40 protein-coding genes (1 of these 40 running past the window's edge) are annotated in these 57,671 nt (G+C 75.8%); 25 read left to right on the top strand and 15 right to left on the bottom strand.

What is annotated here, in order from left to right:
* Positions 1-41: the 5' portion of a carbohydrate ABC transporter permease gene (locus ACGF7U_RS26275; RefSeq protein WP_393111009.1), read on the bottom strand. 922 nt of this gene lie to the left of the window's left edge; the window shows 41 of its 963 coding nt (coding positions 1-41); it begins with the start codon at positions 39-41; its stop codon lies beyond the left edge, outside the window.
* Entirely contained in the window at positions 38-1,432 is a 1,395-nt protein-coding gene (locus ACGF7U_RS26270; RefSeq protein ID WP_393111007.1) for an ABC transporter substrate-binding protein, read from the bottom strand. The genes ACGF7U_RS26275 and ACGF7U_RS26270 overlap by 4 nt, the downstream gene beginning before the upstream one ends.
* A 116-nt stretch (positions 1,433-1,548) precedes the next feature.
* On the opposite strand from ACGF7U_RS26270, the gene ACGF7U_RS26265 reads away from it, so the two are divergent.
* The 3 genes from ACGF7U_RS26265 to ACGF7U_RS26255 are packed head-to-tail and all read left to right on the top strand — an operon-like array spanning position 1,549 to position 4,903.
* Positions 1,549-2,589, top strand: a complete 1,041-nt coding sequence (locus ACGF7U_RS26265; RefSeq protein WP_393111005.1) for a zinc-binding alcohol dehydrogenase — start codon at positions 1,549-1,551, stop codon at positions 2,587-2,589.
* Positions 2,586-3,404, top strand: a complete 819-nt coding sequence (locus tag ACGF7U_RS26260) for a sugar phosphate isomerase/epimerase family protein (RefSeq protein ID WP_393111003.1) — start codon at positions 2,586-2,588, stop codon at positions 3,402-3,404. Before ACGF7U_RS26265 ends, ACGF7U_RS26260 begins: the two co-directional genes overlap by 4 nt.
* Positions 3,401-4,903, top strand: coding sequence for a hypothetical protein (locus ACGF7U_RS26255; protein ID WP_393111001.1), 1,503 nt, complete (start codon positions 3,401-3,403; stop codon positions 4,901-4,903). The genes ACGF7U_RS26260 and ACGF7U_RS26255 overlap by 4 nt, the downstream gene beginning before the upstream one ends.
* Positions 4,904-4,921: 18 nt before the next feature.
* Here the strand turns inward: ACGF7U_RS26255 and ACGF7U_RS26250 are convergent, their stop codons facing one another.
* The 4 genes from ACGF7U_RS26250 to ACGF7U_RS26235 form a co-directional block, all read right to left on the bottom strand.
* Positions 4,922-5,329, bottom strand: coding sequence for an arsenate reductase ArsC (locus tag ACGF7U_RS26250; protein ID WP_393110999.1), 408 nt, complete (start codon positions 5,327-5,329; stop codon positions 4,922-4,924).
* 15 nt (positions 5,330-5,344) lie between these two features.
* Positions 5,345-6,454, bottom strand: coding sequence for an ACR3 family arsenite efflux transporter (arsB, locus tag ACGF7U_RS26245; RefSeq protein ID WP_393110997.1), 1,110 nt, complete (start codon positions 6,452-6,454; stop codon positions 5,345-5,347).
* Positions 6,451-7,185 carry a helix-turn-helix domain-containing protein gene (locus tag ACGF7U_RS26240; RefSeq protein WP_393110995.1) on the bottom strand — a complete coding sequence of 245 codons (735 nt, stop codon included), beginning with the start codon at positions 7,183-7,185 and terminating at the stop codon, positions 6,451-6,453. The genes arsB and ACGF7U_RS26240 overlap by 4 nt, the downstream gene beginning before the upstream one ends.
* Before the next feature lie 132 nt (positions 7,186-7,317).
* Positions 7,318-7,653, bottom strand: a complete 336-nt coding sequence (locus tag ACGF7U_RS26235; RefSeq protein WP_393110993.1) for an ArsR/SmtB family transcription factor — start codon at positions 7,651-7,653, stop codon at positions 7,318-7,320.
* A gap of 229 nt (positions 7,654-7,882) precedes the next feature.
* Between ACGF7U_RS26235 and ACGF7U_RS26230 the strand changes: the two genes are divergently transcribed.
* The 10 genes from ACGF7U_RS26230 to ACGF7U_RS26185 all read left to right on the top strand — a co-directional run bounded on the left by ACGF7U_RS26230 (position 7,883) and on the right by ACGF7U_RS26185 (position 36,469).
* Positions 7,883-8,287, top strand: coding sequence for a DUF2267 domain-containing protein (locus tag ACGF7U_RS26230; RefSeq protein WP_393110991.1), 405 nt, complete (start codon positions 7,883-7,885; stop codon positions 8,285-8,287).
* Positions 8,288-8,621: 334 nt separating this feature from the next.
* Positions 8,622-12,128, top strand: a complete 3,507-nt coding sequence (locus ACGF7U_RS26225; protein WP_393110989.1) for an amino acid adenylation domain-containing protein — start codon at positions 8,622-8,624, stop codon at positions 12,126-12,128.
* Complete coding sequence (locus ACGF7U_RS26220) at positions 12,125-15,229, top strand: thioesterase domain-containing protein (protein WP_393110987.1); 3,105 nt, start codon at positions 12,125-12,127, stop codon at positions 15,227-15,229. Before ACGF7U_RS26225 ends, ACGF7U_RS26220 begins: the two co-directional genes overlap by 4 nt.
* A gap of 76 nt (positions 15,230-15,305) precedes the next feature.
* Entirely contained in the window at positions 15,306-17,633 is a 2,328-nt protein-coding gene (locus ACGF7U_RS26215; RefSeq protein ID WP_393110985.1) for a lantibiotic dehydratase, read from the top strand.
* Positions 17,630-21,139: an amino acid adenylation domain-containing protein gene (locus ACGF7U_RS26210; protein ID WP_393110983.1), complete on the top strand. Its 3,510-nt coding sequence runs from the start codon at positions 17,630-17,632 to the stop codon at positions 21,137-21,139. The genes ACGF7U_RS26215 and ACGF7U_RS26210 overlap by 4 nt, the downstream gene beginning before the upstream one ends.
* 14 nt (positions 21,140-21,153) lie before the next feature.
* A complete protein-coding gene (locus ACGF7U_RS26205) occupies positions 21,154-26,616 on the top strand; it encodes an SDR family NAD(P)-dependent oxidoreductase (RefSeq protein ID WP_393110981.1) in 5,463 nt (1,820 codons plus the stop codon).
* A 29-nt stretch (positions 26,617-26,645) separates the two neighbouring features.
* Positions 26,646-27,599, top strand: coding sequence for a TauD/TfdA family dioxygenase (locus tag ACGF7U_RS26200; protein ID WP_393110979.1), 954 nt, complete (start codon positions 26,646-26,648; stop codon positions 27,597-27,599).
* On the top strand, positions 27,599-27,787 hold the full coding sequence (locus tag ACGF7U_RS26195) for an MbtH family protein (protein ID WP_393110977.1): 189 nt from the start codon (positions 27,599-27,601) through the stop codon (positions 27,785-27,787). The genes ACGF7U_RS26200 and ACGF7U_RS26195 overlap by 1 nt, the downstream gene beginning before the upstream one ends.
* Positions 27,788-27,842: 55 nt before the next feature.
* Positions 27,843-30,962, top strand: a complete 3,120-nt coding sequence (locus ACGF7U_RS26190) for an amino acid adenylation domain-containing protein (protein WP_393110975.1) — start codon at positions 27,843-27,845, stop codon at positions 30,960-30,962.
* Positions 30,962-36,469, top strand: a complete 5,508-nt coding sequence (locus ACGF7U_RS26185; protein ID WP_393110973.1) for an amino acid adenylation domain-containing protein — start codon at positions 30,962-30,964, stop codon at positions 36,467-36,469. Before ACGF7U_RS26190 ends, ACGF7U_RS26185 begins: the two co-directional genes overlap by 1 nt.
* Positions 36,470-36,510: 41 nt before the next feature.
* Here ACGF7U_RS26185 and ACGF7U_RS26180 read toward each other — a convergent pair whose 3' ends face one another.
* The 4 genes from ACGF7U_RS26180 to ACGF7U_RS26165 all read right to left on the bottom strand — a co-directional run bounded on the left by ACGF7U_RS26180 (position 36,511) and on the right by ACGF7U_RS26165 (position 39,943).
* Positions 36,511-37,773: a hypothetical protein gene (locus ACGF7U_RS26180; RefSeq protein ID WP_393110971.1), complete on the bottom strand. Its 1,263-nt coding sequence runs from the start codon at positions 37,771-37,773 to the stop codon at positions 36,511-36,513.
* Between the two features lie 64 nt (positions 37,774-37,837).
* Positions 37,838-38,353 carry an NUDIX hydrolase gene (locus tag ACGF7U_RS26175; RefSeq protein ID WP_393110969.1) on the bottom strand — a complete coding sequence of 172 codons (516 nt, stop codon included), beginning with the start codon at positions 38,351-38,353 and terminating at the stop codon, positions 37,838-37,840.
* Positions 38,354-38,648: 295 nt separating this feature from the next.
* On the bottom strand, positions 38,649-39,299 hold the full coding sequence (locus ACGF7U_RS26170) for a hypothetical protein (protein WP_393110967.1): 651 nt from the start codon (positions 39,297-39,299) through the stop codon (positions 38,649-38,651).
* A 41-nt stretch (positions 39,300-39,340) separates the two neighbouring features.
* Positions 39,341-39,943: a DUF4291 domain-containing protein gene (locus tag ACGF7U_RS26165; RefSeq protein ID WP_393110965.1), complete on the bottom strand. Its 603-nt coding sequence runs from the start codon at positions 39,941-39,943 to the stop codon at positions 39,341-39,343.
* 89 nt (positions 39,944-40,032) lie between these two features.
* Between ACGF7U_RS26165 and ACGF7U_RS26160 the strand changes: the two genes are divergently transcribed.
* A complete protein-coding gene (locus ACGF7U_RS26160; protein ID WP_393110963.1) occupies positions 40,033-40,515 on the top strand; it encodes a type II toxin-antitoxin system PemK/MazF family toxin in 483 nt (160 codons plus the stop codon).
* Between the two features lie 35 nt (positions 40,516-40,550).
* On the opposite strand, the gene ACGF7U_RS26155 is transcribed toward ACGF7U_RS26160, so the two are convergent.
* Positions 40,551-41,201, bottom strand: a complete 651-nt coding sequence (locus ACGF7U_RS26155) for a flavodoxin family protein (RefSeq protein ID WP_393110961.1) — start codon at positions 41,199-41,201, stop codon at positions 40,551-40,553.
* 188 nt (positions 41,202-41,389) lie between these two features.
* The gene (locus ACGF7U_RS26150) at positions 41,390-42,040 is read right to left on the bottom strand and encodes a GGDEF domain-containing protein (protein WP_393110959.1); all 651 of its coding nucleotides are present in this window, start codon (positions 42,038-42,040) and stop codon (positions 41,390-41,392) included.
* Between the two features lie 262 nt (positions 42,041-42,302).
* On the opposite strand from ACGF7U_RS26150, the gene ACGF7U_RS26145 reads away from it, so the two are divergent.
* The 3 genes from ACGF7U_RS26145 (at position 42,303) to ACGF7U_RS26135 (ending at position 44,517) form a co-directional block, all read left to right on the top strand.
* Positions 42,303-42,542: a DUF397 domain-containing protein gene (locus ACGF7U_RS26145; RefSeq protein ID WP_393110957.1), complete on the top strand. Its 240-nt coding sequence runs from the start codon at positions 42,303-42,305 to the stop codon at positions 42,540-42,542.
* Positions 42,543-42,677: 135 nt separating this feature from the next.
* Positions 42,678-43,559: a helix-turn-helix domain-containing protein gene (locus tag ACGF7U_RS26140; protein WP_393111110.1), complete on the top strand. Its 882-nt coding sequence runs from the start codon at positions 42,678-42,680 to the stop codon at positions 43,557-43,559.
* A 109-nt stretch (positions 43,560-43,668) separates the two neighbouring features.
* Positions 43,669-44,517 carry an SAM-dependent methyltransferase gene (locus tag ACGF7U_RS26135; protein WP_393110955.1) on the top strand — a complete coding sequence of 283 codons (849 nt, stop codon included), beginning with the start codon at positions 43,669-43,671 and terminating at the stop codon, positions 44,515-44,517.
* Between the two features lie 56 nt (positions 44,518-44,573).
* On the opposite strand, the gene ACGF7U_RS26130 is transcribed toward ACGF7U_RS26135, so the two are convergent.
* Positions 44,574-45,089, bottom strand: coding sequence for a CGNR zinc finger domain-containing protein (locus ACGF7U_RS26130; protein WP_393110953.1), 516 nt, complete (start codon positions 45,087-45,089; stop codon positions 44,574-44,576).
* A 27-nt stretch (positions 45,090-45,116) separates the two neighbouring features.
* Here ACGF7U_RS26130 and ACGF7U_RS26125 point away from each other — a divergent pair, with 27 nt between their 5' ends.
* From ACGF7U_RS26125 to ACGF7U_RS26110, 4 genes are all read left to right on the top strand, one after another.
* Positions 45,117-46,364, top strand: coding sequence for an MFS transporter (locus tag ACGF7U_RS26125; protein WP_393110951.1), 1,248 nt, complete (start codon positions 45,117-45,119; stop codon positions 46,362-46,364).
* 21 nt (positions 46,365-46,385) lie between these two features.
* Positions 46,386-47,441 carry a LacI family DNA-binding transcriptional regulator gene (locus ACGF7U_RS26120; RefSeq protein WP_393110949.1) on the top strand — a complete coding sequence of 352 codons (1,056 nt, stop codon included), beginning with the start codon at positions 46,386-46,388 and terminating at the stop codon, positions 47,439-47,441.
* Between the two features lie 2 nt (positions 47,442-47,443).
* Positions 47,444-47,644 (top strand): hypothetical protein, encoded by a 201-nt coding sequence (locus ACGF7U_RS26115; protein WP_393110947.1) that lies wholly within the window; start codon positions 47,444-47,446, stop codon positions 47,642-47,644.
* A gap of 133 nt (positions 47,645-47,777) precedes the next feature.
* Entirely contained in the window at positions 47,778-49,319 is a 1,542-nt protein-coding gene (locus tag ACGF7U_RS26110) for a protein kinase (protein ID WP_393110945.1), read from the top strand.
* Between the two features lie 7 nt (positions 49,320-49,326).
* Here the strand turns inward: ACGF7U_RS26110 and ACGF7U_RS26105 are convergent, their stop codons facing one another.
* Both ACGF7U_RS26105 and ACGF7U_RS26100 read right to left on the bottom strand, forming a co-directional pair.
* Positions 49,327-50,238, bottom strand: a complete 912-nt coding sequence (locus tag ACGF7U_RS26105) for an MOSC domain-containing protein (RefSeq protein WP_393110943.1) — start codon at positions 50,236-50,238, stop codon at positions 49,327-49,329.
* Positions 50,239-50,354: 116 nt separating this feature from the next.
* Positions 50,355-51,233, bottom strand: coding sequence for an alpha/beta fold hydrolase (locus tag ACGF7U_RS26100; protein ID WP_393110941.1), 879 nt, complete (start codon positions 51,231-51,233; stop codon positions 50,355-50,357).
* Between the two features lie 170 nt (positions 51,234-51,403).
* Here ACGF7U_RS26100 and ACGF7U_RS26095 point away from each other — a divergent pair, with 170 nt between their 5' ends.
* The 4 genes from ACGF7U_RS26095 to ACGF7U_RS26080 all read left to right on the top strand — a co-directional run bounded on the left by ACGF7U_RS26095 (position 51,404) and on the right by ACGF7U_RS26080 (position 57,514).
* Positions 51,404-54,799, top strand: coding sequence for a BTAD domain-containing putative transcriptional regulator (locus tag ACGF7U_RS26095; protein WP_393110939.1), 3,396 nt, complete (start codon positions 51,404-51,406; stop codon positions 54,797-54,799).
* Positions 54,800-54,913: 114 nt separating this feature from the next.
* Positions 54,914-55,729, top strand: coding sequence for a DedA family protein (locus ACGF7U_RS26090; RefSeq protein ID WP_393110937.1), 816 nt, complete (start codon positions 54,914-54,916; stop codon positions 55,727-55,729).
* 4 nt (positions 55,730-55,733) lie between these two features.
* Entirely contained in the window at positions 55,734-56,879 is a 1,146-nt protein-coding gene (locus ACGF7U_RS26085; protein ID WP_393110935.1) for a sensor histidine kinase, read from the top strand.
* Positions 56,870-57,514, top strand: coding sequence for a response regulator (locus tag ACGF7U_RS26080; RefSeq protein WP_393110933.1), 645 nt, complete (start codon positions 56,870-56,872; stop codon positions 57,512-57,514). Before ACGF7U_RS26085 ends, ACGF7U_RS26080 begins: the two co-directional genes overlap by 10 nt.
* Positions 57,515-57,671 lie beyond the last annotated feature (157 nt).

Raw genomic sequence — 57,671 nt, 5'->3', positions numbered from 1 at the left:
CGGGTGGGGGAGCGGCCGGTGCCCGGCGCGGCGCTGGTCAATTGACGCCCGCCTTGATCGCCTCCACGTCCTTCTTCGCCCGGCCGGCGGCCGCGGCGGCGTCGGACTTGCCGGCGACCACGTCGTTCAGCGCCTTGGGCACGGGCAGCTCGCCCAGGATCGCGCCGACCAGCTTGCCCTGGCCCTGCGTGAGGCCCCACCGCTGGAAGGTGTCGGGGCTGCGCCGCAGGCCGGCGAGCACCTCCTCGCCGTAGACCTCGGCGAGCGGCTTCTTGGCGTCCACCCCGGCCTGGCTGGCGTTCCAGGCGGTGTGGAACTTCTCCGGCTCGGCCGGGGTGCCCTTGCGGACGGGGAAGCGCCCCTCGGGCGACATGCCGAACCAGCGCGGGTACGCCTCGCCGAGCAGGTGCTCCACGAAGGACTTCGCCGGGTCGGCGGCGGCGCCGTCGAGCACCGCCCACGAGCTGATCTCGCCGTACTGGGCCGGAGCGGCGCCGTTCGGGCCCTTGATCGCGGTGACGAACCCGCTGTTGCGCGCCAGGAAGGCCGGGTCGGCCTGGCACTGCGGGCAGGTCGGCTTGGCGTCGTCGCGCAGCCCGGCCAGCTCGTCGAGGATGAACGGCGACCAGATCAGCATGGCCGCCTTGCCGGCGAAGTAGGTGGCCCGCGTGGTGTCCACGTCCTGCGCGCCCTTCACGGAGCTGGTGCGCATCAGGTCGCCGTAGAAGCGGAACGCCTCGACGCACTCGGGGGAGTCCAGCCGCACGGCACCGGAGTCGTCGGTGAGCTGGCAGTTGTTGGCCAGCGCCAGGTGCTCGAAGGTCTGCTGGGTGAACACGTCGCCGGGGGCGGTGGCGGCGGTGATGCCGGCGACGCCGCCGGTGTTGAGCTTCGCGGCGGCGGCGGCGATCTTCTCGTACGTGTCGGGGGCGGGCAGCCCCGCGGCGTCGAACAGGTCCTTGCGGTAGACGAGGAGCTGCCCCCAGCCGTCGCTGGGCACGGCGAGCTGCCTGCCGTCGTCGGCGGTCAGCTCCAGCGCGCGCGGCGAGAAGGTCTGCCGGCCGAGCGCCTCGACGACCTCCGCGTTCGCCGAGGGGTGCAGCAGCTCGTTGCCGGCGAGGGTGCGCACCCCGGCCAGCGACACCGACCCGACCACGTCGGGCAGCTCGCCCGCGGCGGCGCTGGAGGCGATCAGCGAGGGGAACTGGTCCTCGTTGACGGTGACCAGGTCGACGGTGATGCCGGTCTTCGCGGTGAAGTCCGCGACGATCGCCTTGGTGGCGGTGACCCGGTCGGCCACGTCCTCCAGGCTCCACACGGTGATCTTCTTGCTGTCGCTGTCGGATTCTTCGTCGCCGCAGGCCAGCAGGCCGGCCCCGGTGACTGCCATGATCAGGGTGGCGGCGAGTATCCGCATCGGAGGTGCTGACATCGATGGCACTCCTCTCGAAGGGTATACAAGGGATTCAACGCCTTCGATTGATCAATTACAAGACATATACCGATTTTTTGCCTACGATGGAACCCAGTGCTACCGGGATGTGACTCATGGTCAACTGGGTTGTCTCTCTGGCCGGGCCCCGACGGATCAGCCTCGAGCCCTGCCCCCCGGATCCGATCGGCCCCGGTCAGGTCCGCGTCCGCACCTGCTACTCCGGCATCTCGGCCGGCACCGAGCTCACCCTCTACCGGGGCAGCAACCCTCGGCTGAGCAAGGACTGGGACGACGTCAGCAGGATGTTCGTGCCCCGGCAGACCTCCGTGCCGTACCCGCTGGTCGGCTTCGGCTACGAGGAGGTCGGCGAGGTCGTCGAGGTCGCGCCCGACGTGGCCGACCGGCGGGCCGGGCAGGTGGTCTGGGGCATCTGGGGGCACCGCGCCGAGGCGGTCGTGCCCGCCGACGCCGTGCACCCGCTGCCCGCCGGGCTGGATCCGCTCGCGGCCGTCTTCGCCCGCCCCGGGGCGATCGCCCTCACCGCGGTGCTCGCCGGCGACCTGCACCTCGGCGACTGGGTCGGAATCTTCGGCCAGGGCGTCATCGGGCTGCTCGCCACCCGGCTCGCCGCCCTCTCCGGCGCCCGGGTCGTCGCCGTCGACCGGGTGGCCGCCCGGCTGGCGCACGCCACCCGGCTCGGCGCCCGCGTCGCCGTCGACGCCGGCGCCGAGTCGGCCGCCGCCGTCCTGCGCCGGGCCACCGACGGCCGGGGCGCGGACGTCTGCCTGGAGCTGTCCGGGGCGTACCCGGCGCTGCACGAGGCGATCCGCTCCACCACCCACGCCGGCCGCGTCGTGGCCGCCGGCTTCTACCAGGGGCAGGCCGACGGGCTCGGCCTGGGTGAGGAGTTCCACCACAACCGGATCCAGCTGGTGGCGGCCCAGGTCTCCGGGCCGACCCCGGCGCCCGGCATGGCCGGCCGGTGGACCGGAGCCCGCGTCGCACACACCTTCATGGACCTGGTGGCCGAGGGCAGCGTCGACCCGCTGCCGCTGGTGAGCCACGTCGTCGACGCGAGCGCGGTGGCCGACGCGCTGGCGCTGCTCGACCGCGGTGACGGTGACGCCCTCCAAGTCGTGCTGAGGTTCCCATGACCATTCCCCTGGCCTGTCAGGAGCAACTCCTGCCGGGCACCGACCTGATCCAGAAGTACGCGCTCGCCACCGCGCTCGGCTACGACGCGATCGAGCTGCGCGGCCGGGGCGACCTCGCCCTCGCCCGGCGGCTGCCCGAGCTGCGCCGGGCCCGCGCCGCCGGCGTGGTCATGCCCACCGTCTGCGTCGAGATGGACCACTTCATCGGCGACTTCGATCCCGACCGGTCCCGCGACGCGGTGCGCAACCTGCGTTCCCAGCTCTCCGTGATCGCCGAGCTGGGCGGCGTCGGCGCGATGACCCCGGCGGCGTGGGGGATGTTCTCCCGGCGGCTGCCGCCGTTCGAGCCGCCCCGCTCGCCCGCCGGCGACCGGCAGGTGCTCGTCGACGCCCTCGGCGAGCTGGGCGAGCATGCCCGCGCGGAGGGCGTCACCCTCTTCCTGGAACCGCTGAACCGGTACGAGGACCACATGGTCAACCGGCTCGGCGATGCCGTCGCCCTCTGCGCGGCCGTCGGGCTGCCCTCCGTCCGGGTCGTGGCGGACACCTTCCACATGAACATCGAGGAGGACGACGTGCACCGGGCCCTGCGCGCCGCCGCGCCCTACCTCGGGCACGTGCAGGTCAGCGACTCCAACCGCTACCAGCCGGGCGCCGGTCACCTCGACTGGCCGGCCCTGGTCCGCACCCTGCTGGAGATCGACTACCGGGGCTGGCTGGCCCTGGAGTGCCGGCTGCGCGGCGACCCCGTCCGCGCCCTGCACCAGGCCGCCGCCGTGCTGCGGCACGCGCTGCCCCGGCAGGCGGCGGCATGAGCACCGGCACCGCCGGCGGCCGGCACACCGACGGCCGCCGGCGCGCCGAGATCGTCGACGGCCGGCCCGCAGACACCGTCGGCGACGGGCCCGCCGACACCGTCGCCGACGGGCCAGACACCGTCGGCGGCGGACCGCGCGGCGGACAGGGCGGCGCGGCGGGTGCGGGACCCGCCCCCGGCGCCCGCGACGCCGGGGCGCTGCGCCGCCTCGCCGTCGCCACCCTCGACGGCAACTGGGAGCACGACCACACCGTGCCCTCGCGCACCCTCTACCCGCACCAGTGGAGCTGGGACTCGGCGTTCAGCGCGATCGGCTGGGCCCACGTCCGCCCCGACCGCGCCTGGCGGGAGCTGGCCAGCCTGTTCCGGGCGCAGTGGGCCGACGGACGGGTGCCGCACATCGTGTTCAACCCCGCCCTGCGGGTGGGTTCGTACTTCCCCGGGCCCGAGTTCTGGGGCTCGGCCCTCGCCGACGGCGCCCCGGCCGCCGCCACGTCGGGGCTGATCCAACCGCCGGTGCACGCGCCGGCCGCGTGGCTGGCCTACCGCCGGTGCCCCTCCGAGGACGGGCGGGCCGCGCTGCGCCGCCTCTATCCCGGGCTGGTGGCGCAGCAGCGCTACCTCGCCACCCACCGGGACGTCGGCGGGGGCGGGCTGGCCTGCGTCGTGCACCCGTGGGAGTCCGGGCTGGACAACAGCCCCGCCTGGGACGCGCCGATGGCGGCGGTGCCCGCCGACGCGGCGGTCATGCGCGCGTACCGCCGGCACGACACCGCGCACGCCGACGCCGCGCACCGCCCCACGGACCTCGACTACGCCCGCTACGTCGCGATCGTCGCGTCCTACCGGGAGCACCGCTACCGCGACGATGGCCTGGCCGCCCGGCACCCGTTCCTGGTGGAGTGTCCGCTGGTCAACGCGGCGATGGGGGCGGCCGAGCACGCCCTCGCGCGGATCGCGCCGCTGGTCGGTGCGGACCCGGGCCCGCACCGGGAGCGCGCCGCCCGGATCACCGAGGCCCTGGTGCGCCGGCTGTACGACCCCGCGACCGGCACCTTCCAGCCCCGGGACCTGCGCGCCGACCGTCTCGTGCCGGCCCGGACGGTGCTCGGCCTCGTCCCGCTGGTCCTGCCCGACCTGCCGGCCCGGCAGGTGTCGGCGCTGGTCGCCGAGGCGTGCTCCCCGCGGTTCGGGCTGGCCGCCCGGATGGACCGGCCGCTGCCCAGCCACGACCGCACGGCGCGGGACTTCGAGCCGCTGCGCTACTGGCGCGGGCCGAGTTGGATGAACGTCAACTGGCTGGTACGCCGGGGGCTGCTCACCCACGGCCACCCCGACCTGGCGGCCGGCCTGCGCGACTCGATGATCGAGCTGGTGGCCCGGGCCGGCTGCCACGAGTACTTCCACCCGGACACCGGCGCCGGGCTGGGCTCGCCGGCCTTCGGCTGGACGGCCGCGCTGCTGCTCGACGTCCTCGCCGACGACCCGGCCGGCTGAGCCGACCCGGCCGCCCGGTCAGCCGGCCGGGATCAGCTCCCGCAGCAGCCGCTCCACCCGAACCCGGATCTCGTCGCGGATCGGGCGGACGGCCTCGACGCCCTTGCCGGCCGGATCCGCCAGCCGCCAGTCCTCGTAGCGCCTGCCCGGGAAGACCGGGCAGGCGTCGCCGCAGCCCATGGTGACGATGACGTCCGAGGACTCGGCCGTGGCGTACTCCAGCAGCTTCGGGGTCTGGTCGCTGATGTCGACGCCGACCTCCCGCATCGCCTCGACGGCGGCCGGGTTGACGGTCCCGGCGGGCGCCGAGCCGGCGGAACGGACCTCGACGGCGTCGCCGGCGAGGTGGCGCAGCCAGCCGGCGGCCATCTGCGAGCGGCCGGCGTTGTGTCCGCAGACGAACAGGACACTGGGTTTGTCGCTCACGGAGGGTGCTCCCTTTCAGCGCGGAACGGAGACGGTCGGCCGGCCCGCGGCCGGCGACGGGAAGAGTCGGCGGCGCGCCCAGAGCGAGACGTAGACCAGGGCGACCAGAACCGGCACCTCGATCAGCGGCCCGACCACGCCGGCCAGGGCCTGCCCGGAGGTGACCCCGAAGGTGCCGATCGCGACGGCGATGGCGAGTTCGAAGTTGTTGCCGGCAGCGGTGAAGGCGAGCGTCGTGGTGCGCTCGTAGCCGAGGCCGACCGCCCGGCCGAGGGCGTAGGAGCCGGCCCACATCACGGCGAAGTAGACCAGCAGCGGCAGCGCGATGCGGGCCACGTCCAGCGGCCGGTCGGTGATCGCCTCGCCCTGGAGGGCGAACAGGATGACGATGGTGAAGAGCAGCCCGTACAGCGCCGTGGGGCCGATCCTCGGCAGGAACCGCCGCTCGTACCAGTCGCGCCCCCGGGCCCGCTCGCCGAGGCGACGGGTGAGGTAGCCGGCCAGCAGCGGGATGCCGAGGAAGATCAGCACGTTGGCCGCGATGTCCCAGCCGGAGACGGCCAGGGCGGCGCCCTGGAGGCCCAGCCAGCCGGGCAGGACGGCGAGGTAGAACCAGCCGAGCAGCCCGAACGCGAGCACCTGGAACACCGAGTTCAGCGCGACGAGCACCGCGGCGGCCTCCCGGTCGCCGCAGGCCAGGTCGTTCCAAATGATCACCATGGCGATGCAGCGGGCCAGCCCGACGATGATCAGCCCGGTCCGGTACTCCGGCTGGTCGGGCAGGAGGACCCAGGCCAGGGCGAACATCAGCGCGGGCCCGACGAGCCAGTTCAGCAGCAGCGAGGAGACCAGCAGCCGCCGGTCGCCGGTGACGGTGTCGAGGCGGTCGTAGCGGACCTTGGCCAGCACCGGGTACATCATGATCAGCAGGCCGAGGGCGATCGGCAGCGAGATGCCGCCGATCTTCACCGCGTCGAGCGCGGTGTCCAGGCCGGGCACCAGCCGTCCGAGCAGCAGGCCGGCGGCCATCGCGAGGCCGATCCAGACCGGCAGGAACTGGTCGAGGCGGGACAGGCGTCCCACCACGGCCGTGGCGGCCGGATCGTCGTGGGCGGTGGTGGTCACGGGGCTCCCGTTCGGGTCGTGGGTGTCGGCGCGTCGGCGGGTGTGGGCCGGCGCGACGCTGCTGGCATGACGGCGGGGGCGAGCCGGTCGACCCGGGCCTCCAGCTCGGCGTACGCCGCCTCGAACGCCTCGTCGGTGTCGACGCGGACCGGGTCGGGAACCGACCAGTGCAGCCGCGGCCGGACGGGGCCGGTGAGGTCCTCGTGGGCGTTGTCGCAGACGGCGACGACCAGGTCCTCGGCGCGGACGACGTCGTCGACGTGGGCGGTGCCGACCGGGTCGAGGCGCAGGCCGTGGCGGCGGGCCACCGCGACGGCGCGCGGGTGCACCCGGGGCGCCGGGGCGGTGCCCGCCGAGGCGGCCGGGGCGTGCGTGCGCCACGTCCACAGGGCGGCGGCGAGCTGGGAGCGGGCGGAGTTGTGGGTGCAGACGAAGACCACCCGGCGCGCCTCGTCCAGCGGCGGCGGGGTCAGCGTCGCCAGCGCCGCCGGGCACAGCCGCAGGTAGGTGCGGCGCCGGTCGCCCTCGGACCGCGAGCGGGCGACCAGGCCGGCGTCGGTGAGCACCTTGACGTGGTGGGCCACCAGGTTGGTGGGCAGGCGCAGGGTCTGCGCGATCTCGCCGGGCGAGGCGTCGCCCAGCAGCAGCGCGTCCACGATCGCCAGGCGCGCGGGCTCGCCCAGGGCGGCGTGGATCCGGGCGCGCGCCGACAGGGAAGGCTCAGTGTCCATTGACTCAACCATTGCTGAGCTATCCGGCGGATGTCAAGCGGGAGTGCCGCGCCGCACCGCTCGGGTGGAGGTTGGCCACACCGCGGGTGGCGGTGACGGTGGTGGGCGGTCGGCCGGGCCGGGCGGCTCGGGTCAGCAGCAGGTCAGCAGGTAGGCGCGCAGGTCCGTCAGGGCGGCGAGCGCCCCGTCGCGGTCGGCCCGGTAGTACACCGTCTTGCCGGCACGCCGCGACGTCACCACCCGGCCGCGTCGCAGCAGGGTGAGCTGTTGTGACGCGGTGGCCTGGCTGATCCCCGCGCGCTCGGCCACCTCGCCCACGGAGAGCTCGGCGCCCTGCGCGAACAACATCATGATCCGCTGCCGGGTCGGGCTGCCCAGTGCCTTCAAAAACTCCTGCGTGGCCGGCCCCAGCCCGCTCGGGGGGTCGCCGGAGGGCTCGCTCGACGGCCGGGGCGTCGCCTGGTCCATGCCCCCAGCCTTCCGCACCGTCATCATATTGTCATTCAACGAAACGACGGATCTGTCAGGCGTGCGGGAGCAGGTCGACCGGCACCACGGCCACCGGTCGACCGGCACCACGGCCACCGGCGGGGCGTCGGTCCGGTGGAGCGACTGATTCGGCCCGGCCGGGCCCGGCGCGTCGTTTGCCGGCGTCGGGCGGGGGTATGCGCGGGGCCGGTGACGACAGGAGGGCGCCGTGCGGTTTCCCCTATTCGTCGACGCGGTGTCCCGCCGGTCGGGGCTGTCGAGCGCCCGGTCCGCCACGATCGCCCGCGCCGTGCTGCAGACGATGGTGGAACGGATGACCGGCGGCCGGTCCGGGGACCTGGCCGGGCACCTCCCCGACGAGCTGGACGGCTACCTGGGCGCGCCCGGTCCCGTGGGCGGCCCGCCGATGGCGTTCGGGCCGGCGGAGTTCCTGCGCCGGGTGGGGGAGCGGGCCGGGGTGGACGACGCCACCGCCCGGACCGGCACCGCCGCCGTCTTCGCCACCCTGCGGGAGGCGGTCACCGTCGACGAGTTCCGCGAGATGGTCGCGCGGCTGCCCCGGGACTTCGACGGCATGAGCCAGCCGATCCCCCGGCCACCGTATGACACCTGACGGGCGGCCGGTTCATCGGAGGTTCACAAGTCGCCTGTGGACATCGACCCCAATCACAGGAAGACTGACGGCCTGAGGGAAGTTTCGCCGCAGAATTACCGGCCGGTAAGCAAATAGACCGAAACTCCTCTACGCGCCAGAGGGATGATCGGACGGACTTCTCCGGCCGTTGCGCGAGGGGTCATCGACTGTTCGGCTGGACTCTAATCGATGATCTTTCGAGCCAGGCATCGAGCCTTATGCTGCTTCCATTGTGAAGTCCTGGGGGGGATCATGATCGCGTTTGTCGAACGCTGCACGCTGCCCTCGAGCGGGTCCGCCACCGCGCGCTGACATGGCAGAACCGACGGTAGTCAATCGTTTCGGCGCTGTCGCCGCCCGTCGACCCGATCAGCCGGCAGTCCTCGGCGAGGGCGCCCCGCTCAGCTACGCCGCGCTCGCCGGCGCCGCTGGCGGGCACGCCGCCGCCCTCGCCGCGGCCGGGTGCCGGCCCGGCGACCGGGTCGCCCTGCTCACCGGGCACGGGCCCGCCACCATCGTCGCCATCCTCGGCACGCTCGCCGCCGGGTGCGCGTACGTGCCACTGGACCCGGGCTTCCCGGAACAGCGGCTGCGGCACATGCTCGCCGCCGCGGACGTCGGCACCGTCCTCTGCGGAGTCGAGCACGCCGGGCTGGCCCGCCGGCTCACCGCCGACCTGCCGGCCGTGCGGGTGCTGACCGTCGACGACGTTCCGGCCGCGCCGCTGCGGCCCGTGCCCGTCGACCCGGACGCGCTGGCGTACGTGCTGTTCACCTCCGGCTCCACCGGCGTGCCGAAGGCGGTCGGCCAGACCCACCGCAACCTGCTGCACGTGGTGGACAACCAGATCGCCGCCCTCCACATCGGACCGGACGACCGGCTCAGCCTGCTCGCCTCGTTCAGCTTCGACGCGGCGATCCCCGACCTCTACCCGGCGCTGCTCGCCGGGGCCGCCGTCGTCCCGGTGGAGCTGCGCCGGCACGGCCTCGCCCACGCCGTCGAGCAGCTCGCCCGGCACGGGGTCACCGTCTACCACTCCACCCCGACCGTCTACCGCTTCCTGCTCGACACCCCCGGCCCCCGCCTCGACCGGGTGCGGGTCGTGCTGCTCGGCGGCGAGCAGGCCACCCACGCCGACGCGGCCCGCGGGCGGGACCGCTTCGCCCCCGACTGCGTGCTGGTCAACGGTTACGGCGCCACCGAGATGACCTTCGCCGCCCACCACGCGCTGCCGCTCGCCGACGCCGACCCCGCCGCCACCGGCCCGCTGCCGATCGGCGTGGCCCTGCCCGGTTACGAGCTGCGCCTCGCCGAGGACGGCACCGGCGCCCACGAGAGCGGCGCCGAGGGCACCGGGGAGATCGTGGTGCGCAGCCCGCACCTCGCCCCCGGCTACCTCGACCAGGACAGCGACCGGTTCTCCGTCGACCCCGACGGCGTGCCGACGTACCGGACGGGGGACCTCGGCGCGCGGCTGCCCGGCGGGGAGCTGATCTGCCTCGGCCGGCTGGACCGGCAGGTCAAGGTGCGCGGGTTCCGGGTCGAGCTGACCGAGATCGAGGCGGTACTCGCCGACCAGCCCGGCGTCGCCGGGGTTCGCGCCATCGCCCGCGACGGCGAGCTGCTCGCGTACGCCCGGCCGGGCGGCGGCGAGCTGGACCCGGCGGCCCTGCGCGACGCTCTCGCCCGACGGCTGCCGGACTACGCGCTGCCGCGCGCGGTCGTGGTGGTGCCCGAGTTCCCGCTGACCGTCACCGGCAAGATCGACGAGCGGGCGCTGCCCGACCCGGCGCGGACCGTGCCCGCCGGAGAGGCGCCGGCCACGCCCACCGAACGGATCGTGCACGACATCTGGTGCGAGGTGCTCGGGCGCGACGCCGTCGCCCGCACCGACAGCTTCTTCGACGTCGGCGGCCAGTCCCTGCTGCTCGGTCGCGTGCAGCAGCGGTTCGCCGAGCGGTTCGGGGTGCGGCTGTCGATGCTCCAGCTCTTCGAGCACCCGACCGTGGCCGCGCAGGCCCGGCTGGTCGACACCCCGCCGGAACCGGTCCGCGCGCCCGTCGCGCCCGCCCCCGTCGCGCCGGCGACCGCCGCCCGGGAGTACACCGGCGAGGAGATCGCCGTGGTCGGCCTCGCCGGCCGGTTCCCGGGCGCGCCCGACGTCGCCACCTTCTGGTGGAACCTCTGCGCCGGGGTGGACTCGATCCACGACCACACCGACGAGGAGTTGGCCGCCCTCGGCGTGGGTCCCCGCCTGCGCGCCGACCCCCGGCACGTCAAGGCGGCCGGCCGGCTCGACGGGGTGGCCGACTTCGACGCCGAGTTCTTCTCCTTCGGCGCCGACGAGGCCGCCCGCACCGACCCCCAGCACCGGCTCTTCCTCGAGACGGCCTGGGAGGCCCTGGAGGATGCCGGGCACGACCCCGCCCGGTTCCCGGGGCTGGTCGGCGTCTACGCCGCCACCTCCGCCAACCGGTACTTCCTCTTCCACCTCATGGACAACCCGGCGGTGGTCGGCGACGTCGACCCCGACGACTGGGAGGCCCGGCTCGTCGGCCGGCAGTTCACCGACCACCTGCCCGGCCAGGTGGCCTACCGGCTCGGCCTGACCGGCCCGGCGGTCGCCGTGCAGAGCGCCTGCTCCAGCTCGCTGGTCGCGGTCTGCCTCGCCGCGCAGAGCCTCGCCGACTACCAGTGCGACATCGCGCTGGCCGGCGGCGTGAACGTCACCTGGCCGCGCTACCGGCACACCCCCGGCGGCCTGGCGTCCCCGGACGGCCGCTGCCGCGCCTTCGACGAGGCCGCCGCCGGCGCCGGCTTCGGCTCCGGGGTCGGGGTGGTCGCCCTGCGCCGACTCGCCGACGCCCAGGCCGACGGCGACCGCATCTACGCGATCCTGCCCGGCTGGGCGGTCACCAACGACGGCGCCGACCGCGCCGGGTTCGCCGTACCCGGGCCCGCCGGGCAGGCCGCCGCCGTCGCCGGCGCGCTCGCCGCGGCGGAGGTCGCCCCCGGCGAGGTCCGCCTCATCGAGGCCCACGGCAGCGGCACGCCGCTCGGCGACGCCATCGAGGTCGCCGCGCTGCACGAGGTGTACGCCGGCGCCGGCCCCGCCGACACCTGCGCGCTCGGCTCGGTGAAGACCAACATCGGCCACCTCGACGCGGGCGCCGGCATCGCCGGGCTGATCAAGGCGGTGCTCGCCGTGCAGCACGGCGTCATCCCGCCGAACCTGCACTTCACCCGCCCGCACCCGGAGATCGACCTGGCCGGCGGCCCGTTCTACGTGCCGACCAAGGCGCGGGACTGGCCCGAGGCGGCACGCCGGGTGGCCGGCGTCAGCTCGTTCGGGTTGGGTGGCACGAACGCGCACGTGGTGGTCGAGCAGCCACCCCCGGCCGAGCCCGTCGACGGCGGGGACGCGCCCGCGTACCTGCTGCCCGTCTCGGCGCGGACCCCGGCGGCGCTGCGGGCGGCGCTGACCCGGCTGCGGCAGCACCTCGCCGGGGCCGCCCCGGCGCTGGCCGAGGTCGCCGCCACCCTCGCGCTGGGCCGGCGCGCCTTCGGCTGCCGGGCGGCCGTGGTGGCGGCCGACCCGGCCGGCGCCGTCGCCGCGCTGGACGAGCTGCTCGCCACCGACGCCCGGCTGGCAGGCGACCCCGGCGAGCTGCGCGAGCTGGCGGCGGCCTGGATCGCCGGCCGGGACGTGGACTGGACGGCCCTGCACCCCGAGGGCGCGGTCCGGCGCACCGGCCTGCCCACCTACCCGTTCCAGCGCCAGCGGTACTGGATCGACCCCCCTCAGAAAGGCGCGCGGTGAACTGGTTCCTCTCCGCCGGCCGCCGTGACCCGGCACCGGTGCAACTGTTCTGCCTGCCCTACGCAGGCGGCGGCGCGAGCGTCTTCCGGCGCTGGCAGGACGGGCTCGGCGCGGACGTCGAGGTGCTGCCGGTGCAGCTGCCCGGGCGGGAGAACCGGATCAGTGAGGACCCGGAGTTCCGGGTGGCCGACGTCGCCTCCGCCGTCGCCGACCGGGTCCGTGGCCCGTACGCGATCTACGGCCACTCGATGGGCGGCCGGGTCGGCTTCGAGGTGGTCCGCGAGCTGCGCCGCGCCGGCCGTCCGCTGCCGCTGCGGCTCTACGTCGGCGGCGCCCGCGCCCCGCACGTGACGGCGCCCAGCCTCTTCGACGGGCTGTCCAGGGTGGACGACGACGAGCTGCTGCGCCGTCTCGGCGCCGGCGGCGGCCTGCCGGCCGAGCTGCTGGCGCACCCCGAGCTGGTCGAGCTGCTGCTGCCGCTGCTGCGCGCCGACTTCGGCCGGGTCGACAGCTACCACTACGTCCCGGGCGAGCCGCTGCCGGTGCCGATCGTGGCGTTCAGCGGCCGGCACGACCGCGCCGTCACCCGCGAGCACAGCGACGCCTGGCGCGAGCACACCGCCGCCGGCTTCACCCTGCGCGAGATCGACGGCGGGCACTTCTTCCTCAACGACCGGCTCCCCGAGCTGCTCGCCGCGATCCGCGCCGACCTCGACGCGGCCCTGGAAGCCGACGCGGGACCGGCCGCCGCGCCGGCGTCCGGCGGCCGGGCCCCGCGGGTGCCGGGCGGGCACCGCGTGCCGCTCGGCGACACCGGCTGGTCGGTGTGGCGGGACGCCATCCTGCGCACCACCGGCTTCTCCGCCGACGGCCTGACCATGCTGTCCGCGCCGCAGGCCGCGGCGGCCGCCGACGAGCTGCTCGCCACCGGGGACGGCGCGGAGCGCTACGACAAGGAGTTCGCCGAGGCCGCGACGGCGGCCGGGCGGCGGATCACCGAGCTGGCCGCCGACCCGCTGCTGCGGGAGGCGGTCACCTGGCAGAACCGGGGCGCCCTGGTCGCACTCGACGGCCTGGCGCGCGGCGGCCCCGACCCGGCCCGCAACGTGCGGCGGCGGGACCGGGAGCGTGCCCTGCTGAAGTACTGGCAGCGGTACTGCGGCAAGAACGAGACGGTCGGCTTCTTCGGCCCGAGCTGCTGGGTCACCCTCGACCCGGCGCGCCCGGAGACCGCCGACGTGCGCCCCGGCCCCGGCCTGACCCGGCGCCGCTGGGTGTGGTTCGAGTCCTGGGCGCTCAGCGCCTACGCCGACCGGATCGGCCAGGACGTGGCGGTGCGCGCCTGGTGGGCGCCGATGCTCTGCCCGCAGCTGAGCCTCGCCGACCGTACGGTCCGGCGGCCCGGCCGGCCGCCGGTGACGCTCACCCCGGTGGAGGCGGCGCTGCTGGCCGCCGCCGACGGCCGGCGCCCCGCCCGCGAGCTGGTCGCCGACCCGGCGATCGGGCTGCGCCGCCCCGAGGACGGCTACGCGCTGCTGGACCGGCTGGTCGAGCGCGAGCTGATCACCTGGGACGCGGCGCTGCCGGTGAGCCCGGACGCGGAGGACGTGCTGCGGCGGCGGATCGAGGCGATCGGCGACGAGTCCGCCCGGCAGGGCGCCCGCGCCGGCTTCGACCGGCTCTGTGCCGCCCGGGACGCGGTGGCCGCCGCGGCGGGCGACCCGGAGCGGCTGTGCGCCGCCCTCGACGCGCTCGACGCGACCTTCACCGAGCTGACCGGGCAGCCGCCGCGCCGTCGCGCCGGCCAGATGTACGCCGGCCGCACCCTCTGCTACGAGGACAGCAGCCGCGACCTCGACGTGGTCTTCGGCAAGCCGCTGCTGGACCGGATCGCCGCCCCGCTCGCGGTGCTGCTCCAGGCGGCCCGCTGGCTGGTCGGCGCGCTGGAGCGGGCGTACGACGCGGCGTTCCGCGAGCTGCACGACGAGCTGCGCGCCGAGACGGGCGGCGCCCCGGTGGCGCTGGCCGACCTGTGGTTCCTGGCGCAGGGCCTGTTCTGGGGCGACGGCGCCCGCCCGGTGGACGCGGTCGCCGCCGAGTTCGCGGGCCGCTGGGCCGAGCTGTTCGGCCTGGCCGCGCTGCCGCCGGGGACGACGGAGGTCCGGCTGCCGGTGGCCGACCTGGCCACCCGGGTCGCCGAGGCGTTCCCGGCCGGCCGGCCGACCTGGCCCAACGCCCGGCTGCACAGCCCCGACCTGCAGATCTGCGCCGCCGACGCGGGGGCCCTGGCGCGCGGCGACTACACCGTGGTCCTCGGCGAGCTGCACGCCGCCTGGGCCTCCTTCGACTGCCAGGTCTTCACCCCGTCGCACCCCGACGTGGGCCGGCTGCGCGACGCGCTCACCGAGGACCTCGGCGAGCGGCGGATCCGGCTGCTCACCCCGACCGACTGGCCCCGGCGCACGAGCCGGGTCGCCGAGGCGCTCACCGGCCTGACCGACCGGCAGTTGGCCTTCGCGCCCGCACCCGGCGCCGACCCCGACCGGGTGCTGCCCACCGTCGACCTGACCATCGTCGACGAGGGTGGCCGGCTGTTCGCCACCGCCCCGGACGGGGAGCGCTGGACGCTGCCCGAGCTGTTCGCCCCGCTGCTCAGCGCGCACGCCGTCGACGGGTTCAAGCTGGTCAGCCCCGCGCCGTACACGCCCCGGATCACGGTCGGTGAGCTGGTGGTGGCGCGGCAGACCTGGCGCACCACGGTCGGCGAGAGCGGGCTCGCCGCGGTCACCGGCGAGCGGGAACGGTTTCTCGCGGTCCGGGACTGGCGCCGCCGCCTCGGCCTGCCCGAGCAGGTCTACGTCAAGCTCGGCACCGAGACCAAGCCCTGCTTCGTGGATCTCAGCAGCCCCGCGTTCGCCAACATGTTCTGCGCCATGGTGCGGGCCGCCCGCACCGACGGCGACGACGGCACCTCCCTCTCGGTCAGCGAGATGCTGCCCACGGTCGAGGACGCCTGGGTGCCCGACGCGGCCGGCCGGCGCTACTTCAGCGAGCTGCGGCTGCACATCGTGGACGCCGACGAGCGGGAGGGCGGCCGATGAGCGAGCGTCAGCGAGTGAATCATCGGTGCAGTGCGGTGGTGCCTCATGGCGGCACGGAGCGAAGCGGAGTGCCGTCATGAGCGAGCGTCAGCGAGTGGATCACCGGATCCCCCTCGGCGACACCGGCTGGTCGGTGTGGCGCGACGTCGTCCTGCGTACCGCCGGCTTTCCGGCGGCCGGGCTGGCCGCGTTCGCCGCGCCCGAGGCGGCGGCCGCCGCGGACGCCCTGCTCTCCGGCGAGGGCGAGGCGGACACGTTCGACAAGGCGTTCGCGACGGCGCTGGCGGACGGCTCCGAGGTGGCCAACCAGATCGCCGCCGACCCGCTGCTGCGCGAGGCGGTCACCTGGCAGAACGCGGAGATGCTGATCGCGCTGGACGGCCTGCTGCGCACCGACCCGGCCGTGCGCAACGTCCGCCGCCGCAAGCGCGAGCTGAGCCTGCTGCGCTACTGGCAGCGCTACTGCGGCAAGGCCGAGACGATCGGCTTCTTCGGCCCCGTCTGCTGGGGACGGCTCGACCCCGACGAGCCGAGCACCCGACTGCGGCCAGGGCCCGCGCTGGTGTCCCGGCGCGAGGTCCACTTCGAGGCGTGGGCGCTGATCGCGTACGCCGACCGGCTCGCCGACGACCTGGCGGTGCGGTGCTGGTGGGCGCCGACGCTGCCGCCGCACCTGAGCCTGTCCGACCGGCAGGTCAGCCGGCCGCTGCTGCCGCCGACCGAGCTGACCGCCGTGGAGGCCCGGCTGCTGGCCGCGTGCGACGGGCGCACCCCGGCGGTGACCCTGGTCGAGCGGCTGCTGACCGCCGGGGAGACCGGGCTGCGCAGCGCCGACGACGGTTACCTGCTGCTCGACCGGCTGGTCGACCGGAGCCTGCTCACCTGGGACGCCGGCCTGCCGGTCAGCCCGGAGGCCGAACGCGTGCTGACGGAGCGAATCGACGCCATCGGCGACGCGTCCGTCCGCGCCGAGGTGGCCGCCGCGTTCGACCGGCTGCGCACGGCCCGCGACGCGGTGGCCGCGGCGGCCGGGGACCCGGACCGGCTCGGCGCCGCGCTGGCCGCGCTGAACGCGGAGTTCACCGCCGTCACCGGCCGGCCCGCCACCCGCCAGGCCGGGCAGATGTACGCCGGTCGCACGGTGCTCTACGAGGAGACCGCACGCGACCTGGACTTCACGGTCGGCTCCCGGGTGCTGGACGCGCTGGCCGAGCCGCTGGCGATCGTGCTGACGGCCGCGCGCTGGCTGACCGCCGAGGTCGGCGCCGCCTGCGAACGGCTCTTCGCGGAGCTGCACGCCGAGCTGCGCGGCGACGGGCCGGTGCGGCTGGCCGACATCTGGGCCCTGGCCCAGGGGCTGCTGCTCGCCCCGGACGGCCCGATCGCCCAGGCCGGCGCCGGGCTGACCGCCCGCTGGGCGGAACTCATCGGCCTGGCCGCGGTGGCCCCGGGGCAGACCGAGCTGCGGCTGCGCAGCGCCGAGCTGGCCGAGCGGGCCCGCACCCTGTTCGCCGCCGACCGTCCCGGCTGGCCGTCCGCCCGGATCCACAGCCCGGACGTGCAGATCGCCGCCGCCGGGCTGGACGCCCTCAACCGGGGCGACTTCCTGCTCGTCCTCGGCGAGCTGCACCCGGCCTACGTGCCGTTCGACAGCGCGGTGCTGACCCCGTTCCACCCCGACCAGCCGTCGCTGCGGGCCGCGCTGGACGCCGAACTCGGACCGGCCCGGGCGCGGGTGCTCTACCCGGAAAGCTTCCCGCGGATGACGACCCGCATCACGTACGCGCTCAACGGTCCCCGGGACCGCCAGTTCGGCATCGACACGGCCCGGGGCGCCGACGTCGACCGGCTGGTGCGCGCCACCGAGGCACGGGTGGAGAACGACGGCGGCGAGTGGCTCGCGGTGCTGCCGGACGGCACCCGCTGGCCGCTGATGGAGATCTTCGCCAACCTGCTCGGCGCGTTGCTGCTGGACACCTTCAAGCTCCTCGCGCCGGCCCCGCACACGCCCCGGATCACCATCGACCGGCTGGTCGTGGCGCGGCGGACCTGGCGGACGACGGTGGCGGAGACCGGCCTGGCCGGCGTCACCGGCGAGGCCGAGCGGTTCCTCGCCGTACGCCGGTGGCGGGCGGCCCTCGGGCTGCCCGAGCGGGTCTTCGTCAAGGTGGGCACCGAGATCAAGCCCTGCTACGTCGACCTCACCGCCCCGCTGCACGCCCAGTCCCTGTGCGCCATGGTCGACGCCGCCGCGAAGAGCGGCCCCGACGTCACCGTGACGGTCGGCGAGCTGCTGCCGGACCCGGCGGACGCCTGGGTGACCGACGCGCGGGGACGCGGCTACGTCAGCGAGCTGCGGTTGCAGATCACCGATCCAGTGAGCTACCGGGGAGAGAACGGGTGACCGACATCCTGTCCATCAGCGCCGTCCACGGGGAGACCCTGCCGTGGCCGGACGCGACGCTGGCCGAGCTGGTCGCCGCCCAGGCCGCCCGGACCCCGGACGCGGTCGCGGTGCGCCAGTGGGACACCCGGCTCACGTACGCCGAGCTGGTCGGCCGGGCGGCCGGGGTGGCCGCCGCGCTGCGCGGCCACGGTGTCGGCCGGCAGACGCGGGTCGGCGTCTGCGGGACCCGCACGCCCGACCTCGTGGCCACCGTGCTCGGGGTGCTGTTCGCCGGCGGCTGCTACGTGCCGCTGGAGCCGGGCGGCCCCCGCCGGCGGCTGCGGGAGATGGTCGCCGACGCGGGGGTGTCCGTGGTGGTCGGCGACGCCGCCGAGGCCGAGTTCGGCGACGTGCCGGGCGTCGAGGCGCTCGGGCTGCCCGGGCCGGCGCCGCTGGCCGACTGCCCGGCCCGCCCCGGCGACCCCGCGTACGTGCTGTTCACCTCGGGCTCCACCGGCCGCCCCAAGGGGGTGGTCGTCAGCCACCGGAGCGTGGTCGAGTTCGTCACCGGCTGCGCCGCCCTGACCGACGCCGACGCGGACGTACGCAGCCTCGGCTACGCCTCGATCGGCTTCGACGCGGCCGTCATCGACCTCTTCGTGCCGCTGCTGCTGGGCGGCGCCGTCCAGCTCGTGGGCGCCGACGACCGGGCCGACCCGGTGCGGCTGGCCCGGTTCATCGCCGCGCACGAGGTGAACTGGGGACTCCTCACCCCGACCGTGCTGTCCATGCTGGACCCGGCGGAGCTGCCCGCCTGGCGGGTGGTGCTCTGCGGCGCCGAGGCGGTGCCGGCCGAGCTGGCCGCCCGCTGGGCCCCCGGCCGGCTCTTCGTCAACGCGTACGGCCCCACCGAGGCCACGGTGATGGCGGTCAGCGCCGAGCTGACCGGTGCCGAGACCGACCCGGTGCCGATCGGCCGTCCGGTCCCCAACCACCGCGTGTACGTGGTCGACGCCGGGCTGCGCCCGGTGCCGCCGGGGGAGGCCGGCGAGCTGCTGGTCGGCGGTCCCGGGCTGGCCGACCGCTATCTCGGCCGGCCCGGCCTGACCGCCGAGCGGTTCGTCCCCGACCCGTTCGGCGAGCACCCGGGGCAGCGGCTCTACCGCACCGGCGACCTGGCCCGGCAGGAGCCCGACGGCCGGCTGGTCTACCTCGGCCGCATCGACCGACAGGTCAAGATCCGGGGCCAGCGCATCGAGCTGGGCGAGGTGGAGGCCGTGCTGGCCGACCTGCCCGGCGTACGCCAGGTCGCCGTGGAGGCCGTCCCCGGCCCGGCCGGCACCGAGCTGGTCGCCTTCCTCACCCCGGCCGACGCCCCCGACGACGAGCGGCTCCGGGCGTACGCCCTGCCCCGGCTGACCGCCGCGATGCTGCCGACCCGGGTGCTGCGCCGCGACGCCCTGCCGGTCAGCCCGACCACCGGCAAGCTGGACCGGCCGGCGCTGCGGGCGCTGGCCGCCACGACCGCCGCCCCGGCCCCCGACGGGCCGGTCGACGCCGACGAGCCGCTCGCGGCGGCGGTGGCCAGGATCTGGGGCCGCCTGCTCGGCGCGGCGCCCACCCCGGAGACCGACTTCCTCGCCGCCGGCGGCAACTCCATCGCCGCGATGCGCCTGGTCGCCGCGCTCCGGGCCGAGCTGGGCCGGCACGTCGACACCCGGGACGTCTTCGCCGGCCGCACCCTGGCCGGCCTGGTGGAGCGGATCACCGCCGCCGCCCCGGCCGACGGCGACGGGCTGACCACCGGCAACCCGCCCACCCTCTCCGCGCCGCAGCGCCGGCTCTGGTTCGTCGACCAGATCGCCCCCTCCAGCGCTCCCTACAACATCGCCGTGGCGCACCGGCTGCGCGGCCCGCTGGACACCGCCGCCCTCGGGGCGGCGCTGCGGGCGGTCGCCGAACGGCACGACGTGCTGCGCTGGCGCATCCCGCAGACCGCCGGCGTGCCGTACGCGGTCCGCGAGGAACCGACCGACGTGGCCGTCCCGGTGGTCGACCTGACCGGCAGCGCCGACGCCGAGGCGGAGCTGGCCGGGATGCTCGCGGCCGGGGCGGCGCACTCCTTCGACCTGGCCACCGGGCCACCCTGGCAGGTGACCGTCTACCGGCTCGGGCCGGACGAGCACGTCCTGGCGATCACCCTGCACCACGCGGTCTTCGACGGCTGGTCCGAGAAGCCCCTCTACGACGACCTCGCGGCGGCGTACGACCGGGCGCTGGCCGGCGGCAGCCCGACGCTGCCCGCGCTGCCCGCCACGTACGCCGACTACGCCGTCTGGCGGGCGGAGCGGGACCGGCGTCGCGGCGCCGCCGACCTCGACTGGTGGGTGGCGCACCTGCGTGACGTGCCCACGGTGCTGGACCTGCCCCGCGACCGGCCCCGGCCGGCGGTCGCCACCTACGCCGGCGCCGAGGCGGCGGTGTGGCTGCCCGAGGCGTGCGACCGCGGGGTGCGGGAGCTGGCCGAGCGGCGCGGCACCACCGTGGCGGCGGTGCTGCTGGCCGGCTTCGGCGAGCTGCTGCGCCGGCTCACCGGCCGCGACGACCACGTGGTCGGCGCCGTCGTCGCCGACCGCCGGCTGGCGGCGTTCGACGACGTGGTGGGCTTCTTCATCGACACCGTGCCCGTGCGGGTGCGCGGCGGCGGGGCCAGCTTCGCCGAGCTGGTCGACCGGTGCGCCGGCGAGCTGCACGAGGCCACCGCCCACCCCGGCGCCCCGCTGGAGCGGATCGTCGAGGCGCTCGCCGTGGGCCGGGACACCTCCCGCGCGCCGCTGGTGCAGGTGCTGTTCAACGTGCTCAACTTCGCCCCGCCCCGGCTGGCGCTGACCGGCCTGGACGCCGAGCCGGTCGCGGTGCCCAAGCCCGGCTCGCCCTTCGACATCACCGTCTACGTGGTGGAGCGGGCCGGCCGGTACGGCGTCGAGGTGGTCTACAACCCGGACCTCTTCGACGCCGGTCGGATCGACGACCTGTTGGCGGACCTGGCCGCCCTCGTCGGCGCGCTGGTCGCCGCGCCGGACACGCCGGCCGACCGGGTGGCCACCGGGCTGCCCCGCCCGACGGTGGCCACGCCCCAGCTCGGCGCGATGACCGTCGCCGCCGCCGAGGCGCCGCGCGGCGTGCTGCCGGCCGGCCCGGAGGGGCTGACCGACACCGAGGAGCTGATCGCCGGGATCTGGCGCGAGGTCCTCGAACGCGACCAGGTCGGGGTCACCGACAACTTCTTCGACATCGGCGGGCACTCGATGGCGCTGGCCGCCGTGCACGCCCGGCTCACCGCCGCCACCGGCCGCTCGATCAAGATGCTCGACCTCTTCCGCCACCCCACCATCCGGGCGCTCGCCGCCAGCCTCGACGGCGCCGCCGACCGGCCGGAGCTGGCCCGCGCCGCGCTGCGCGCCGCCGCCCGACGCAGTCGTACCCGCCGCAACCCACCCCGCCGCCCCGGCGGCACCGCGTGACGAAGGACAGCCTGATGAGCAACCCGACCGCAACCGACCTCCCCGAGGGCGACGGCATCGAGCCGATCGCCATCGTCGGGCTGGCCGCCCGCCTGCCCGGCGCGGCCGACGTGAACGAGTTCTGGCGCAACCTGGTCGACGGGGTCGAGTCGGCCACCGAACTGACCCGGGAGGAGCAGCTCGCCCGCGGCGCCACCGCCGACGAGGTCGACGACCCGGGCTGGGTCAACCGCGCCCCGCTCGTCGACGGGTACGACGAGTTCGACGCCGGGCTGTTCGGCATGACCGCCCGCGAGGCGGAGATCACCGACCCGCAGCACCGGCTGTTCCTGGAGTCCTGCTACACCGCGTTGCAGGACGCCGGCTACGACCCGACCCGCTACGACGGCTCGATCGGCGTGTACGCCGGCACCGGCGGCAACACCTACCTGCACCGTTTCGTGCTGCGCAACAAGCGGGTCGGCGGCAACCTCCACGGCACCGTCTCGCTGGCCACCGGCAACTCCCCGAACTACGTGGCCACCAACGTGTCGTACCGGCTGGACCTGCGCGGGCCGAGCATGACCGTGCACACCGCCTGCTCCACCTCGCTGGTCGCGTTCCACCTGGCCTGCGAGGCGCTGCGCAACGGCGAGTGCGACATGGCCCTCGCGGGCGGCGTCAACATCGAGCTGCCGCACGTCGGCTACCTGGGCATGGACGGCTTCACCTCGCCCGACGGCCGGTGCCGCCCGTTCGACGCGGACGCCAACGGCACGGTCTGGGGCAGCGGCGCGGGGGTGACCCTGCTCAAGCGGCTCTCCGACGCGATCGCCGACGGCGACGCGATCCGCGCCGTGGTGCTCGGCAACGCGATCAACAACGACGGCGCCGGCAAGGTCGGCTTCACGGCCCCGAGCGTCGACGGGCAGATGGAGGCGATCGCCCAGGCCGTCGCGATGGCCGACGTCGACCCGCGCACCATCAGCTACGTCGAGGCGCACGGCACCGGCACCGCGATGGGCGACCCGATCGAGATCGCCGCGCTCTCCGCCGTCTACACGAAGGACACCGACGAGCGGGGCTGGTGCGGCATCGGCTCGGTGAAGTCCAACATCGGCCACCTCAGCCAGCCCTCGGGCATCGTCAGCGTGATCAAGACGGTGCTCGCCATGGAGCACGGGCTGATCCCGCCGACCATCAACTACGAGACGCCGAACCCGGCGATCGAGTTCGCCGACACCCCGTTCTACGTGGCGAACACGCTGACCAAGTGGGACACCGACGGCACGCCCCGCCGCGCCGGGGTCAGCTCGTTCGGCATCGGCGGCACCAACGCGCACGTGGTGCTGGAGCAGGCGCCGGCCGCGTACCGGGAGCGGCGGGTCCGCCCGGCGCAGCTGCTGCACGTCTCGGCGAAGACCGCCGGCGCGCTGGAGACGGCGGTGCAGCGGCTCGCCGAGCACCTGGAGTCCGCCACCGACCGGGGGCCGGAGCACCTCGCCGACGTCGCGCACACCCTGCGCGTCGGCCGCCAGCAGTACCCGCACCGCGTCGCCGTGGTCGCCACCGACCTGGCCGACGCGGTCGCCGCGCTGCGCACCAAGCGCCGCCGGCAGGCCGGCGTGGTCGAGGGCCGGGCGCCCCGGACGGCGTTCCTCTTCTCCGGCCAGGGCTCGCAGTACGCCGGGATGGGCGCGCAGCTCTACGCCGAGGAGCCGGGCTTCGCGGCCGTCGTGGACGAGTGCGCCGAGCTGCTCCGCCCCGAGCTGGGCCTGGACATCCGCGACCTGATCCTCGGCCGCGACCCCGAGGCGGGGGAGAAGCTCACCGAGACCCGCTACACCCAGCCCGCCCTGTTCGTCGTCGAGTACGCCCTCGCCGTGCTCTGGCAGTCCGCCGGCGTGCGGCCGGCCGCGATGATCGGCCACTCGATCGGCGAGTACGTCGCCGCGACGGTGGCCGGGGTGCTGAGCCTGCCCGACGCGCTGCGGGTGGTCGCCGCCCGGGGCCGGCTGATGCAGTCCGTCGCGCCGGGGTCGATGCTCGCCGTGCCGCTGGACGAGTCGGTGGTCGCCGAGCGGCTGCCCGAGGGGGTGGCCATCGCCACCGTCAACGGCCCGGGCACCTGCGTGGTGGCGGGCCCGAGCGACGCGGTCGCCGCCTTCGCCGACACGGTCGGCGCCAAGACCAAGGCGCTGCGGACCTCGCACGCCTTCCACTCGCCGATGATGGACCCCATCCTCGCCGAGTTCACCGCCCTGATGTCGACGGTGACGCTGCGGCCGCCGGCCGTGCCGTTCCTGTCCAACGTGACCGGCACCTGGATCACCGAGCAGCAGGCCACCGACCCGGCGTACTGGGCGGCGCACCTGCGCCAGCCGGTGCGCTTCGGCGCCTGCGTGGCCACCCTGCTCACCGAGGGCACGTGGTCGCTGGTGGAGTGCGGCCCGGGCCGCCAGCTGGCGAACCTGGCCCGGATGCAGGTGGCCAAGGCGTCCGAGGCGCAGCGCAAGCTCGTCCCGCTGGGCAGCCTGCCCGGCCCGGGCGAACCCACCGGCGACCTGGCCACCCTGCTCGGCACCGCCGCGGCGCTCTGGTGCGCCGGCACGCCGGTGCGGCTGGGCTCCGACTCGGACGCGCGGCGGGTGCCGCTGCCGACGTACCCGTTCGAGCGGCGCCGCTACTGGGTCGACCCGGACCCGGTGCAGGCGGGCGCCGCCGCGCCGGTCGAGACCGGGCCCCGGCCGCTGCCCGAGTGGTTCGCGGTGCCGGTGTGGCGGCAGGCGGCCCCCGAGCCGCGGACCGCGCCGCTGGGCCGCTGCCTGGTCCTCGTCGACGGCCCGCGCGGCGACGCGCTGGTCGCGGCGCTGCGGGCCGCCGGTGAGCAGCCGCTGACGGTACGCCCCGGCGACGGCTTCGCCGCCGGGGCCGACGGCTGGCGGCTGCGCCCCGGTGTCCGCGACGACTACGACGCGTTGGTCGCCGCCCTCGCCGCGGACGGCGTGCCGGCCCGGCTGGTGCACGCGTTCGCCCTCGACGGCGAGCCCGCCGGCGCCGACATCGAGGCCACCTGGGCCGCCCAGGACCGGGGCTTCTTCAGCGCGCTGCACCTGGTGCAGGCCCTGGCGGGCGCCGGCCTGACCGCCGAGGAGGGCGCGTTCACCCTGGACCTCGTCACCGCCGGCATCGGCGACGTGACCGGCGCGGACCTGACCCGGCCGGAGCACGCCACCCTGGCCGGCCTGGCCCGGGTGCTGCCCGCCGAGGTCCCCGGCCTGACCGTCCGGCTGCTCGACGCCGGCCCCGCCGACGCGGGCGAGCGGGCCCTCGTGGCCGAGCTGCGCCGCCCGGTCGACCCGGAGCGGCCCGAGGTGACGCTGCGCGGCGGACGCCGCTGGGTGACCGGCTACGAGCAGGTCACCGTCGACGCCGAGGGCGAGCCGGGGGCGCTGCGCGAGGGCGGCCGGTACGTCATCACCGGCGGCCTCGGCGGCATCGGCATCACCCTCGCCGAGGACTTCGCCACCCGGGCCCGGGCGAAACTGGTGCTGCTGGCCCGCTCCGGGCTGCCCGCCCGCGAGGAGTGGGACGACCACCTGGCCGTGCACGGCGGCGACCGGGCGGGCCGGGCGATCGCCGCGATCCGCCGGATGGAGGCCGCCGGCGCCGAGGTGCTGGTGCTCGCCGCCGACGTCACCGACCCGGCCGACCTGGCCCGCGTGCGGGCCGAGGCCGAGCGGGCGTACGGGGGGATCGACGGCATCGTGCACGCGGCCGGCCTGGCCGGCGGCGGCATGGCCGAGATCAAGGAGCGGGCCGAGGCGGAGCGGGTGCTCGCGCCGAAGCTCGCCGGCACCCTCGCCCTGGCGCGGGTCTTCGGCGACCTGCCGCTGGACTTCGTGGTGCTCTGCTCCTCGGTCACCGCGGTGATCGGCGGCTTCGGCCAGGTCGACTACTGCGCGGCGAACAACTTCCTCGACGCGTACGCCCGGGCCGGCGCCGGCTTCGCCGCGCCCGTGGTGTCGCAGAACTGGGGCGGCTGGGCCGAGGTGGGCATGGCCGTGGAGACCAACGTCCCCGCCGGCTTCCGGGCCGCCGGGCGGGACACGGTCGCCACCCCGGTGGACCACCCGGTGCTCACCACGAAGGTCACCGGCCCGGACGGCACCGTGCTGCACGGCCTGGTCTCCGCCACCAGCCACTGGCTCCTCGACGAGCACCGCATCGGCGGGGTGCCCGTGGTGCCGGGCACGGCCCACCTGGAGTCCGTCCGCGCGGCGGTGACGGCCGCGCTGCCCGCCCCGGCCGGGGACGCCGCGGTGGAGCTGCGCGACGTGGTGTTCCTGGAGCCGTTCTCGGTGCCGGACGGCACCGTCGCCCAGTACCGGGTGGAGCTGACGCCCGCCGAGGACGGCGTCGACTTCGCCGTGTCCAGCCTCGCCGCCGGCCAGTCCCGCACCCACGTGCGCGGGTCGGCGGGCTGGACGGTCGAGCCGGCCCCGCCCGCGGGGCAGCCGGCCGTGACGGGCCGCCGGGTCGACGACGACTCGTCGTTCGGCCGCGGGCGCACCAGCATGCTGACCTTCGGGCCGCGCTGGGCCGCGCTGCGCGAGCACCATCTCGGCGACGGCGAGGAACTGGCCCGCATCGAGGCCCCCGCCGAGGCGCTCGGGGACCTGCCGTCGTGGGGCCTGCACCCGGCGCTGCTGGACGTGGCGACCGCGTTCGGCCGCGGCCAGGGCGCCGGCACCTACCTGCCGCTGTCGTACGGACGGATCGTCGTGCGCGGGTCGCTGCCGGCGCGGTTCCACAGCCACCTGCGGCACCGGGACAGCGCCACCGCCGAGGTGGTCGCCGCCGACCTGTCGCTGCGTGACGCCGACGGCCGGGAGCTCGTCGCCATCAGCGACTTCGTGCTGCGGCGGGTCGACCAGGGCGCGGTGACCGGCGGGCTGGCCGCCGCGCCGGAGGCGGACCCGGCGGCGACCTCCGCCGGGCCGACCGAGGACATCCGGCCGGTGGACGGGGTGGAGGCGTTCCGGCGCAGCCTCACCGCCGGGCTGGGTGCCCAGGTCGTCATCACCACCCGGACGGTGGCGGACATCCGCAGCCGCGCCGGTCGGGTGACCACGGAGAGCCTGGAGAACGAGCCGGAGGCGACCTCCTCGGCGCCGTCCGGCACCGGCGGCGGCTCGGCCGCGCCCCGCACCGAGTTGGAGACGATCATCGCCCGGGTCTGGCAGGACGGGCTCGGGGTGGCCGAGGTCGGCGTCGACGACGACTTCTTCGCCCTCGGCGGCAACTCGCTGGTGGCGGTGCAGCTGATCGCCGCGATGCGCAAGGCGACCGGGGTGCGGCTGCCGATGCGCAGCCTCTTCGAGACGCCCACCGTGGCCGGCATCGCGGCGCGGATCGAGGAGATGCGGGCCGCCGCCCCCGCCGACGAGCCGGCCGCGCCGACCAGCCCCACCATCCCGCGGCTGCCCCGCGCGTGACGACGAGCGACAACAGGAGTGAGGAAGCAATGAGCGACACGATCGCCACGCTGCCGGTGGTCGTCGAGAACGACGGCCGGGAGTTGACCGAGCTGATCGCCGCCCGCCGCGCGGAGCTGCGCGCGAGCCTGGTGGAGCACGGCGGGCTGCTGTTCCGCGGCTTCGACGTCGGCGGCGTCGAGGGCTTCGACCGGGTGGTCCGGGCGCTGTCCGGCGAGCCGCTGGTCTACACCGAACGCTCGTCGCCCCGGCACGCCATCAAAGGCCGGGTGTACACCTCGACCGACTACCCGCCGGACGAGGAGATCTTCCTGCACAACGAGAACTCGTACCAGGCCCGCTGGCCGCTGACGCTGTTCTTCTACTGCATCACCCCGCCGGAGACGCGGGGCGCGACCCCGCTCGCCGACGTCCGCCGCGTGTACGCCGAGATCGACCCGGCGGTCCGCGAGGAGTTCGTGCGCCGGCGCTGGATGCTGGTGCGCAACTTCCACGCCGACTTCGGCACCCGCTGGCAGGACGTCTTCAACACGGAGGACCGCGCCGAGGTCGAGGCGTACGCGGCGGCGAACCGGATCGAGCTGGAGTGGCAGGGCTCCGACGGGCTGCGCACCCGGGCGGTGCGGGACGTCGTGCACCACCGGCCCGGCTCGGACACCCCCCGCTGGTTCAACCACGCCACGTTCTTCCACGTCAGCACCCTGCCGGAGGACTACCAGGAGGGGCTGCTGGCCATGTTCGGCACCGAGGGGCTGCCGTCGAACACCTACTACGGCGACGGCGGCGAGATCCCCGCCGACGTGATGGACCACCTGCGGGCCGCGTACCGGGCGGCCAGCGTCCGCTTCGACTACCAGCGCGACGACGTGCTGGTGGTGGACAACATGACCGCCGCGCACGGGCGGGAGCCGTTCACCGGCCCCCGCAAGATCGCCGTCGCGATGGCCGAACCGCACACCCCCGAGAGCGCTGGAGAGAAGTGATGGCCGAAACCCGATTCCTGGTCGTCCGCAACGACGAGGAGCAGTACTCGATCTGGTCGGCCGACCGCGACCTCCCGGCGGGCTGGCACGAGGCCGGCTTCGCCGGCACCCGCGAGGAGTGCCTCGCGCACATCGACACCGTCTGGACGGACATGCGTCCGCGTTCCGTGCGGGAGGCCAACCGGTGAGCGCCAGGAGTGCAGCGGAGCGGAGCCCCGCAGTCGCGAACGAAGGAAGGCACCGATGAGCACCGCGAAGGAGTGGACCTTCCCGGCCTCCTACGCCCAGGAGCGGGTGTGGATGGCCAACCAGCTCGACACCGACTCGCCGGTCTACAACGTCTCCAACCCGTGGCGTTTCCCGGTCGGGATCACCCCGGAGCAGGCCAACGACGTCTTCGGCCAGGTCGTCGCCAAGCACGAGTCGCTGCGCACCCACCTGCGGATGGACGACGGCACCCTCACCCAGGTGGTCCGCGCCGCCGAGCCGGTCGCGCTGCCGGTCGACGACCTGCGCGGCCTCGCCGGGCCGGAGCGCGACGAGAGGGTGACGGCGCTGCTGAGCGGGCTGGCCCGCACGCCGATCCCGCTGGACGCGCCGCCGTTGTGGCGGGCCCGACTGGTCCGGCTCGCCGACGACGAGGTCGCGGTGCTGTTCGTCGTGCACCACGCGGTCTTCGACAGCCACTCGGCGGTGGTGTTCACCGACGAGCTGGCCGCGTTCAGCCGGGCCGCGCTGACCGGCGCGCCCGCCGACGTGCCCGAGCTGCCCATCCAGTACGCCGACTTCGCGGTCTGGCAGCGCGACCAGCTCACCGGCGCGGAACTGGACCGGCAGCTCGCCTTCTGGCGGGGCCACCTGGCGGGCGCGCCGCCGGTGACCGCCCTGCCGCTGGACCGGCCCCGCCCGGCGCAGCTCGGCTTCGCCGGTGACGAGGTGCGCTTCGACCTGCCCGAGGGCCTGCTCGACCGGGTCGGGACGCTCGCCGCCGGCTCCGCCGCCACCCCGTACATGGTGCTGCTGGCCGCGTTCACCGCGCTGCTGTCCCGGATCTCCGGCGACGACGACGTGGTGGTGGGCGTCTCCACCGCCGGCCGGGACACCGCCGAGCTGGCCTCGCTGATCGGCATGTTCGTCAACCCGGTCGCGTTGCGCTGCGACCTGAGCGGCGACCCTACCTTCGCCGAGCTGCTCGGCCGGGTGCGCGGCGGGCTGGTCGACGCGATGGAGCACGGCTCGACCCCGTTCCAGAAGATCGTCGAGACCGTCGCGCCGCAGCGGGACCCGTCGGTGCAGCCGATCTTCCAGACCGCGCTGAACTTCATCCCGGACTCCGGGCTCGACCCGGTGGAGCTCGGCACCACCAAGGACGACCTGGCGTTCGACATCACCACCGGGACCAGCCGGCTGGTCTACCGCACCGAGCTGTTCGACCGGGCCACCGCCGAGACGGTCGTCGCCCGGTACCTCCGGCTGCTCGCCGCGGCCGTCGCCGACCCGGCCCAGCGGATCTCCGCCCTGCCGCTGCTCGACGACGCCGAGCGGGACCGGGTGCTGTCGGGCTGGAACGACACCGCCCACGAGGTGCCGGCGTCCACCCTGGTCGCCGAGTTCGAGCGGCAGGTGGCGGCCACCCCGACCGCGCCCGCCCTGGTCCGCGACGGCGTCACGCTGACGTACGCCGAGCTGAACGCCGCCGCGAACCGGCTCGCCCGGACGCTGGTGGCGCGGGGCGCCGGACCGGAGGCCCGGGTCGCGCTGGCCCTGCCCCGCTCCGTGGAGCTGGTGGTGGCGATCCTCGCGGTGCTCAAGTCCGGTGCCGCGTACGTGCCGGTGGACACCGCCTACCCGGCCGGGCGGATCGCCTACCTGCTGGCGGACTCCGAGCCGGCCCTGGTGCTCGCCACCGGCGAGACCGCCGGGCTGGTGCCGGCGGGCGCGCTGGTGCTCGACGGCCCGGTCGACGGCGACGACGGCGACCTCACCGACGCCGACCGGATCGCCCCGCTGCGCCCCGGCCACCCGGCGTACGTGCTCTACACCTCCGGCTCCACCGGCCGCCCGAAGGGCGTGGTGGTGGAACACCGGGCGGTCGCGGCCTACCTGGCCTGGGCCCGGGACACCTACCCGGGGCTGGCCGGCACGGCGCTGCTGCACTCGCCGGTGTCGTTCGACCTGACCGTCACCGGCCTGCTCGGCCCGCTCACCGCCGGCGGCACCGTCCGGCTCGCCGCCATCGACGAGGCGGCGGCCCGCGTCGGCGACCGGCCGGCGTTCCTCAAGGTCACCCCGAGCCACCTGCCACTGCTCGACGCCGAGCTGTCGCCGACGACCGACCTGGTGATCGGCGGCGAGGCGCTGACCGCGGAGCAGCTCGCCGACTGGCGGGCCGCCCACCCGGGCGTCGCCGTGATCAACGAGTACGGCCCGACCGAGGCGACCGTCGGCTGCGTGGCCGCCCGCGTCGCGCCGGGGGAGGAGTTGCCGGCCGGCGCGGTGTCGATCGGCCGGCCCACCTGGAACACCCGGGCGTACCTGCTCGACGCCGCGCTGAACCCGGTCCCGCCGGGCGTGGCCGGCGAGCTGTACGTCGCCGGTGACCAGCTGGCCCGGGGCTACCTGCGCCGGCCCGGCCTCACCGCGGAGCGCTTCCTGCCCTGCCCGTACGGGCCGCCGGGGGAGCGGATGTACCGCACCGGCGACCTGGCCCGCTGGCGGGCCGACGGCACGCTGGACTACCTCGGCCGCCGCGACAACCAGGTCAAGATCCGCGGCATGCGGATCGAGCTGGGCGAGATCGAGTCGGCCCTGCTGGCCCGGCCGGACGTCCGCGAGGCGGCCGTCGTGGTGCGCACCGACACCGGCGAGCCGACCCTCGTCGGCTATCTCGTCGGCGCGGCCGACGAGGCGGCGCTCGCCGCCGACCTGGCCCGCGAGCTGCCGGCGCACCTGGTGCCGGCGGCGTTCGTCCGCCTCGACGCGCTGCCGCTGACCCCGAACGGCAAGCTGGACACCGCGGCGCTGCCCGCGCCGGCCGCCGCCCCGGCCGCCGACGCGTTCGTCGCCCCGCGCACCGACGCCGAGGCGCTGGTCGCCGAGGTGTACGCCGAGATCCTCCAGGTGGACAAGGTCGGCGCGCTGGACGACTTCTTCGCCCTGGGCGGCAACTCGCTGCGCGGCATGCGGGCGATGGCCCGGATCCGGGCCGAGGTGGACGTGGACCTGCCGATGCGGGCGCTGTTCAGCACCCCGGTGGTGGCCGACCTGGCCGCCCAGATCGAGCAGCGGATCGCCGCCGAACTCGACGAGCTCTCCGAAGCCGAGGTCGCCGCGCTGCTCGCGGCGGAGAAGGACACTCCCTGATGACCGACGTGAAGGACCCGGCGCGGGACGCGGCCCGCCAGGCGCTCATCGCCCAGCGCCTGCGCAAGCGGCAGGCCGCCACGCCCACCGCCCGGATCACCCCGCGTCCGCCGGACGCCGAGGTGCCGCTGTCGTACGCCCAGGAGCGGGTCTGGTTCATGGACCAGCTCGCTCCGGGCGAGGCGGCGTACCACATCGCGGTGCCGCTGCGGGTGCGCGGGCCGCTCGACGTCGCGGCGCTGCGCGCCGCGCTGGCCGGGCTGACCCGGCGGCACGAGTCGCTGCGCACCCGCTTCCCGGCCGACGCCGACGGCCGGCCCACGGTGGTGGTCGCCGACTCCGTCGAGGTGCCGCTGACCATCGTGGACGCCCCCGACGAGGCCGCCGCGCAGGCGCTGGTGGACGCCGCCGCCGCCGAGCCGTTCGACCTGGCGCGGGGTCCGCTGCTGCGCGCCCTGCTGATCCGGCTGGGCGCCGAGGACCACGTGCTGTTCCTCGGCAAGCACCACATCGTCGGCGACGGCTGGTCGGTCGACGTGCTGCTGCGCGACCTGATCACCCTCTACCGCGGCGGGGAGCTGCCGGCCCTGCCGATCCAGTACGGCGACTTCGCCCACTGGGAGGCCCGGGAGCTGGACGGGCCGGCCGCGCAGGGGCACGTGGAGTGGTGGAAGCGGCGGCTGACCGGGATCACCCCGTTGGAACTCCCGCTGGACCTGCCCCGACCCGCCACCCAGACCTACGCCGGCGACTTCGTCGAGTTTCGGCTGGACCGGGCCGCCACCGACGGGCTCGTCGCGCTCACCCGCTCCTACGGCGGCACCCTGTTCATGACGCTGCTCGCGGCGTACCAGGTGCTGCTGGCCCGGCACGCCGGACAGGACGACTTCGCCGTCGGGGCGTCGGTGGCCGGCCGTTCCGCGCCGGAGCTGGAGAACGTGGTCGGCATGTTCATCAACATGCTGCCGATGCGGGCCGAGCTGGCCGGCGACCCCACCTTCGCCGAGTTGCTGGAACGCACCCGGCGTGCCGTGCTGGACGGGCTGGAGCACGGCGAGGTGCCGTTCGCCAGGGTGGTCCACGAGCTGGGCCTGCCCCGCGACGTCAGCCGCTCCCCGGTGTTCCAGGCGATGTTCGTGCTGCAGAACTACGAGATCGGCCGGTTCAACGAGGTCTCCGACGCCAGCGACGTCACCTTCGCCTGGACCCCGATGGAGCTGCGCGCCACCCGGTTCGACTTCGAGCTGCACGCGGTGGAGATCCGCGACGGGCTCTACGGCAAGCTGGTCTTCAACACCGACCTGTTCACCCGGGACACGGTGGAGCGGATGGCGCGGCGGCTCAGCACGCTGCTGCGCGCGGCGGTGGCCGCCCCCGACACCCCGATCTCCGCGCTGGACCTGCTCCCGGCGGACGAGCGGGAACTGCTGGCGGGGTGGAACGCCACCGCCGCCGACTTCCCGGCCGCCCAGACGCTGCACGGGCCGATCGAGGAGCGGGCCGCCCGCACCCCCGACGCGGTGGCGGTCACCTTCGAGGGCCGCGCCGTCACGTACGCCGAGCTGAACGCCGCCGCCAACCGGATCGCGCACCGGCTGCGCGCCGCCGGCGTGGGCCCGGAGACCCTGGTCGGGGTCTGCGCGGAGCGCTCGGTGGAGCTGGTCGCCGGGCTGCTCGGCGTGCTCAAGGCCGGCGGGGCCTACCTCCCGCTGGACCCGGAGTACCCGGCCGACCGGCTGGCCTTCATGGTCACCGACGCCGCGGCGCCGGTGGTGCTGGTCCAGGAGCACCTGCGCGACGTGCTGCCGGACACCGGCGCCACGGTCCTCGCCCTGGACGACGAGCGGGTGTGGGCGGACCAGCCGACGGACGACCCGACGCCGACGGCCGGCCCCGGGCACCTGGCCTACGTCATCTACACCTCGGGTTCCACCGGCCGGCCGAAGGGGGTGCCGAACACCCACCGGGGCATCGTCAACCGGCTCGACTGGATGCAGAAGACCTACCGGCTCGGCGCCGACGACGCGGTGCTGCAGAAGACCCCGGCCAGCTTCGACGTGTCGGTGTGGGAGTTCTTCTGGCCGCTGCGCGAGGGCGCCCGGCTGGTCCTCGCCAGGCCCGGTGGGCACAAGGACGCCGGCTACCTGCGCGACCTGCTGGTCGCCGAGGCGGTCACCACCGCGCACTTCGTGCCGTCGATGCTGACCGTGTTCCTCGCCGAGGAGGGCGTCGAGGCGGCGACCGCGCTGCGTCGGGTGATCTGCTCGGGCGAGGAACTGCCGCTGGCCTCGGCGGTGGACTTCACCACGCGGCTGCCGTGGTGCGGGCTGCACAACCTGTACGGCCCGACCGAGGCGGCCATCGACGTCAGCTCGTGGCACTGTGACCCGGCGCTGCTGGCCGGGCTGACGAGCGTGCCGATCGGCGCGCCGATCGCCAACCTGCGGCTGCACGTGCTCGACGAGCGCGGCGAGGAGTGCCCGGTCGGGGTGGCCGGCGAGCTGCACATCGGCGGGATCGGGCTGGCCCGCGGCTACCACCGCCGGCCGGCGCTGACCGCCGAGCGGTTCGTGCCGGACCCGTTCTCCGGGGAGCCGGGGGCCCGGCTGTACCGCACCGGCGACCTGGCCCGCTGGCGGACCGCCCCGGGTGGAACCGGCGGCGTCATCGAGTTCCTCGGCCGCATCGACCACCAGGTCAAGCTGCGCGGCCTGCGCATCGAGCTGGGCGAGATCGAGAGCGCGCTGCGCGAGCAGCCGGAGGTGGCCGAGGCGGCGGTGATCGTCCGCGAGGACAGCCCCGGCGACAAGCGGCTGACCGCGTACGTGGTCGGCGCGGCGGAGCACGCCGCGCTGAAGTCGGCGCTGAAGGAGACGCTGCCCGAGTACATGGTGCCGAGCGCGTTCGTCACCCTGGACGCGCTGCCGCTGTCGCCGAACGGCAAGCTCGACCGCAGGGCGCTGCCCGCGCCGGTGGTCACCCGCGAGGCGTCCGTGGCGCTGGTGGAGCCGCGCGACGACACCGAGCGGCTGCTGGCCGGGATCTGGTCGGAGGTGCTCGGCGTCGACACGCTCGGCATCGACGACGACTTCTTCGACCTCGGCGGGCACTCGATGCTCGCCACCCAGGTCGTGGCGAAGATCCGCAAGGCCGAGCACGGCGGCCGCCCGGTCGGCGTGATGGACCTGTTCCAGCAGCGGACCATCCGCGAGCTGGCCGCCTTCATGTCCGGCAGCGCCGAGGCCGACGGGCCGCGCCGGCTGCTCTACGAGCTGACCAAGCCGATCCCGGCGGCGAAGCGCGTGCTCTCGTACGTCTGCGTCCCCTACGGCGGCGGCAGCGCCATCGTCTACCAGCCGCTGGCCGACGCCCTGCCGGCCGGGCACGCGCTCTGGTCCCTCGCGATCCCCGGCCACGACGTCGGCCTCAGCGAGGACGGCCTGCCCTTCGACGAGCTGACCAGCCGGGTCGCCGAGGAGATCCTGGAACGCGTCGAGGGCCCGATCGCCCTGTACGGGCACTGCGGTGTCGGTAGCGCCATCGTCGCCGAGGTGGCCCGCAAGGTCGAGGCGGCCGGGCGGGACCTGGAGGCGCTCTACATCGGGGCGATGTTCCCGTTCGCCCGCCCCAAGGGCGCGTTCGCGACGCTGCGCAACCGGCTGGAGCAGTTGCGCAGCAACCGGCACTACGCGAGCTGGCTCAAGTCGATGGGCGTGGACACCGACGAGCTGGACCCGGAGCAGGCGGACCGCATCATCAGCAACATGCGGGCCGACTCCCGGGCCTCGGAGGAGTACTTCACCGGCCTGCTGGACCGGCAGGCGCCCAAGCTGCGCGCGCCGGTCATCTCGGTGGTCGGCTCGGAGGACCCGGTCACCGACTACCACTCGGAGCGGTACGCCGAGTGGCAGTTCCTCAGCGACACCCTCGGCCTGGTGGTGCTCGACCAGGCCGGGCACTTCTTCCTCAAGTACCGGGCCGAGGAGTTGGCCGAGATCGTCACCCGGGTCCACCCGGCGGTCGTGGCGGGGGACGTCTCGGCCCTCACCCCGGCGGCCCGGGGCGCGGACGCCGGCTGGGCCGTGCTCGACCACCAGCGCGTCGGCGTCGACGACCGGCCGGAGAAGGCGGTGGTCAAGCCGTCCATGGCCCGGTTCGTCGCGGTCACCGCCGGGCAGCTCGTCTCCACCACCGGGTCGGCGCTGACGGCGTTCGCCCTGCCGATCTGGCTGTTCACGCAGACCGGCTCGGTGGCCAACCTCGGGCTGCTCTGGGCGCTCGCCCTGATCTGCGGCGTGCTGATGCTGCCGATCGCCGGGGCGATCACCGACCGGGTCAGCCGTCGCAAGATCATGATGGTCGCCAGCAGCAGTGCCGGCTCGATCCAGCTGGTGCTGGCCGCGTTGCTCTGGACCGACAACCTCCAGCTCTGGAACATCTACCTGCTGGTGGCGTTGAGCCAGGTCGCCGGGTCGTTCCAACGCATCGCGTTCCAGTCGGCCGTGCCGCAGCTCGTGCCGAAGCGCTACCTCGGCCACGCCATGGGCATCACCCAGCTCACCAACGGCTTCGCCATGCTGCTGATGCCGGTCTTCGCGGCCGGCCTGCTGGCCGCCATCGAGCTCAAGGGCATCCTGCTCATCGACGTGGCGAGCTACGCGGTGGCGGTGCTGACCCTGGCCGTGGTCCGCTTCCCCGACCTGCTCGGGTGGCGGCCCAAGGAGCGGCTGCTGGTGGCCATCGCCAACGGCATGCGCTACTCCTGGCAGCACAAGGGCTTCCGGTTGATGCTCGGCTACTTCGCGCTGGGCAACATCTTCCTGGCGCCCGCCCTGGTGCTCACCACGCCGCTGGTGCTCTCCTTCGGCACCGCGACGCAGGTGGCCCAGGTGGCCCTCGCCGAGGCGCTCGGCGCGGTCGCCGGCGGTGTGCTCATGTCGCTCTGGGGCGGCCCCCGGCACCGGCGCATGATCGGCGTGCTGATCGGCAACCTCGGTACGGCGGTCGGTTGCATGCTGATCGGCCTGGACGCCTCGGTGGCGATGATCTGCGTCGGCGCGTTCTGGCTGGCGATGGCGATGACCACGGCGCAGTCGATCTACGCCACGATCGTCCAGGTGAAGGTGCCGCAGCGCTTCCACGGCCGGGTGTTCAGCCTGAACCAGACCATCTCCTGGTCGACCCTGCCGATCGGCTTCGCGCTGATCGCCCCGGGCGCGACCGCCCTGTTCGAGCCGATGCTCGCCCCGGGCGGGGCGCTCGCCGGCTCGGTGGGCGCGGTGATCGGCACCGGTCCGGGCCGGGGCATCGGCTTCGCGTACGTCTGCTTCGGCGCGGCGCTGGTGCTGATCACCCTCGGCGGTTTCGCGATCCGGCTGCTGCGCCGGTTCGACATCGAGGTGCCGGACTCGCTGCCCGACGACCTGATCGGTGCGCAGGAGCGGGAGAGGCGCCTCGCCGCCCGTGCCGCCGAGCGTGCCGAGGAGAAGGTGCCCGCAGGGGTGTGAGTCGGGAGGGGGCCTCCGGCATCGGCCGGAGGCCCTCTCCGTCAGCTCTCGTAACGGTCGGCGAGGTCGGCCTCGGGCACGTCCTTCGGTTCGGCGACCCAGGCCGAGAAGACCGGCAGGCCGTGCCACGGCCCGGTCACCCCGTCGCTGCGGGTGTCGGTGGCCACCGCGACCACCGCGTACGGATGACCGAAGCGCAGCTCGGCGACGCGGGCGACGCCCTCCGGCGGCAGGCTCATCCAGTCCATCAGCGCGGTGACCGCGGCCGCCTCGAAGCCGTACCGGCCGTAGCGGGCCATCGCGACCTGGGCAGCCTCGAAGTCCGGCTCGGGGACGTCCAGCAGCGCGGCGAAGGCCCGGTTGGCGGCGGCGAAACCCAGCTCCGGCGCGGTCAGTTCGTGCCGGCTCTCCGCCGACCAGCAGGGCAGCGTCGCCGTGGTGCGCTCCTCCCGGCCCTCCGGGGCGGAGGTCCGGGTTGGCTCCTCTCGGAGCGTCCACAGGGGGGTGTCGCCGAGCGGGAGGTCGAACAGGGAACGCCGGCCGGCCGGCGGCTGGTCGCCCGGCGCGTCGAGGGCACCGGCCGCGATCTCGTGGGCGGCGACCAGGACGTCCCCGGCCGCTACCGTGGGCGCGGCCGCGACGGAGACCACCAGCAGCCCGGCCTCGCCGTCGCCGGTCCGGGCCGGTCGGGCGGGCGCGGCGTGCACGATGACGTCGCCGAGCCGCGGGGTGCCCGCGACCCAACAGCGGTGGCCGCGCTTTGGGGTGCGGAGCACCCGGCTCAGCCGCCCGGCCCAGGCACTGCCCGGCCCGAGCGCGTCGGCCGGTGCCACGTCGAACGGGTCCGTCCAGGAGATCCGGGTCGCCAGCGCGCTGGCCAGGACCAGCAGCACCTCCGGATCGACCTTCAGCGGAAACGCCTCGATCAGGCCCAGGGTGTGCTCGCGGGCCCACGCGTCGAGACCGGCCTGGTCCGGCACCGGGCCGGTGGCGGACGGCTCGGGCAGGGTGGCCCGCCACCGGCCGAGCGCGCCGGTCCCGTAGTCGGGCCGGTGCCAGAACGCGGTCGCCGACGGCACCAGCGGATGCGGCGCCTCCAGCAGGGCGTGGGCGGCCTCGGCGGCGGTCTTGGCGTCGGCGCCGAGCACCTCTTCCAGCGCCGCGCGGGTCGCGCCGGTGGCCGCGGGCGCGGCGAGCGCCAGCAACAGCCAGGCTCCGAGCGGGGACGCGACGTGGTGCCCGCCGCCGGCGTTGGCGTGCAGGCGTTCGGCGTACCGGGCCAGGGGGATGCGGATATCCGTCACCGCTCCACTGTGCCCGCTCGCCGGGCGCGCGTCACCAACCCCGGGCCACCGGCTACCGGTGCGGTCAGGACCACAGCTCGAACGGCTCGTCGATCTCCTCGCCGGCGAGGAAGGGGGGCAGCAGCCGGGGAAGCTGGCCCGGGTAGAACCGTTCACCGCTGGCCACCACCTCGGCGACCGGCCACCACCGGAACCCGAAGTAGTCCTCCACCTCGTAGTCGAGCCGGTGCGCCTCGTCCACGTCCGGCCCCGGCCCGGCGAGCCGCACCGGGACGATCACCTCGTCCTGGAGGTGCCGCCGCTGCCGGTGCACGAAGCTGGCCCGCCGCCGCCAGGTGGGCGGGCCGATCCGCGCGGGGTCGGCCACGATGCCAGTCTCCTCGCGCAACTCGCGCACCGCGGTGTCCAGGTACGTCTCGCCGGGATCCATGCCGCCGCCGGGCAGCTCCCACCAGGTGCCCAGTCGGGGGTGGTCCGGGTCGCGGGTGTGGAACAGCAGCACCCGGTCATCGGCGTCGAGCACCACCACCCGCACCGCGCTGCGCTCGACGACGGGCAGGTCCCGGGGCAGTTCGACCATTCGTCCATCATGCCCGTGACACGTCCGGGACGAAGGGGCGGCTGGCTTCTCGCCGGTCAGGTGGACGGATCTCGTTCACCACACCCGGCCACTTCGGCGCGGGCGGCGTCGAGATGAGCGGGACCTGGCGGGCCGGCCGCCTCGTCCACGGGCGCGCGGGCGCGCGGCACCGGAGCGACCCTTCCGCCTGATCTGGCCGGCACGCACCTGACCCCGCCAGGCGATCCGGGCTCAGTCACGCCCGGGCGGGCCGACGCCCGCCCACCCGCACCGCTGGGCCCGCGAACGGTGCCGCTCAGCCCTCCGGTGTCGAGACCTGGAGGTGCCGGTCCAGGTTCGCCACCAGATCGTCGGCGCCGGCGGGTACGACCTCGTCGGCCCAGGTCCGCAGTCGCCGCAGGAACCCGGCGAGGTCCGCCTGGACGCCGTCGAGGAGGCGCATCAGCTCGTCGACACCGACGTCCACGTGCGGACCGCGCTCCTCGTCCGCCCAGACCCGGATCGTGCCGTCCGCGCGGTGCCCCACCCAGGGGTCTGGGTCGTGGCCCTGGTCCGGCGACGCCCCCGACGGGATCTCGTACCAGGCGCGCCAGTCCTCGAGACCGCTGCAGCAGCCCGGGTCGATCCGCGCCCCCGTGCCCGGGTCGGTGAGGCGCAGGCCGCCGGGCACCACGAGGGAGCCCGGCTCCGGCCCGGCCGCCGCCAGGGGCAGCACGGCGGTCAGCGGATCGTCGTCCCCGGGCCACACCGTGCGGTCGTCGACGTGGTTGTACGCCGCGATCCGCGCCACGGCGGTACCCACCTCGGCGGCGGTCAGCGCACCGGAGAGCGCCAGCCACGGCCCGACCTCGGCCACCGGCCAGAGCGTGAAGTCGTCGAGGGGGTCCACCTCCAGCACCGGCTGGAGGACCGGCACGTGCCGCGCGGCGGCCGGTCGCCGCGGCACGGCACCGGCGGCGTCCCGCCTCGCCCCGGAGCGGAACCCCCTCACGGGATCGTCGCGCCGACGACGGCGGCCACGTCGGGCGGCAGCGGGTACGGGCGCTCCGGCGGCAGCAGGGCCTGGGCGGCGGAGTCGTCGCCGGCCTCCAGCGCCGCGCGCACCGCGTGGGCGGTCGGGGTCACGTCGGTGAGGGTAGCCAGCCACTCGTCCACGTACCGCCGCACCGCCTCGCCGGAGAGCCCGACCTGGAGCGAGCGGTGCGGCAGCGGGGCCAGCCGCAGCGACCGCTCGGGGTCCCACTGCACCCGCACCGGGCTGGCGCGCAGCCGCCGCGTCCAGGTCTCCCGGTCCGGGTAGCGGTCGCGGTCGAAGCTGCTCAGGCACGAGTGGGCCAGGGCCCACTCGAAGCCGGAGCGGGTGATCTGGACGGCCAGCACCCGCTCCTGACCGGGCTTCGTGGCCCAGCCGCAGCGGTACATCATCCAGCGGAACGACGGCTTGATCCAGGTCATCCGTTCCCGCTTGAACGGCGGCACGAAGCGGCCGGCGGCCAGCGCCGCGCGGGCGATCTCCGGCGGGTACGCCTGGTACACGGTCACGGTGTCGGCGGTGAAGTCGGCGCGGACCTGATGGGCGGGGACCGTCATGTCGCCGATCCTGATCGACCACCGGCCACCGGGTCCACCGGATTGTTCCCGGTCGGCCGGGCGGCGCGGCGGGGGATAGGCTGCCGGTCGTGGCAGGTCTTCTCAGGAGTGTGGCGGCGCGCATCGGCGGTGTCATCCCGTCGCCCCGACGGCCGGGCCCCGCTCCGGCGCAGGTCGCCCGGCGCCGCCAGGTCGCCGCGCTGCAGCGCCGGGAGCTGACGTACGCCCCGGAGCTGGACGGGCACGCCGACCCGGGCGAGATCGTCTGGACCTGGGTGCCGTACGAGGACGACCCGCGCCAGGGCAAGGACCGCCCCGTGCTGGTGGTGGGCCGGCACAGCCGGACCCTGTTCGGGCTGATGCTCTCCAGCCAGAGCGAGCGCGACGGCCAGCGGCACTGGCTCGCGCTCGGCCCGGGCGAGTGGGACCGGGACAACCGGCCGAGCTGGGTGCGCCTGGACCGCGTGTTGACCATGCGGGAGGACAGCATCCGCCGGGAGGGCGCGGTGCTGGACCGGGCCCGCTTCGACCGGGTCGGGCGGGCCCTGCGCGCCGGCTACGGCTGGCGCTGACCGGGCTCCCGAGCGGGGTGTGGCCGGCGCCGAGGTCAGGCCGGTTCCCGGCTGGGCCCGACCCCGGCGCCCTCCGCGTCCGGCGGCGGGTACGGCTGCTCGGCCAGCAGGCGGGCCAGGTGCGCGCTGTTGAGCGCCAGCGCCTTCGTGGTGCGGCCCGTGGTGTCGGGCTTCGGCCGGGCGTCGATGTAGTCGACCTTGTGCAGCGCCTCGCCGACCCAGTAGGTGGCGCCGGCGGCGGGGCAGGTGAAGCCGACCTCGTTGAGGGCCTGCTGCACCTCGCCGATGGTGTGGTGCGCGCCGTCCTCGTTGCCGACGACCGCGACGCCGGCCACCTTGCCGTAGGTGAGCAGCCGGCCCTCGGCGTCGGTCTCGGACAGCTCGGCGTCGAGTCGTTCGAGCACCATCTTGCACACCGCGGACGGCTGGCCGAGCCAGATCGGCGTCGCGATGACGAGGATCTGCGCGGCCAGCAGCCTGGCGCGGATCGCCGGCCACCCGTCCCCACCGCCCTCGTCGGTGGAGACCCCGAACCGCACGTCGTGGTCGACGACCCGCACCTGCTCGCCCTCGACGCCCTGGGCGGAGAGGGCGTCGAGCACCTCGCGTCCGAGCACCTCCGAGCTCGACGGGGCGGGTGACCGCTTCAGGGTGCAGTTCAGGACCAGAGCCCGGATGGTCGCCACGATCGTTCCTCTCGGCCGCGCCACGCTGATGCCGTGGCATACCCGGCAGCCGACCCGAGACACGTCCAAACCACGTCGGCTCGGGGAGGTCCGGGTGCGTCGGGCGGCGCCACGATGCCAGGTGCCGCGCCGGGATGACCGACGACGCGACGGACGGTGCTCGCGCGCGGACCGGACATCGTCCGTGGTCAGCACTCCGCGAGGCGGGCGGTGTCGACGAGCTGTCGGGGCGCGCGCGCCGACCCGAGGCTCTTGGACCGGTACATCGCCGCGTCGGCCCGGTCGAGTGCCTCGGTGAGCTGCCCCGGGCCGGTGACCGGCGCCAGCCCGACGGACGCGGTCACCCGGACGCTGAGGCCGCCGAGGGAGATCGGCGCGGCGAGGCTCTCGCAGAGCCGGCGGGTGGCGTGCTCGATCCACCGGCGGTCGATCGTCGGGCTGGCCAGCAGGCCGGCGAACTCGTCGCCGCCGAGGCGGGCGACCAGGTTGTCCCCGGCGAAGGCGGCGAACCGCTGGGCCACGCTGACCAGCACCTGGTCGCCGGCGGCGTGCCCGTAGCGGTCGTTGATCTGCTTGAAGTCGTCGAGGTCGAGCACCACGGCGATCAGCGGCTGCCCGGCCGCGTCGGTGAGCAGGGTGGCGGCGATCCGGTAGAACGCGCGGCGGTTGGGCAGGCCGGTGAGCGGGTCGTGGCTGGCGGCGTGCCGCTCGGCGGCGAGCTCGGCCTGCAGGTGCCGGATCTCGGCCTCGGCGCGCAGCGCGCGGGTGCGCAGCTGCCAGGTGGTGAGGAGGGCCCCCGCGGCGCAGACGCCGGACGCGACGGTGAGCGGATCCGGCACGAGACCTCCCATCGCCACGATGTCCACGGCCGCCGACGCGCCGCGAGCCGCGCCCGTTCCGGGCCTTGTCGTCGCTGGTGGCAGCCCAGCTATCGGTAACTCTGAGTGAACGGATGGGCACCGTACACGTGCGTTATCATGCTCGCTGTCCGATGCAGATGCAAGAGCAGATGCACGTGCAGCCAGCCCTCTCGTCGATGCCGTGCGACTCTCCGCAGCCCCGCCGCGCGGCAGCGGCGGCCCGCGGAGAGAAAGACGCCCCATGCAGCAGCCACCGAACGGCGTTCCCACCAGCCAGTTGCCCCCGCTCAACTGGCAGAAGAGCCGCCGGAGCAACCCCAGCGGCAACTGCGTCGAGCTGGCCGAACTGCCCGGCGGCGCCGGCATCGCCCTGCGCAACTCGCGGCACCCGGAAGGGCCGGCGCTGATCTACACGGTGGACGAGATCGCCGCGTTCGTGCACGGCGCCCGTGACGGTGACTTCGATCACTTGATCGACTGATCCCTGCCCGTCGGCCGGGCCGACCGCCCGTTGCGGCGGAGTTCTCCTCACTCACGGTTCATGGCATGCTTACACGTCGGCCGGGGGTGGGGCTCCCGGTCGGCGCGAACCGGCATGCGGAGGGCGGCAGTGACGATGGTTTCCGCCGAGGGCGGTCCGGCTACCGGGCCCACCGTGCTGCGCATGCTGCTCGGCGCCCAGTTGCGCCGCCTGCGCGAGTCCAGCGGGGTCACCCGGGAGGGCGCCGGCTGGGAGATCCGGGCCTCCGAATCCAAGATCAGCCGGATGGAGCTGGGCCGGGTCGGCTTCAAGGAACGCGACGTCGCCGACCTGCTCACCCTCTACGGCGTCACCGCGCCCGACGAGCGCGAGGCGCTGCTCAAGCTCGCCCGGGACGCGAACAGTCCCGGCTGGTGGCACCGCTACGGCGACGTGCTGCCGAGTTGGTTCCAGTCGTACCTCGGCCTCGAGGCCGCCGCCGCGCTGATCCGCTCCTACGAGGTCCAGTTCGTTCCCGGCCTGCTCCAGACCCGGGAGTACGCCCGGGCCGTGGTGCTGCTCGGCCACGCCCGCGCCGCGCCGGCGGAGATCGAGCGCCGCGTCGCCCTGCGCATGCAGCGCCAGCGGCTGCTGCGCCGGGAGAACCCGCCGCTGCTGTGGGCGGTGGTGGACGAGGCCGCCCTGCGCCGGCCCATCGGCGGCCCGGAGGTGATGCGCGGCCAGGTGACGGCGCTGATCGAGGCGACCAGGTCGCCCCACATCCGGCTCCAGGTCGTCCCGTTCGCCGCCGGCGGGCACGCCGCCGCGGGTGGCGCCTTCACGATCCTGCGCTTCGGCGACCAGGACCTGCCCGACATCGTCTACATCGAACAGCTCACCAGCGCGCTCTACCTCGACAAGCGCGACGACCTCGACTACTACGCGGCGGCGATGGAACGGCTCTGCGTCGAGGCCGAGCCGCCGGAGCGTACGCCGGAGATCCTCGGCCGGCTCCTGGACGAGCTCTATCCGGGGTGACCCGCCGCGGGGCGCTGCCCGGGACGGCGATGCGGTTACCATGGTCGCCGACCGGCGACAGTGGACGGACGCCACCGGTGGCGGTTGGCGCAGAGTCGTGGAGGCAGCCTTGACCACCGACGCCCCGGGCGCGACGACCGGCCACGCCCACCCGAGCGACCGCATCGACACCTCGGTGGCCCACCCCGCGCGCCGCTACAACTACTGGCTGGGCGGCAAGGACAACTTCCAGGCCGACCGGGACTCCGGCGACGCGATGGCGGCGGCCTTCCCGACCATCCGCACCGCCGCGCTGGAGAACCGTCGCTTCCTCCAGCGGGCCGTGCGCCACCTGGCCCGGGAGGCGGGCATCCGCCAGTTCCTCGACATCGGCACCGGCATCCCGACCGCCGACAACACCCACGAGGTCGCCCAGGCGGTCGCTCCCGGGTCGCGGGTGGTCTATGTCGACAACGACCCGATCGTGCTCGCGCATGCGCGGGCGCTGCTCACCAGCTCGCCGGAGGGCGCCACCGCCTACATCGACGCCGACCTGCGCGACCCGGAGAAGATCCTGCGCCACCCCGACCTGCTGCGCACCATCGACCTGTCCCGGCCGGTCGGGCTGATGCTGGTGGCGATCCTGCACTTCGTCCCCGACGGCGACGACCCGTACGCCGTGGTCGCCCGGCTGCTCGACGCGCTGCCGCCCGGCAGCTACCTGGCGGCCTCCCACGCCACCCACGACCACCTGCCCCCGGAGGTCGCGCGGGAGGCGAAGGCGGCCGGCCGGGGTGGCGGCCCGCACGGCGTGATCAGCCTGCGCAGCCTGGCGGAGTTCACCCGGTTCTTCGACGGGCTCGAGATCGTGGAGCCAGGCGTCACCTCGGTCGCCGAGTGGCGCGCGGAGGACGCCCCGCGGCCGCGGCCCTCGGTGGCCGAGGTCAGCATGTACGGTGCGGTGGCCCGCAAGCCCTGACCCGCCTGCCGCCCGGGCCCGCCGGGTGGGGCGGACGCGGGTGCGCCCGCTCCGGTCTAGACCCGGGAGCGGTGGCTGGCGACGCGGGCGCGTGAGGAACAGGTGGCGGAGCAGTAGCGGCGCGGGCGTCCGGGGCTGTGCGTGGCGAAGACGCGATCGCACCCGGGAGCCTGGCAGACGCCCAGCGGTGGCTGCTGGGTCTCGGCGGCGAGGATGGCCAGGGCCAGCGCCGAGGAGGCGGTGAACCACTCGGCCCAGTCGGCGGCGTCGCCGCTGTCGACGTGCAGGTGCCAGGGGGTGCCCTCGTGTGCCGTCAGCCGCGGCGGCCGGCAGTCGGCGAGGACGTCGTTCAGTCGTGCGCAGGCCTCGTCGAGTGAGCCGGCCCGGGCGACCGCGCGGAGCCTGGCGGCGGCGTCACGCAGCCGGCGGGCCTCGTCGGGCGTGAACGACGACACCGTCTCCCCGTGCGCCTCGAGGGCGGCGCGCACGGCGGCGTCGTCGGTGTCGGCCGCGTTGATCACGTCGGCGCAGCGCCGTGCCGCGGCTTCCGCCCCCGCCTTGAACATCGCCATGTCACCAGTCTATGTAACGTAATGCCTATGGCAAACCGTTACGTGGTCATGGCTCCGCTCGGCGCGATCGCCTCCCGTGCCGGGGACGAGATGGCTGGCACCGCCATCCTCCTGTTCGCCTACGGCGGGTCCGCGGCCGATGACGGCGCCGCCGTGTTCGGGCTCCTCGCCGTCGCCGCGGCGGTGGGCGGTCCCCTGCTCGGGGTCTGGCTGGATCGGGCTCGCTCCGGCGGCCCGCTGGCCCTGTCGCTGGCCTCGTTCACGGTCGGGCTGGCGGGGATCGGGGTCGCGCTGCACCACCGGCACGAGGAGTTGGCCATGGTGGTCGCTGGCCTGGCCGGGCTCTTCGGGCCGGCCGTCGCGGGCGGCTGGTCGGCATCGCTCACCCACCTCGATGCTGCCCGGGCGCAGCGGTTGGCCGTCCTCGACGCGAGCTCCTACAGCCTCGCCGGGCTGGTCGGCCCGGCGTTCGCCGGTGTCGCGTACGCCGCCGCGGGGCCGGGCGCGCCGCTGGTACTGACTCTCCTCCTGCTCGCGGCGGGCACCGTGTGCGCGCCCTTCGCGCGCGTGCGGCGTCAGGAGCGTCCCGGTGGGGAGTCTCGTCCGCTGGCCGACCTGCGCCGGGGCGTCGCCGCGCTCACGCGCCAGCCCGGGCTGCGGGCCGCGACCCTGTCGTCGTGCGTGGCGTCCTTCGGCTTCGGGGTGTTCGCCGTCCTCGTCCCCGCGATCGGGCAGGAGCAGTTCGGCAGCCCCGCCGCCGGATCGATCCTGCTGGCGCTCGTGGCGGCGGCGGCACTGGCGTCGAACGCCCTCCTCACGCGCCGTGGCGCGCTGCGGCGCCCGGGACGGGTCCTGGCCCGGGCCACCGTGTTGGTCGGGCTCGGCATCGCGCTCGCGGCGGCCGGCCACCCGGTCGCCGCGATCCTCGCGGCCCTGGTCATCGGCGCGGGCGACGGGCCGCAGCTCGCCGGGCTGATCCAGATCCGTCACCAGGAGGCGTCCGCCCGCCTGCGTACCCAGGTCTTCGCGACCGGGGCCAGTCTCAAGATCGCCGCGTCGGGCGTCGGCGCGCTGGCCGCGGCTCCCCTCCTGCACGCCGGTCTGACCGTCGCGCTCCTCACGGCTGCCGCCGCCCACCTCGTCGCGGCCCGCCTCGCCGGCGGCGCCGGCAACCACCCGGGCGGGGCCGGACGTCGCCCGTCCTCGCCGCCGCCCGCCCCGGCCGTATTGACCGTGTCGACATCCGCCGCTAGCCTCTGTATCGATCCAGACTGAATCGATACAGAGGAGCGCGCGGTGAAGCCGACCCTGCAAGCCGTCGCGGACGCCGTCGGTGTCTCCCGAAGCACCGTCTCCAACGCCTACAGCCGCCCCGACCAGCTCTCCGCCGCCCTGCGCCAGCGCATCCTCGACGCCGCCCGGCAGCTCGGCTACCCCGGCCCCAACCCCACGGCCCGGTCGCTGCGGCGCGGCTGGGTCGGCGCCATCGGGGTGCTGTTCGAGTCGCAGTTGTCGTACGCCTTCACCGACCCCTTCGCGGTCCGCTTCCTGGCCGGCGTCGCCGGGGCGGCCGAGCGGCACGGCGCCAGCCTGCTGCTCGTGCCGCTGCCGGCCGACGAGGCGGCCGCGCGGCGGGCGGTGGAGAACGCCGCCGTCGACGGCTTCTGCGTCTACTGCGTCGGCGACGAGGGCTGGGTCGTCGACGTGCTCCGCGAGCGGGGCCTGCCCGTGGTCACCACCGCGCCCCGCGACGACGCCGGCCCCGACGACCGCTACGTCGGCATCGACGAGCGCGCCGCCGCCCGCGCGGTCGCCGCGCACGTGGCCGGGCTCGGCCACCGCCGGGTCGCCCTGCTCGGCGACGCCGTCCGACCCGGCGTCGCCCCGGGCGAGCTGCGCCTGCCCGACGTGGCCGCCGTCGCCCACCCCACCACTCGGGCCCGGATCGCCGGCTTCGCCGACGCCTTCGCCGAGGTCGGCGTCGCCTGGCCCGAGCTGACCCTGCTCGCCGCCACGGCCAACAGCCGGGCGGCGGGCGCCGCCGCCGTCGCCGCCGCGCTCGCCGCTCCCGAGCCGCCCACGGCGGTGCTCGCCTGCTCCGACGTGCTCGCCCTGGGCGTCCTCGACGCGCTCGCCGAGGCCGGCGGGCCACCGGTCTCCGTCACCGGCTTCGACGACATCGCCGAGGCCGCCGCGGCGGGCCTCACCACCGTGCGGCAACCCGCCGAGGACAAGGGGCGCATCTCCGCCCGGCTCCTGCTCGACCCGCCCGCCGACCCGGCGGCCCGCCACGTCCTGCTGCCCACCACACTCGTCGTCCGGACCTCCACCGGACCCGTCCCGAGGAACTGACCATGGAACAGCCCACCAGCTTCGTCGTCGCCATCGACGCGGTGACCCGCCACGTCAACTCCGCCCGGCCGGACGCGCCGGTGGTCGCGGAGCGCCCGCGCGCCGCGCGGCTCGCCCCCACCCGGCTGGCCGCCGCCGGCGCCCTGCGCCGACTCGCCGACCGGATCCAGCCGCCGCCGCTGCCCGCGCAGCCCTGCTCCTGACCCCGCCGCCGGCCGCGCGGGGTGGCCCGCGCCACCCGCGCGGCCGGTCGTCCGGCACCATCGGGGACGACCGGCCCGCAACCGGGCACCGCGGGTGGTGGTCGCCCCCGCCGGCCAGGCAGACTGAACGGCTATGTCGCCGTTCTCGCCCTCCCTGCGGTTGCACGACCGGTACGTCCTGCGCGAGCGCATCGGCCTCGGCGGGATGTCCGAGGTGTGGCGCGCCGACGACGAGGTGCTGCACCGCCCCGTCGCGGTCAAGGCCCTCGCCGGGGAGTTCGGCACCGACCCGCACCTGCGGGCCACCATCCAGCGCGAGGCCCGCGCCGCCGCGCGGCTCACCCACCCGCACGTCACCCAGGTTTACGACTACGGCGAGGCCACCCTGGCCGGCGCCGTCGTGCCGTACCTGGTGATGGAGCTGGTGCAGGGGCACAACCTCGCCGACCGGCTCACCGACGGGCCGCTCGCCTGGCCCGACGCCGTCCGGATGGCCGGTCAGGTCGCCGCCGCGCTGGCCGCCGCCCACCGCATCGGCGTGGTGCACCGCGACATCAAGCCCGGCAACGTCATGCTCACCGAGACCGGCGCCAAGGTGCTCGACTTCGGGATCGCCGCGCTCGCCGGCCCGGACCACCCGCTCGCCGGGCAGACCGGCGAGCTGCTGATGGGCACGCCCGCCTACTTCGCTCCGGAACGGATGCGCCCCGGGCCCCCGAACCCGGCCAGCGACGTCTACGCCCTCGGCGCGCTGCTCTACCGCGCCCTCACCGGCCGTGCCCCGCTGCCGGTGCGGACCTGGGAGGACGCGCTGGAGGTGCACGCCGAACACCCGCCCGTGCCGCCCCTGCGGATCCCCGGGCTGCCCGCCGACGTCGCCGACCTGACCCTGGCCTGCCTCGCCGCCGATCCCCACCGCCGGCCGACCGCCGCCCAGCTGGCCGCCCGCTTCGCCGGCGGCGCGCCCGCCGACCGTCCCACCGCCGTCCTGCCGACCCTGCCCGCTCCGGCCGCTGCGCACCCGCCCACGCTGGTCGACCGCTCGTCGCCGGCCCCCGCCGGCCGGCCGGAAGCATTCGCCGCCGGCCGCGCGGTCGCGCACACGGCCGCCGGCCGCGGGGTCGCGCCCGCCGGCCGGCCGCCGGCCGCCGTCGGTCCGCGGCCCGTCCCGGGCACCGGGCCGCAGGCCCGGGGTAACCGGCCGATCATGGCGCTGGTCGCCGTCGGCGCCGCGCTGCTCGTCGGCCTCGTCGGGGTGCTCGCCGTCGGCGACGACGCGGATCCGCCGCCCGCCGCCGCCCCGTCCGCGGTCACGCCGGCGGAGCAGCCGACCACCGCCCCGCCGCCGGCGGGCACCACCGCCCCGCCGCCGGTGACCGCCCGCCCCGACCCGATCGGCCTGCGTCAGCTCGCCGCCGAGTTCGCCGCGGTGCTCGTGCGGGCGCAGGCCCGGGGCGAGATCGACCGCAAGACGGTCGAGCAGCTGCGGGACAAGCTCGCCGAGCTGAACCGCGGCAAGCCGAAGGACCGGGTCAAGCGGGTCGAGGACCTGCGCGAGCGTCTCGCCGAGGCCGTGGCGGAGCAGCGGCTCTCGGCCGACACGGCGGCCCGCCTCGACGCCCTGCTCGACCGGGTGGACACCGGGGCGGACGGCGACGACGAGGACGACGACTGAGCCGCGCTCAGCCGACCTCGACCGCCGACCCCTGCTCCACCTGGCCGCCGCGCACCACCTGCGCGTACGCCCCCACGCACGGCTGCGGGCCGAGCTGCGGCAGCGGCGCGACCCGGTTGAGGCGGGCGGGGACGCGCAGCGCGTCGCTCTGCCGGGGCAGCGACCCGTGCGCCAGGGTCGGCACGGCGCACCGTGGCGTGGGCGCGAGCACCCGCAGCACGAGCCGCGGGCCGATCCGCAGCTCGCGGCCGACCCAGTCGTTCTCCGCGAAGGCCTCCGCGTCGACCTCGACGACGAGGTTGGGCCGGTAGCGGGCCGCGTCGAGCGTGCCGCCGGGCATCTCCGCGGCCAACCGGGCCAGGGTCGCCGTGGTGACCAGGTGCACGGGGGCGAAGTCGAAGAAGGTGCCCGGCGCCGCCGCCCCGAGGGGGTTGGCGACCACCGGCACCTCGGCGGCGAGGCCGTCGGCGAGCACCGCCTCCGGGTCCGCCCGGTCCAGGGTCGCCCCGGCGGGCGGTCGGTCGATCAGCGTCACCGGGGCACCGAGCACCCGGGACAGCACGCCGTCAACGTCGTCGTCCACGCTGGACACCTCGCGTCCGTCGGGCAGCGTGACGCGGACCGGGCCGGGCGCGGCGCCGGCCGCGCGAAGGGTGAGCAGGTCGCGCCAGAGCCGAGGGTGCTTCGCGCTGGCCACCCGCCCGGTGTCCCGGTGGCGCAGGGCCAGCCGCCGGTCGCCCGCCACCCCCGCCGTGTCCACGTCGGCGGCGGGCAGCCGCTCGCCCAACATCGACTTCACCGGATACCGCCAGAGCTGGGCCAGCCGCCCGGCCACCGGCCCGCCGCCGCGGGAATCGTCGTGCGGGATCGGCGGCGCGTCGGCGGGCGGTCCGCCCGCGCTCGGAGTGCGCTGGGTCACGGGCGCCACCCTAGTCCGATCCGCCGGCGGCGGGCCGCCCCGCCGCGCGTGCCCGGAGCCCGCCGGCCGGCGTACCACCGGGCGTGGCCGTCCGGCGGCGGGTCCGGGCGCGCCGGTTACCTGGCCAGCAGGGCGCGCAGGGCCTTGACGACCTCGGCGGGCGCCTCCTCGGCCATGAAGTGGCCGCAGGTGACGGTGTGGTGCTCCAGGTCCGGCGCCCACGCCCGCCACAGCCCGGCCGCGTCGTAGCCGAGGGCCGCCCCCCAGTCCTGCTGGAGCACGGTCACCGGCATGCGCAGCGTGTTGCCGGCCGCGCGGTCGGCCCGGTCGTGCGCGACGTCGATGCCCGCCGACGCGCGGTAGTCGGCCACGATCGAGGTGACCGCCTTCCGGGACGCCCGCAGGTACGCGGCCCGCACGTCGGCGGGGAGGGTGTCGGGGTCCCGGGTCCAGGCGTCGAGGAAGTGGCCGAAGAAGGCGTCCGGACTGGCGCCGATGAGCTGCTCGGGCAGGCCGGGCGGCTGGGCCATCAGGTAGAGGTGGAAGCCGACGGCCGCGGTGGTGCCGCGCATGACCTCCCACATGTCGAGGGTGGGCAGCACGTCGAGCGCGGCGAGGTGGGTGACCGCCCGCGGGTGGTCGAGACCGGCGCGGACGGCGACCAGTGCGCCACGGTCGTGCCCGGCCAGGGCGAAGCGGTCGTGTCCCAGCGCGCGGGCGAGCGCGACCACGTCGGCGGCCATGGTGCGCTTGGCGTACGCCGTCCCGTCGGGGTCGGCGGGCTTGTCGCTGTCGCCGTAGCCGCGCAGGTCCGGACAGATCACGGTGTGGTCGGCGGCGAGGTCGGCGGCGACGTGCCGCCACATGAGGTGGGTCTGCGGGAAGCCGTGCAGCAGCACCACCGGGCTGCCGGCGCCCGCGACGGCCACGTTGAGCGTCACGCCGTCGGCGACGGTGACGCGCCGGTAGTCGAATCCTGAGATCGTCGGGTTCATGGTGGCCCTTTCTGCGGTGCCGGTCGGGTGGCGGAGGCGGTGCCTGTCGGGGCCACGCCATCCGCCACCGAGCGTGCCCGGGGGTGATCAGCGACCGGTCAGCAACGGGTGAGCGCGCCCGGACACCCGGCCGCGCGGGACGGCCGCCCGGGCATGCCTAGATTGGTGCCATGACCAGGCAGGCGGCGGCACCCGCGGTGGGCTTCCGCGTGCTGGGCCCGGTGGAGGCGGCGAACGCCCTCGGCCCCGTCGCGCTGAAGGGCCCCCGCCAGCGGGCGGTGCTGGCCCGCCTGCTCATCGCCCGGGGTCGGGTCGTGCCGGTCGACCGGCTCGTCGGCGACCTGTGGGAGGCGCCCTCGGACGGCGCGGTCGGAGCGATCCGGACGTTCGTCGCCGACCTGCGCCGGGCGCTGGAGCCCGGCCGGCCACCCCGGCAGCCGGCCCGGCTGCTGGTGACCGCCCCGCCCGGGTACGCGCTGCGCGCCGCGCCCGACGCGGTGGACGCCTGGCGGTTCGAGGCGGCGGTCGCCGAGGCGGGGGAGCTGCTGACGGCCGGCCGTGGCGAGCCCGCGCTGGCCTGCCTGGACGACGCGCTCGCGCTGTGGCGCGGCCCCGCCTACGCGGAGTTCGCCGGCGAGCCCTGGGCCCGCGGGGAGATCAACCGGCTCGACGAGCTGCGGTTGCTGGCCGTGGAACGGCGGGCCGAGGCGCTGCTGGCCCTGGGCCGGGCCGCCGACGCGGCCACCGGGCTGCGAGCCCACGCCGCCGGCCACCCGCTGCGCGAGGACGCCTGGCAGTTGCTGGCGACGGCCCTGTACCGGTCGGGCCGGCAGGGCGAGGCACTGGCCGCGCTGCGGCAGGTCCGCGACACCCTGGTGGCGGAACTCGGCGTCGACCCGGGCCCCCGGCTGCGGCAACTGGAGGCGGACATCCTCGCCCAGGCGCCGGGGCTGATCCCGGCGGCTCCGCCCGCGCCCACCCGCGTCTCCGGGTCCGCCGCCGCATCCGGGTCCGCCGCCGGGTCCGCTGGCGCCCCCGGGCCCGCCGGCGCCGTCGCGCCCGCCTGGCCCGGCGCGGCACCGTCGGGCGGGCGCCGCCCGTTCCTCGGCCGGGACGAGGAGTTGACCCGCCTGCGGCAGACCGCCGGGCAGGTCGCCCGGCGCGGCGCCCCCGCGCTGGCCCTGGTCTCGGGGGAGGCCGGCGCGGGCAAGACCGCGCTCGCCGACGCGCTCAGCCGGGACCTGGCCGCCGCCGGCTGGACGCCGGCGTGGGGTCACAGCCCCGAGTACGAGGGCGCCCCGGCCGCCTGGCCGTGGACCCGGATCACCGAGGCGCTCGCCCCGGAGCCCGACCGGGAGCCGGACCTTACGGACGCGGCGAGCCTGGCGACCGGCCGGGTGGCCCTCGACGCCGGCCGGGGAGAGGACCCGGCGGCGGCCCGGTTCCGGCTGCACCGGGCCGTCGCCACGCTGGTCTCGGCGGCCGCCGGCCGGGGGCCGGTGCTGCTGGTCGTCGACGACCTGCACCGCGCCGACGCCGACACCCTGGACGTGCTGACCGCCCTGGTCGGCGAGCCCGAGCCGGTCACCGGGCCGGTGCTGGTCGTGGGGACGTACCGCGCCGCCGAGATCACCCCGGAGCTGACCGCCGCCCTGGCCCGGCTGGCGCGCGCTGAGCCGGTCCGGGTCTACCTCGGCGGCCTGTCCGAGCAGGCGACAGGCGACCTGGCCCGCACGGTGAGCGGGCAGGACCTGGACCCCGCGGTGGTACGCGTGATCCACCGGCGCAGCGGCGGGAACCCGTTCTTCGTCCGGGAGCTGGCGCGGCTGCTGGCCGCGGCGGGCCCGTCGGCGTTGGAGCAGGTCCCGGCGGGCGTGCGGGACGTGATCCGGCACCGCCTGGCCCGGCTGCCCGAGCCGGCGCAGACCGTGCTGCGGCAGGCGGCGGTGCTCGGCCGCGACGTCGACCCGGACGTGCTGGCCGCGTTGGCCGGCGACGCGGCGCAGGTCCTCGACGCCCTGGACCGCGCCCTCGCGGCCGGCTTCCTCAGCGAGCGGGACGCCGACGGGCGGCTGCGGTTCACCCACATCCTGATGCGGGACACACTCTACGGCGACCTGTCCGCGCCGCGCCGCGCCCGCTGGCACGCCGCCGCCGGCGACGCGATCGAGCGGCTGTACCCGCACGACGTCGCCGCCCTCGCCCACCACTTCGCCCGCGCGGCGAGCCGGGCCACCGCGCCCCGCGCCGCGCGCTACACCCGCCTGGCGGCCGAGCAGGCCGAGCGCCGCTTCCACCCACACGAGGCGGCCCGCCTGTGGCGGGAGGCGGTCACCGCGCACGACCGCGCCGGCGACGACGACGTACGCGGGCGGTTGGACGCGGCCATGGGGCTGGGCCGCGCGCTCGCGGTCACCGGCCACCTCGACGAGGCGCGGCGGCTCCGCTCGACGGCGATCGCCACGGCCGTCGGGCTCGACGATGCGGTCCTGGCCACGAGCGTGCTGACCGCGTTCGACGTCCCGGCGATCTGGACCCGCAACGACGACGAGCGGCTGTCCCGCCAGGTCGTCCGGGCCGCCGAACGGACGCTGGCCGCGCTCGGCGACGACGAGCCGGAACGGCGCAGCCGGCTGCTGAGCACCCTCGCCCTGGAACTGCGCGGCACCACCACCGACCGCGGCCACCGGGCGGCGTGCGAGGCGGAGGCCATCGCCCGGCGGCTGTCGGACCCGGCGCTGCTCGCCCACGCGCTCAACGCCCGCTTCCTGCACGCCTTCGGGCGGACCGGCCTCGCCGGCGAGCGCGCCCGCATCGGTGCCGAACTGGTCGACCTGGCCGCCCGGCACGAGCTGGTGAGCTTCGAGGTCCTCGGCCACCTCGTGCTGATGCAGGCGCACGGCGCGCTCGCCGACCTCGCCGCCGCCGACGCGCACGCGCGCGCCGCCGACCGCCTCGCCGAGCGGTACGACCTGCCGCTGGTGGGCGTCTTCACCCGGTGGTACGCCGCCCTGCGGCTGGCCGTCGGCGGGGACCGGGCCGGGGCGGCGACCGCGTACCGCGCCGCGCACGCGAGCCTCACCGGCAGCGGGATGCCCGGGATGGAAGACGGCCTGCTCGCCCTCGCGCTGCTGTCCCTGCGCCCGGCACCCGCGGCAGGGGAGCGGGGAGCCGCCGGGCCGGGCAGCCCCGACGGGGCGGACGGGGACTTCGGACCGTACGAGCCCTGGGCACGCCCCGTGGTGCTGCTCTCCGCCGGCCATCGGGGCGAGGCCGCCGCCGCGCTGCACGCCCTGCCGGACTCGCCGCACGACCTGCTGCGCGAGGCGCGCGTCTGCCTCGCCGCCCGCGCCGCCGTCGCTCTCGGCGACCACGCGACGATGCGGTGGGCGTACGCCGAACTCGCCCCCGCCGCCGGCGAGCTGGCCGGGGCCGGCAGCGGGATCCTCACCCTCGGCCCGGTCGCCCACCACCTCGCCGACCTCGCCGCCGCGCTGGGCCGCCCCGACGAGGCCGCCGCGCACCGCCGGACCGCCCGTGCGGTCGCGGCGCGGGCCGCCAACTAGGATTCCGTCCGGCGGCCCTGCGGTTTTCCGCACCCCGCCCGGTGCGGTCGCCCGACGCGACCGGGCGGCCGGCCCCATGGTGGGCTCTCAGGATGGGTTCGTAGCGTGGGCACCATGATTCGTACCGCGCACGCGCTGTTCGCCGCCGGAACCGCCACCGGGGACTCCGCGCCGCCCGAGGGCGGCCTGGTCGGCTACGTCACCGGCCTGGTCGAACGGCTCGGCGGCCCCGGCGCGGGCCTGGCCGTGGCCCTGGAGAACCTCTTCCCGCCGATCCCCAGCGAGGTGATCCTGCCGCTCGCCGGCTTCGTCGCCGGTCAGGGGCGGATGAGCGTGGTGAGCGCGATCTTCTGGACCACCCTCGGTTCGTTGCTCGGCGCCCTCGCGCTGTACTACATCGGCGCCGCGCTGGGCCGGGAGCGGATCCGGGCCATCGCGGAGCGGCTGCCGCTGGTCAAGCTCAGCGACGTGGACCGCACCGAGGAGTGGTTCCTGCGGCACGGGGTCAAGGCCGTCTTCTTCGGTCGCATGATCCCGATCTTCCGCAGCCTGATCTCGATCCCGGCCGGCGTGGAGCGGATGCCCGTGTTGACCTTCGCGGTCTACACGACCCTCGGCAGCCTGATCTGGAACACCACCTTCGTGATGGCCGGCTACCTGCTCGGCGACAACTGGCACCTGGTCGAGGGGTACGTCGGGGTGCTGCAGAACGTCGTCATCCTCGCCAGCGTGGCGGCCGTCGGCTGGTTCGTGGTCTCCCGCGTGATCCGGGCCCGGCGGGGCGCGGCGGCGGCCGTCGAGCCGGACCCGGCCGCCGGGCCCTCCCCGCTGCCCCACGCGCCCGACCCGGGCGGCCGGGGCACCATCTACCGCAGCGCCTACTCCGACGGGCCGCAGCCCGCCCCGTGGGACCGTGACGGGGCACGCTGAGCCGATGGCGGCACCCCGGCTTGCCCCGCCGCGCCCCGCCCGGATCCCCGTCGGCGTCGCCCTCGGGATCCTCACGGCCGTGGTCGAGGCGGTGTTCCTCGTCCTCTCGGCCGTCGCCGTGGCCGGCGCCGCGCTCGTGCCGCCGGCCCGCCGGCGCGTCCGCACCGCTGTCCAGCGGTACGCCACGACGCTCACCGGCTGGGAGCGGGACCGGCTCGCCCGGTTCCACCGTGTCGCGCTCCCGCCCGGGGCCGCTGCCCGGCGCCAGCTCGGCTACCTGGCCGCCCGGCTGCTGCCCGGGGCGCTCGGCCTGCTGGCGTACGGGGTGCTGGCCTTCGGCGTCGTGCTGGCGTCCATCGTGGTGCGGGCCACGCTGCGCGGCGACCTCGGCGTGACCGACGCGCTGCTGCAGGTCGTCGTCGGCGCGGCGCTGCTGCTGGTCAACGTGCAGGCCGTGGTGAGCGTGGCCGCGTTGGACGTCCGGCTGGCCCGGCGCCTGCTCGGCCCGAACGCCCGTGCCCTGCTCGAGGAGCGGGTCCGGGAGTTGGCCGCCAGCCGCGCCGGCGTCATCGCCGCCGTGGACGCCGAGCGGCAGCGCATCGAACGGGACCTGCACGACGGCCTCCAGCAGCGCCTGGTGGCCCTCGGCATGCTGCTCGGCCGGGCCCGCCGCAGCAAGGACGCCGAGCGCACCGCCGCGCTGCTCGCCCAGGCCCACGCCGACGCCCAGCAGGCCGTCGCCGAACTGCGCGAGGTGGCCTGGCGGGTGTACCCGTCGGCGCTCGACAACGCCGACCTCGGGCAGGTGCTGGAGATGGTCGCGCAGCGCTCCGCCGTCCCCGTCCGCGTCCGCTGCGACCTGCCCGTACGCCCGCAGCGGCAGGTCGAGACGGTGCTGTACTTCGTCGCCTGCGAGGCACTGACCAACGCGGCTAAGCACGCCGCCGCTACCCTGATCACCATCGAGATCGACTCCGGGGAGGGGCGCGTCCGGATGACAGTGCACGACGACGGTGTCGGCGGGGCCGACCCCGCCGGGCGGGGCCTGTCCGGCCTGGCCCGCCGGGTCGCCGCGCTCGACGGGCGGCTGCGGGTCGACAGCCCGCCCGGCGGGCCCACCATCGTGTCGGTGGAGCTGCCGTGCGGATAGTGCTCGCCGAGGACTCCACGTTGCTGCGGGAGGGCCTGGCCCGGCTGCTGGCCGAGGAGGGCCACGAGATCGCCGCGTCCGTCCCCTCGGCCGACGAGCTGGTCGACGCCGTCGCCCGGCACCGGCCCGACGTCGTCGTCACCGACGTGCGGATGCCGCCCACCCACACCGACGAGGGACTGCGGGCCGCCCTGGAGATCCGGCGGCGCTGGCCCGGCACCGGCGTCCTGGTCCTCTCCCAGTACGTCGAGAAGCGGTACGCCACCCGGCTGCTCGCCGACCGTCCCGAGGGCGTCGGCTACGTGCTCAAGGACCGGGTCGCCCAGGTGGACGACTTCCTCGACGCCCTGGACCGGGTGGCCGAGGGCGCGACGGCGCTGGATCCCGAGGTGGTGCGGCAGGTCCTGGCCGGCAGCGACCGGGCCGACCCGCTGGCGCGGCTCACGCCACGCGAACGGGACGTGCTGCACCACATGGCCCAGGGCCACACCAACGCCACGATCGCCGAGCGGCTGCACGTGTCGCAGAGCGCGGTGGAGAAGCACATCAACACGATCTTCGACAAGCTGGAGCTGTCGCGGGCGGCGGGTTACAGCCGGCGGGTGCTCGCGGTGCTGCGGTACCTCGGGGTCTGAGGCTCTCCTGCGCGGGTGGCTCGAGTGTTGCCTCTTCGGCTTGGCTTCGCGCTGCGCTGTGCTGGGGTGGTCGGCGTCGGCTTGCGGTGCGTGGGGGTGGGGGTGTGGCCCGCCGTGCCCGGCTCCGGGCGGTCAGGCTTGATCCCTGCGCCGGGCA

This window comes from Micromonospora sp. NPDC047670 (assembly GCF_043204915.1).
GTDB lineage: Bacteria > Actinomycetota > Actinomycetes > Mycobacteriales > Micromonosporaceae > Micromonospora.
This window is presented reverse-complemented; position numbering and strand designations above follow the sequence as displayed.

Coding starts and splice junctions, on each gene's coding strand:
- ACGF7U_RS26270 (WP_393111007.1), bottom strand. CDS start 1,432: ATGTCAGCACCTCCGATGCGGATACTCGCCGCCACCCTGATCATGGCA.
- ACGF7U_RS26265 (WP_393111005.1), top strand. CDS start 1,549: ATGGTCAACTGGGTTGTCTCTCTGGCCGGGCCCCGACGGATCAGCCTC.
- ACGF7U_RS26260 (WP_393111003.1), top strand. CDS start 2,586: ATGACCATTCCCCTGGCCTGTCAGGAGCAACTCCTGCCGGGCACCGAC.
- ACGF7U_RS26255 (WP_393111001.1), top strand. CDS start 3,401: ATGAGCACCGGCACCGCCGGCGGCCGGCACACCGACGGCCGCCGGCGC.
- ACGF7U_RS26240 (WP_393110995.1), bottom strand. CDS start 7,185: ATGGACACTGAGCCTTCCCTGTCGGCGCGCGCCCGGATCCACGCCGCC.
- ACGF7U_RS26235 (WP_393110993.1), bottom strand. CDS start 7,653: ATGGACCAGGCGACGCCCCGGCCGTCGAGCGAGCCCTCCGGCGACCCC.
- ACGF7U_RS26225 (WP_393110989.1), top strand. CDS start 8,622: ATGGCAGAACCGACGGTAGTCAATCGTTTCGGCGCTGTCGCCGCCCGT.
- ACGF7U_RS26215 (WP_393110985.1), top strand. CDS start 15,306: ATGAGCGAGCGTCAGCGAGTGGATCACCGGATCCCCCTCGGCGACACC.
- ACGF7U_RS26205 (WP_393110981.1), top strand. CDS start 21,154: ATGAGCAACCCGACCGCAACCGACCTCCCCGAGGGCGACGGCATCGAG.
- ACGF7U_RS26200 (WP_393110979.1), top strand. CDS start 26,646: ATGAGCGACACGATCGCCACGCTGCCGGTGGTCGTCGAGAACGACGGC.
- ACGF7U_RS26195 (WP_393110977.1), top strand. CDS start 27,599: ATGGCCGAAACCCGATTCCTGGTCGTCCGCAACGACGAGGAGCAGTAC.
- ACGF7U_RS26190 (WP_393110975.1), top strand. CDS start 27,843: ATGAGCACCGCGAAGGAGTGGACCTTCCCGGCCTCCTACGCCCAGGAG.
- ACGF7U_RS26185 (WP_393110973.1), top strand. CDS start 30,962: ATGACCGACGTGAAGGACCCGGCGCGGGACGCGGCCCGCCAGGCGCTC.
- ACGF7U_RS26175 (WP_393110969.1), bottom strand. CDS start 38,353: ATGGTCGAACTGCCCCGGGACCTGCCCGTCGTCGAGCGCAGCGCGGTG.
- ACGF7U_RS26165 (WP_393110965.1), bottom strand. CDS start 39,943: ATGACGGTCCCCGCCCATCAGGTCCGCGCCGACTTCACCGCCGACACC.
- ACGF7U_RS26145 (WP_393110957.1), top strand. CDS start 42,303: ATGCAGCAGCCACCGAACGGCGTTCCCACCAGCCAGTTGCCCCCGCTC.
- ACGF7U_RS26140 (WP_393111110.1), top strand. CDS start 42,678: ATGGTTTCCGCCGAGGGCGGTCCGGCTACCGGGCCCACCGTGCTGCGC.
- ACGF7U_RS26130 (WP_393110953.1), bottom strand. CDS start 45,089: ATGGCGATGTTCAAGGCGGGGGCGGAAGCCGCGGCACGGCGCTGCGCC.
- ACGF7U_RS26125 (WP_393110951.1), top strand. CDS start 45,117: ATGGCAAACCGTTACGTGGTCATGGCTCCGCTCGGCGCGATCGCCTCC.
- ACGF7U_RS26115 (WP_393110947.1), top strand. CDS start 47,444: ATGGAACAGCCCACCAGCTTCGTCGTCGCCATCGACGCGGTGACCCGC.
- ACGF7U_RS26110 (WP_393110945.1), top strand. CDS start 47,778: ATGTCGCCGTTCTCGCCCTCCCTGCGGTTGCACGACCGGTACGTCCTG.
- ACGF7U_RS26100 (WP_393110941.1), bottom strand. CDS start 51,233: ATGAACCCGACGATCTCAGGATTCGACTACCGGCGCGTCACCGTCGCC.
- ACGF7U_RS26095 (WP_393110939.1), top strand. CDS start 51,404: ATGACCAGGCAGGCGGCGGCACCCGCGGTGGGCTTCCGCGTGCTGGGC.
- ACGF7U_RS26090 (WP_393110937.1), top strand. CDS start 54,914: ATGATTCGTACCGCGCACGCGCTGTTCGCCGCCGGAACCGCCACCGGG.
- ACGF7U_RS26085 (WP_393110935.1), top strand. CDS start 55,734: ATGGCGGCACCCCGGCTTGCCCCGCCGCGCCCCGCCCGGATCCCCGTC.